The sequence below is a fragment of the Bacillus sp. XT-2 genome (assembly GCF_025696525.1).
GTDB classification, from domain to species: domain Bacteria; phylum Bacillota; class Bacilli; order Bacillales; family Bacillaceae; genus Bacillus; species Bacillus halotolerans.
Genome location: NZ_JAHVOC010000009.1, coordinates 1 through 57,671 on the forward strand (window position 1 = coordinate 1; position 57,671 = coordinate 57,671).

General features: G+C 46.2%; 45 protein-coding genes and 4 pseudogenes (1 of these 49 running past the window's edge). 21 read left to right on the plus strand and 28 right to left on the minus strand.

Annotated elements, in window-relative coordinates; translation table 11 throughout:
- The 3 genes and pseudogenes from KXD37_RS19725 to KXD37_RS19735 form a co-directional block, all read right to left on the minus strand.
- Nucleotides 1-233: pseudogene (locus KXD37_RS19725) on the minus strand (IS3 family transposase); the annotation flags it as partial.
- Nucleotides 234-349: 116 nt separating this feature from the next.
- Nucleotides 350-1,141, minus strand: a complete 792-nt coding sequence (gene pdaA, locus KXD37_RS19730) for a delta-lactam-biosynthetic de-N-acetylase (RefSeq protein ID WP_059353389.1) — start codon at nt 1,139-1,141, stop codon at nt 350-352.
- A 99-nt stretch (nt 1,142-1,240) separates the two neighbouring features.
- On the minus strand, nt 1,241-1,426 hold the full coding sequence (locus tag KXD37_RS19735) for an SE1561 family protein (protein WP_010333401.1): 186 nt from the start codon (nt 1,424-1,426) through the stop codon (nt 1,241-1,243).
- Nucleotides 1,427-1,571: 145 nt separating this feature from the next.
- Between KXD37_RS19735 and yfkAB the strand changes: the two genes are divergently transcribed.
- A complete protein-coding gene (gene yfkAB / locus KXD37_RS19740; RefSeq protein ID WP_106021436.1) occupies nt 1,572-2,693 on the plus strand; it encodes a radical SAM/CxCxxxxC motif protein YfkAB in 1,122 nt (373 codons plus the stop codon).
- Nucleotides 2,694-3,536, plus strand: a complete 843-nt coding sequence (mscC, locus tag KXD37_RS19745) for a mechanosensitive ion channel protein MscC (RefSeq protein ID WP_083504394.1) — start codon at nt 2,694-2,696, stop codon at nt 3,534-3,536.
- Nucleotides 3,537-3,571: 35 nt separating this feature from the next.
- Here mscC and KXD37_RS19750 read toward each other — a convergent pair whose 3' ends face one another.
- Together KXD37_RS19750 and cax are read right to left on the minus strand one after the other, a co-directional pair.
- Entirely contained in the window at nt 3,572-4,366 is a 795-nt protein-coding gene (locus KXD37_RS19750; protein ID WP_081638251.1) for a YfkD famly protein, read from the minus strand.
- Nucleotides 4,367-4,436: 70 nt separating this feature from the next.
- Nucleotides 4,437-5,492, minus strand: coding sequence for a calcium/proton exchanger (gene cax, locus KXD37_RS19755; RefSeq protein ID WP_024120588.1), 1,056 nt, complete (start codon nt 5,490-5,492; stop codon nt 4,437-4,439).
- Nucleotides 5,493-5,659: 167 nt separating this feature from the next.
- Here cax and KXD37_RS19760 point away from each other — a divergent pair, with 167 nt between their 5' ends.
- Nucleotides 5,660-6,835, plus strand: a complete 1,176-nt coding sequence (locus KXD37_RS19760) for an MFS transporter (RefSeq protein ID WP_101860293.1) — start codon at nt 5,660-5,662, stop codon at nt 6,833-6,835.
- Between the two features lie 198 nt (nt 6,836-7,033).
- On the opposite strand, the gene KXD37_RS19765 is transcribed toward KXD37_RS19760, so the two are convergent.
- Genes KXD37_RS19765 through KXD37_RS19775 form a run of 3 tightly spaced genes read right to left on the minus strand, consistent with a single transcriptional unit; the run spans nt 7,034 to nt 8,697 of the window.
- Nucleotides 7,034-7,861 carry a YihY family inner membrane protein gene (locus KXD37_RS19765; RefSeq protein ID WP_024120586.1) on the minus strand — a complete coding sequence of 276 codons (828 nt, stop codon included), beginning with the start codon at nt 7,859-7,861 and terminating at the stop codon, nt 7,034-7,036.
- A 23-nt stretch (nt 7,862-7,884) separates the two neighbouring features.
- Nucleotides 7,885-8,208 (minus strand): hypothetical protein, encoded by a 324-nt coding sequence (locus KXD37_RS19770; RefSeq protein ID WP_095714626.1) that lies wholly within the window; start codon nt 8,206-8,208, stop codon nt 7,885-7,887.
- 18 nt (nt 8,209-8,226) lie between these two features.
- Nucleotides 8,227-8,697, minus strand: coding sequence for a low molecular weight protein-tyrosine-phosphatase (locus KXD37_RS19775; protein WP_024120584.1), 471 nt, complete (start codon nt 8,695-8,697; stop codon nt 8,227-8,229).
- Nucleotides 8,698-8,898: 201 nt separating this feature from the next.
- Between KXD37_RS19775 and KXD37_RS19780 the strand changes: the two genes are divergently transcribed.
- Together KXD37_RS19780 and KXD37_RS19785 are read left to right on the plus strand one after the other, a co-directional pair.
- Entirely contained in the window at nt 8,899-9,114 is a 216-nt protein-coding gene (locus KXD37_RS19780) for a DUF1128 domain-containing protein (RefSeq protein ID WP_010333391.1), read from the plus strand.
- Between the two features lie 163 nt (nt 9,115-9,277).
- The gene (locus KXD37_RS19785; protein WP_254518113.1) at nt 9,278-10,474 is read left to right on the plus strand and encodes an MFS transporter; all 1,197 of its coding nucleotides are present in this window, start codon (nt 9,278-9,280) and stop codon (nt 10,472-10,474) included.
- Nucleotides 10,475-10,508: 34 nt separating this feature from the next.
- Here KXD37_RS19785 and KXD37_RS19790 read toward each other — a convergent pair whose 3' ends face one another.
- Nucleotides 10,509-11,027, minus strand: a complete 519-nt coding sequence (locus KXD37_RS19790) for a type 1 glutamine amidotransferase domain-containing protein (RefSeq protein WP_059336024.1) — start codon at nt 11,025-11,027, stop codon at nt 10,509-10,511.
- Nucleotides 11,028-11,269: 242 nt separating this feature from the next.
- On the opposite strand from KXD37_RS19790, the gene KXD37_RS19795 reads away from it, so the two are divergent.
- A complete protein-coding gene (locus KXD37_RS19795) occupies nt 11,270-15,646 on the plus strand; it encodes a multifunctional 2',3'-cyclic-nucleotide 2'-phosphodiesterase/3'-nucleotidase/5'-nucleotidase (protein WP_254518112.1) in 4,377 nt (1,458 codons plus the stop codon).
- Nucleotides 15,647-15,679: 33 nt separating this feature from the next.
- On the opposite strand, the gene KXD37_RS19800 is transcribed toward KXD37_RS19795, so the two are convergent.
- The 6 genes and pseudogenes from KXD37_RS19800 to KXD37_RS19825 form a co-directional block, all read right to left on the minus strand.
- Nucleotides 15,680-16,345: an NAD(P)H-dependent oxidoreductase gene (locus KXD37_RS19800; RefSeq protein ID WP_029317487.1), complete on the minus strand. Its 666-nt coding sequence runs from the start codon at nt 16,343-16,345 to the stop codon at nt 15,680-15,682.
- A 136-nt stretch (nt 16,346-16,481) separates the two neighbouring features.
- Entirely contained in the window at nt 16,482-17,198 is a 717-nt protein-coding gene (treR, locus tag KXD37_RS19805) for a trehalose operon repressor (RefSeq protein WP_024120578.1), read from the minus strand.
- Nucleotides 17,199-17,218: 20 nt separating this feature from the next.
- Nucleotides 17,219-18,904 (minus strand): alpha,alpha-phosphotrehalase, encoded by a 1,686-nt coding sequence (gene treC, locus KXD37_RS19810; RefSeq protein WP_106021442.1) that lies wholly within the window; start codon nt 18,902-18,904, stop codon nt 17,219-17,221.
- A gap of 72 nt (nt 18,905-18,976) precedes the next feature.
- A complete protein-coding gene (treP, locus tag KXD37_RS19815; RefSeq protein ID WP_059336022.1) occupies nt 18,977-20,389 on the minus strand; it encodes a PTS system trehalose-specific EIIBC component in 1,413 nt (470 codons plus the stop codon).
- A gap of 712 nt (nt 20,390-21,101) precedes the next feature.
- Nucleotides 21,102-22,517 (minus strand): annotated as a pseudogene (locus KXD37_RS19820) (alanine/glycine:cation symporter family protein).
- 135 nt (nt 22,518-22,652) lie between these two features.
- On the minus strand, nt 22,653-23,045 hold the full coding sequence (locus KXD37_RS19825; protein ID WP_059291655.1) for a DUF1992 domain-containing protein: 393 nt from the start codon (nt 23,043-23,045) through the stop codon (nt 22,653-22,655).
- Between the two features lie 255 nt (nt 23,046-23,300).
- On the opposite strand from KXD37_RS19825, the gene ltaS reads away from it, so the two are divergent.
- Complete coding sequence (gene ltaS, locus KXD37_RS19830) at nt 23,301-25,247, plus strand: lipoteichoic acid synthase (protein WP_024120574.1); 1,947 nt, start codon at nt 23,301-23,303, stop codon at nt 25,245-25,247.
- 34 nt (nt 25,248-25,281) lie between these two features.
- Here ltaS and nagE read toward each other — a convergent pair whose 3' ends face one another.
- The gene (nagE, locus tag KXD37_RS19835; protein ID WP_024120573.1) at nt 25,282-26,640 is read right to left on the minus strand and encodes an N-acetylglucosamine-specific PTS transporter subunit IIBC; all 1,359 of its coding nucleotides are present in this window, start codon (nt 26,638-26,640) and stop codon (nt 25,282-25,284) included.
- A gap of 169 nt (nt 26,641-26,809) precedes the next feature.
- On the opposite strand from nagE, the gene map reads away from it, so the two are divergent.
- The 4 genes from map (at nt 26,810) to KXD37_RS19855 (ending at nt 28,503) form a co-directional block, all read left to right on the plus strand.
- Nucleotides 26,810-27,559, plus strand: a complete 750-nt coding sequence (gene map / locus KXD37_RS19840; RefSeq protein ID WP_263463701.1) for a type I methionyl aminopeptidase — start codon at nt 26,810-26,812, stop codon at nt 27,557-27,559.
- Between the two features lie 73 nt (nt 27,560-27,632).
- Nucleotides 27,633-27,947, plus strand: a complete 315-nt coding sequence (locus KXD37_RS19845; RefSeq protein WP_106021444.1) for a DUF3243 domain-containing protein — start codon at nt 27,633-27,635, stop codon at nt 27,945-27,947.
- A 104-nt stretch (nt 27,948-28,051) separates the two neighbouring features.
- A complete protein-coding gene (locus tag KXD37_RS19850) occupies nt 28,052-28,207 on the plus strand; it encodes a hypothetical protein (protein ID WP_010333377.1) in 156 nt (51 codons plus the stop codon).
- A 158-nt stretch (nt 28,208-28,365) separates the two neighbouring features.
- Nucleotides 28,366-28,503, plus strand: coding sequence for a YflJ family protein (locus tag KXD37_RS19855; protein WP_010333376.1), 138 nt, complete (start codon nt 28,366-28,368; stop codon nt 28,501-28,503).
- A gap of 37 nt (nt 28,504-28,540) precedes the next feature.
- Here the strand turns inward: KXD37_RS19855 and KXD37_RS19860 are convergent, their stop codons facing one another.
- A complete protein-coding gene (locus KXD37_RS19860; protein ID WP_263463702.1) occupies nt 28,541-29,206 on the minus strand; it encodes an MOSC domain-containing protein in 666 nt (221 codons plus the stop codon).
- Between the two features lie 66 nt (nt 29,207-29,272).
- On the opposite strand from KXD37_RS19860, the gene KXD37_RS19865 reads away from it, so the two are divergent.
- Nucleotides 29,273-29,548 carry an acylphosphatase gene (locus KXD37_RS19865; RefSeq protein WP_010333374.1) on the plus strand — a complete coding sequence of 92 codons (276 nt, stop codon included), beginning with the start codon at nt 29,273-29,275 and terminating at the stop codon, nt 29,546-29,548.
- Here the strand turns inward: KXD37_RS19865 and nosA are convergent.
- The 6 genes and pseudogenes from nosA to KXD37_RS19895 all read right to left on the minus strand — a co-directional run bounded on the left by nosA (nt 29,539) and on the right by KXD37_RS19895 (nt 36,347).
- The gene (nosA, locus tag KXD37_RS19870) at nt 29,539-30,630 is read right to left on the minus strand and encodes a nitric oxide synthase (RefSeq protein ID WP_024120566.1); all 1,092 of its coding nucleotides are present in this window, start codon (nt 30,628-30,630) and stop codon (nt 29,539-29,541) included. The two genes, KXD37_RS19865 and nosA, sit on opposite strands and share 10 nt — an antisense overlap.
- 121 nt (nt 30,631-30,751) lie before the next feature.
- Complete coding sequence (locus KXD37_RS19875; RefSeq protein WP_255004982.1) at nt 30,752-31,546, minus strand: MBL fold metallo-hydrolase; 795 nt, start codon at nt 31,544-31,546, stop codon at nt 30,752-30,754.
- A 55-nt stretch (nt 31,547-31,601) separates the two neighbouring features.
- The gene (citM, locus tag KXD37_RS19880) at nt 31,602-32,903 is read right to left on the minus strand and encodes a citrate transporter CitM (protein ID WP_255004983.1); all 1,302 of its coding nucleotides are present in this window, start codon (nt 32,901-32,903) and stop codon (nt 31,602-31,604) included.
- A 197-nt stretch (nt 32,904-33,100) separates the two neighbouring features.
- The gene (locus KXD37_RS19885) at nt 33,101-34,060 is read right to left on the minus strand and encodes a tripartite tricarboxylate transporter substrate binding protein (protein WP_059353399.1); all 960 of its coding nucleotides are present in this window, start codon (nt 34,058-34,060) and stop codon (nt 33,101-33,103) included.
- Between the two features lie 2 nt (nt 34,061-34,062).
- Entirely contained in the window at nt 34,063-34,743 is a 681-nt protein-coding gene (locus tag KXD37_RS19890; protein ID WP_106021448.1) for a response regulator, read from the minus strand.
- Nucleotides 34,715-36,347 (minus strand): annotated as a pseudogene (locus tag KXD37_RS19895) (ATP-binding protein). The gene KXD37_RS19890 and the pseudogene KXD37_RS19895 overlap by 29 nt, the downstream one beginning before the upstream one ends.
- A 234-nt stretch (nt 36,348-36,581) precedes the next feature.
- On the opposite strand from KXD37_RS19895, the gene KXD37_RS19900 reads away from it, so the two are divergent.
- From KXD37_RS19900 to KXD37_RS19915, 4 genes are read left to right on the plus strand one after another with little or no spacing between them, the layout of a single operon-like run.
- Complete coding sequence (locus KXD37_RS19900) at nt 36,582-37,952, plus strand: glycosyltransferase family 2 protein (RefSeq protein WP_263463703.1); 1,371 nt, start codon at nt 36,582-36,584, stop codon at nt 37,950-37,952.
- The gene (locus KXD37_RS19905) at nt 37,949-39,055 is read left to right on the plus strand and encodes a glycosyltransferase (RefSeq protein ID WP_095714414.1); all 1,107 of its coding nucleotides are present in this window, start codon (nt 37,949-37,951) and stop codon (nt 39,053-39,055) included. Before KXD37_RS19900 ends, KXD37_RS19905 begins: the two co-directional genes overlap by 4 nt.
- Nucleotides 39,042-39,749 carry a class I SAM-dependent methyltransferase gene (locus tag KXD37_RS19910; protein ID WP_106021451.1) on the plus strand — a complete coding sequence of 236 codons (708 nt, stop codon included), beginning with the start codon at nt 39,042-39,044 and terminating at the stop codon, nt 39,747-39,749. The genes KXD37_RS19905 and KXD37_RS19910 overlap by 14 nt, the downstream gene beginning before the upstream one ends.
- The gene (locus KXD37_RS19915; protein WP_103672401.1) at nt 39,746-40,417 is read left to right on the plus strand and encodes a glycosyltransferase family protein; all 672 of its coding nucleotides are present in this window, start codon (nt 39,746-39,748) and stop codon (nt 40,415-40,417) included. Before KXD37_RS19910 ends, KXD37_RS19915 begins: the two co-directional genes overlap by 4 nt.
- A gap of 105 nt (nt 40,418-40,522) precedes the next feature.
- On the opposite strand, the gene KXD37_RS24170 is transcribed toward KXD37_RS19915, so the two are convergent.
- The 4 genes from KXD37_RS24170 to KXD37_RS19940 all read right to left on the minus strand — a co-directional run bounded on the left by KXD37_RS24170 (nt 40,523) and on the right by KXD37_RS19940 (nt 51,103).
- The gene (locus KXD37_RS24170; RefSeq protein ID WP_411910722.1) at nt 40,523-47,308 is read right to left on the minus strand and encodes an NTTRR-F1 domain; all 6,786 of its coding nucleotides are present in this window, start codon (nt 47,306-47,308) and stop codon (nt 40,523-40,525) included.
- A gap of 420 nt (nt 47,309-47,728) precedes the next feature.
- Nucleotides 47,729-49,165 (minus strand): anion permease, encoded by a 1,437-nt coding sequence (locus tag KXD37_RS19930; RefSeq protein WP_024120552.1) that lies wholly within the window; start codon nt 49,163-49,165, stop codon nt 47,729-47,731.
- A gap of 128 nt (nt 49,166-49,293) precedes the next feature.
- Nucleotides 49,294-50,556, minus strand: a complete 1,263-nt coding sequence (locus KXD37_RS19935; protein WP_095714410.1) for a pectate lyase — start codon at nt 50,554-50,556, stop codon at nt 49,294-49,296.
- A gap of 199 nt (nt 50,557-50,755) precedes the next feature.
- A complete protein-coding gene (locus KXD37_RS19940) occupies nt 50,756-51,103 on the minus strand; it encodes a general stress protein (protein ID WP_024120550.1) in 348 nt (115 codons plus the stop codon).
- 235 nt (nt 51,104-51,338) lie between these two features.
- On the opposite strand from KXD37_RS19940, the gene KXD37_RS19945 reads away from it, so the two are divergent.
- The 5 genes from KXD37_RS19945 (at nt 51,339) to yfmF (ending at nt 55,654) form a co-directional block, all read left to right on the plus strand.
- Nucleotides 51,339-51,707, plus strand: a complete 369-nt coding sequence (locus KXD37_RS19945; protein ID WP_044163589.1) for a DUF3212 family protein — start codon at nt 51,339-51,341, stop codon at nt 51,705-51,707.
- Nucleotides 51,708-51,822: 115 nt separating this feature from the next.
- Nucleotides 51,823-52,773, plus strand: coding sequence for an ABC transporter substrate-binding protein (locus tag KXD37_RS19950; protein ID WP_101860586.1), 951 nt, complete (start codon nt 51,823-51,825; stop codon nt 52,771-52,773).
- A 71-nt stretch (nt 52,774-52,844) separates the two neighbouring features.
- Nucleotides 52,845-53,846, plus strand: a complete 1,002-nt coding sequence (fecD, locus tag KXD37_RS19955) for a Fe(3+) dicitrate ABC transporter permease FecD (protein WP_151174830.1) — start codon at nt 52,845-52,847, stop codon at nt 53,844-53,846.
- Nucleotides 53,843-54,844 carry a Fe(3+)-citrate ABC transporter permease YfmE gene (yfmE, locus tag KXD37_RS19960; protein ID WP_101860588.1) on the plus strand — a complete coding sequence of 334 codons (1,002 nt, stop codon included), beginning with the start codon at nt 53,843-53,845 and terminating at the stop codon, nt 54,842-54,844. Before fecD ends, yfmE begins: the two co-directional genes overlap by 4 nt.
- Before the next feature lie 12 nt (nt 54,845-54,856).
- A complete protein-coding gene (gene yfmF / locus KXD37_RS19965) occupies nt 54,857-55,654 on the plus strand; it encodes a Fe(3+)-citrate ABC transporter ATP-binding protein YfmF (RefSeq protein WP_010333352.1) in 798 nt (265 codons plus the stop codon).
- Between the two features lie 600 nt (nt 55,655-56,254).
- Here the strand turns inward: yfmF and KXD37_RS19970 are convergent.
- Nucleotides 56,255-57,671 (minus strand): annotated as a pseudogene (locus tag KXD37_RS19970) (formylglycine-generating enzyme family protein) (it continues 46 nt past the right edge of the window).

Genomic DNA, 57,671 nt, shown 5'->3' on the forward strand with positions numbered 1-57,671 from the left:
AGTTTCTCTAATTCGGAAGAATACTCCGGACCTTTTCCGTAAGTGTATTGCTTACCAACAGGCTGTTCAAATCGATGTGTATCCCCAGCTTTATGCCATCTAACCCACGTCTGAACCTGCGTCTTATCCCTGATATTCAATTCCTGCATGATCTCTTTCATAGGCACGCCTGCCAATCTCATTTCTACAGCCTTCTGTTTGACTTCAATCGGATAACTCATTCTTGTTCCCATACAAAAAACACCTCCAAGTCTTATTTAAGGATAACAACTATCCGTTTTCAAACTTGAAGGTGTTTTTTATTTGTCTCATCTTATGGGGTCAGTCCCTTGCGGAGAGGCTTTCTTGTTTACAAAGACGGCAGCTTCATTTCTTTCTCAAACATCAAGTCATCAATGCTTTTAAAGGTGTAGCCTTGTTTTTTCAGGTCGGTAATCGCATCGTCCAGCGCTTCGGCATTGTCCTTGGAGACAGTGTGAAGCAGGTAAATCGCACCCGGATGCGCCTGTTTGATCATGTGATCGTAGGCGTATTTTTTCCCTTTTTGATGTTTGATTTTCCAGTCGACAAAAGCGACGGACCAGAAAACGGTTTGATAGCCCATGCGTTTTGTTTCTTTCAACACATATTCACTGAATACGCCGCGCGGCGGCCGTAAGTACAGGTTGTCCTGCTTTCCCGTGATCTTATAAACTTCCTCGTTGACTGAATCAAGCTCATCCTGAATTTGGTCTGCTGTTTTTGTCGTCAGATCCGGATGGTGAAAGGAGTGGTTGCCGATGATATGCCCTTCATCCGACATCCGTTTGATCAGCTCGGGCTGATCCTTCACGAAATGCCCGGTGACAAAAAACGTTCCTGTCACGTGATGTTTTTTTAAGACATCAAGCACCTTTGGCGTATAGCCATTTTCGTAGCCGTTATCAAATGTTAAATAAATTGTTTTTTCTTTTGTATTGCCTAAATAAAACGCGTCATATTGTTTGATCAGGCTGTTCAGCTGTTTTCCCGCATCTGGCGGCTGATGATTAACGCTTCGCTTAAAGCCCCAATTAATCGGCTCATTCGGTACCGCATCTGCCTGTTTTGCTCCTGCTGCAAGCAGGACGGCGGCGCAGCATATTGCACACATCCACTTCATGGCCAGCGCTCCTTCTGCATTTTTTCTTATTTTACAGAAAGGCGCCCTGTTTTATACTGACGCTTTATGCCAATATAAAAAACCGCGGCATGCGCGGTTTTATTCCCAGTCTTTTTTAAATCGTTCATATTTGGCTTCCAGGTCATCCAGCATGCCGATGAGTCTGTCTATATCTTCAACGTCTGTTGCTTCAGGGTCTAATGAATCGATGACGTTCATAAACATGTCTAGTCTGTTCTTTAAATAATCAAGCTGCTGATCTTTATTGTTTACTGCGTTCCCCATTCTGCGCCTCCATTCATTTTTTATTATGGTAGCTCATTTTTTGCTGTTTTTCAATCGCCCCGCTACTTGCGATCTTGGCAAATCAGGTCTAAAATTAACTGTTGGCAGCGTTAGTATGCCCCATTTATAAAGGAGTTAGATAGTCATGACACAAAACACGAAGCTGCGTCCGATTACACCTGAGTTCGATCCTTGGGAAGCCTATATGGATGTCGACCAGTATGGAGATATACAGCTGACGAACGTTGAATTTACAACGACGACACTGTGCAATATGAGATGCGAGCATTGCGCTGTAGGCTATACATTGCAGCCCAAAGACCCGAATGCTCTGCCAATAGATCTTCTGTTAAAACGGCTGGAGGAAATTCCCCGCCTCAGATCCATCAGTATTACAGGCGGAGAGCCGATGCTTTCATTAAAATCTGTAAAGGAATATGTCGTGCCGTTATTGAAATACGCCCACGAGCGCGGGGTGCGGACCCAAATCAATTCAAACCTGACTCTCGATATCGAGCGATACGAATGGATTATTCCGTATCTTGATGTGTTACATATTTCTCATAACTGGGGAACGGTTGAAGAGTTTGCGGAAATCGGTTTTGCTATGATGGACAGAAAACCGACCTTCGAGCAGCGCGCGCGCTATTTTGATAAAATGATCGAAAACAGCCGCAAGCTAGTGGATGCCGGAGTGATGGTATCAGCGGAAACGATGCTGAACAAACGCACACTTCCGCACATTGAGCATATTCACCGCCAAATCACAGAAGATATGAAATGTCAGCGCCATGAAATCCATCCGATGTATCCGAGTGATTTTGCGAGCGCCCTTGAATCTCTCAGCCTAAAGGACATGAGACAGGCGATTCACCGTTTGCTGGATATTCGTGATGAAAAGACATGGATGCTGTTCGGCACACTGCCGTTTTACGCATGCAGTCCTGATGAAGAGGATCAAGAGCTGCTTCGCCGGCTTCGCACGGCGAAAAACGTGACAGTGAGAAATGACCCTGACGGCCGGTCGCGCCTGAATGTCAATATTTTTGACGGGAATATTATTGTGACCGACTTTGGCGATACACCGCCGCTCGGCAATATACAGACGGACAGCCTGCCTTCCGCCTATCAAAAGTGGAGAGAAACAAAGCTGGCCAAAGAACTGAACTGCCACTGCCCGAATGTCCGGTGCCTCGGACCAAACGTTCTCGTCAAAAACAGCTACTACCAGGATACAGATTTTTCAAAACGTCAAGCCAGGAGTTAGATGCGGATGGAAGAAACACTTACGGAGATTTTTCAGAATAAAATCGTTGATATTCTCCTCGTCGCCGTCATTTTGTGGATCGGTGTTTTTATCATTAACCGATTGGTGCAGTTATTTTTTAAACGGACGGACTTTATTGAAGAAAGAAAAGAGAAAACCATTGAAAGCCTTGTCCGTTCTATCACCCAATATACGGCGACGATCGGTTTTATCTTTTATGTTATTTCTTTATTTGTGCATGATTTCGGCAAGATTTTAGCCGGGGCGGGCGTAGCCGGTATCGTCATCGGTTTTGGCGCCCAATCACTGATTAAGGATGTGCTGGCGGGTGTGTTTTTAATTTATGAACGCCAGCTTCATAAAGGCGATTATGTGACGGTAAACAATTTATTTAACGGCACCGTCGAAGAAATCGGCCTGCGCTCGCTGCAAATCCGTGAATGGAGCGGAAAGCTTCTCACCATCAGCAACGGCGAGGTCAGACAAATAGAAAATTATAATATTGATTTTATGCGGATTACCGAATCTTTTCTCATCAGCTTTAAAGAAGATCCAGATCGTGTATACAGTGTGCTGGAGGAAGCGTGCGACATGCTGAATGAAGAGCTTCGCGATTCACTGAAGCGGGATGAATTCGGAAACCCGACAGAGCCTTTTCAAATACACGGCATCACCGCTTTGAATAAAATCAACCGCGGGGTTGAATTTACCGTAAAAGGCATGGTCCGGGATGAAGATTATTTCAGTGCCAGCCTTGCCGCCAGACGGGTTCTCGTTCGCCAGCTGTACCAAAACAATGTGCAAATGCTTGAGGAAGCTGTAAGAATTGAAAGAACCCAATAAAAAAACTGATTCCATTATAGGAATCAGTTTTTTATTTATCTTGGCTGTGAGGAAAGCTGGAAGCTAAACGTGACATGGTCTTGAACCGGAATCCACGCGCCGATTCCCTGTGACGTGACATTTTTCACAACAAGTTTTCGTTTATTGCCTTTGAGCACTAAATAGACTTCTCCGTAAGTCACTTTCCCTTTTTCATTCACAGCCGGAGCATATGCGTTTAAATAACCGAGTTTTTTCGGAGCGACTTTATAAATTTGGTCTCGTTTTGTTCCCGCTCCGATGACCGTTTCAAATGCAAGCGGAAGATTTGTTTTTTTCATCGCCTTCAGCATCATCATGCTTTTGACATCTTCCGTGTTTGGAACTTTTGCTGTCAGGCCGCCCGTTACTCTATATTGCTGCTCTTGGGCATAATGCATTTCAGCCGTTTGTTTTCCGCCGCGGTTATCCGCGCGGTTTGTATTGATTTTTTTATATTCCCAGTTGGCGACTGTTTCATTCGATTCATATCCAAGCGCCCATTTCCCGAGAAATATTGTGGCCCGGTAGCCGACCGCAAGCGGTGTGCCAGAGACCGTAGACTCGTTCAGCATTTTGATAAGGTGCGGATTTTCGATCTGTACCTCTGATGAACTCAGCAGTTCCTTAGCCAGCTTGCTCGGCTGAAGCATCGGCTGATCCTGTGAAGCATTCGGATACGTGTTTTCTTTCGAAATGCTTGCTACAGAATTTGGCACCTTAAACTGCTTCTTCGCGTGGATGGGCTGAACGCCGAAAAAACTAAAGAATAACAACACAATAAGTGTGGAATGAAATAGCTTTTTCATCATATCACTCTTTCTATCGCATTTTCCCTTAGTCTTTTCATCCCGCTTTGTTGTTATCCATCATTTTTTCAGGTTAAAGAAGGAAAAAGCCGATTGCCATAATGACATAAGCCGCTAGCAGCGTGGCACCTTCAAACCAGTTGGAATCACCATCATTCGAAATGGCAATCATCAAGAGAACGGAAGACACCATCGCGACAAGCTCCGGCAGTGTAAACACAAGCGGCATGCTTACCGGGAAAAAGATGGAACAGATCACAAGAACCGGTGCGACAAACATAGCAATCTGCAGCGTCGAACCGACTGCAATTTCAACTGCAATATCCATTTTATTTTTATAGGCCATAATGATGGCTGACGCGTGTTCCGCCGCATTACCGACAATCGCAACGATGATGACCCCGATAAACAGCTCGCTCCAGCCGAACTGTTCAGCAACCGAGTGGAATGTGTGCACCAGGTTTTCGGATATGTACGCCACGACAATTGTTGCTGCAAACAAAACAATCGTGGCAACCTTCCCTGACCATTCCGGCTGCTCCTCTTCCTCAGGCTGGACAGCATTGTTCGGCTGATATACACCGCGGTGCGTGACAAGCTTAAAGTACAGAGCCGCCACATATAACAGAATCAAAATGATGCTGATCCCGATGCTTAAATTAAGCTTGCTTGTATCCCCCATTCCAACCGAAAACACCTCAGGAATTACGAAAGCCACAATAATGGCGAAAATCAAAAGCCCTGAATTATGGCGTGCATCATGGATATTAAACTCCTGCCGCTTGTATTTTAAACCGCCGACAAAAAACGATAAGCCCGCAACCAGCAGGAGATTTCCCAGCACTGAACCTGTTAAAGAGGCAAGCACGATTCCTGTAAGGCCTTCCTTTAATGCAAATAGCGAAATAATCAGCTCAACCGCATTCCCGAAGGTGGCGTTCAACAAACCGCCGATCCGCGGCCCGGCAATAATGGACAGCGATTCTGTCGCTCTTCCCATATAGCTTGCCAGAGCAATAATTGTTACACAATAGACTGCAAAGAGAATGGCAGAAGGCCAATGCATCAAACTGCCGATAACAGAAAGCGGAACACCAGCCGCCACTAATATAAAAAAGATACGATTCATAGTGAATTGACTCCTTTTGTATGACTTGTTTTATTTTTATTCTTCACAAAAATCATCATGATTACACGAGGTCAAATGTTTGCGCGCGATATAGGCTTTTTTCAGGTTGCCGGCTTTTGGAAATCGATGTACGATCAACATAGATCTCACAAAGGAGAACAGACACGATGTCACGAATGCATTTTTCTATTCTGGTTTTGCTCGTTTCCATATCCGGTTTTTCACAAGGCATGCTGCTGCCCGTCATCTCGATTATCTTTGAAACAAATGGTGAATCAGCGGCGATTAACGGCCTGCATGCGACTGGACTCTACATCGGAGTGCTATTGGCTTCTCCGTTTATGGAGGCCCCGCTTAGAAAACTGGGTTTCAAACCGCTGATCGTCATTGGCGGAAGCATCGTCATTTTAAGCTTGTTCGGGTTCATTTGGCTTCAGTCGGTTTGGATGTGGTTCCTGCTTCGTCTTTTCATCGGGATCGGCGACCATATGCTTCACTTTTCTACGCAAACGTGGGTGACCTCCATGTCGTCAAAGCAAAACCGCGGGAGAAATCTTTCCATTTACGGACTCTCCTTTGGCCTTGGTTTTGCTGCGGGCCCGTTTATGGTCCCGTTTGTTAAGCTGAGTCCGGCACTGCCTTTTATCGTGTCAGGCTGCATCAGTTTGCTTGCGTGGCTTTTTGTTTTCTTGCTACAAAATGCATACCCGGAAACCAGCCCTCACGAAACCAAATCAGACAATAGTTTCAGACGCTTTTACCAGGCTATGCTGTTTGCATGGGTGGCGTTTATGCCTACGTTCGGGTACGGATTTCTGGAGACTGCATTAAACGGCAGCTTTCCTGTGTATGCGCTGCGTCTGGGTTTATCTGTGGACGCCGTCGCTTTGATTCTTCCTGCATTTGCGATCGGAAGCATTATTTTTCAATTCCCGCTCGGCATTCTCAGCGATAAATACGGAAGACGGAATGTGCTGCTTGTGATTTTGCTGACGGGGGCCTTTTGCTTTCTCATCGCAGGCGTGTTCCCTTTTCCTTACGTGATCGGCTGCTGCTTCTTTATTGCGGGCATGGCAGTCGGGTCAACCTTTACACTCGGCATCAGCTTTATGACAGACCTTCTTCCGTCCCACCTGCTTCCGGCGGGGAATTTGCTATGCGGCATTTCATTCAGTCTCGGCAGCATTTTCGGGCCGATTGCAGGCGGCTGGTATATGCAGACCTTCGAAAGCGCTAACTTGTTTTATTTGATTACCCTCATTCTGGCCGCTGTCTGGCTCGCTATCGCTTTAGGCAAACCGAAAATCTGGCCAGCTGCTGAGACCTATTCTTCCTCTTCATAAGAAAAAGCCTCCTGACACAAAGTCAGGAGGCTTTTGTTCTAATGATAGCCGTTTTGTCCGTTGGCACTTCCGCTTGTTTTATGACTCGATTTGCTCTTTGAGTTCTGTTTGTTATGGCTTCCGCCTTTTTTCGTATGCTTTGTCATCACGTTTTGCCCCCCGGATCATTTTTGAACTGAAGTTCCTTTATAGGGTGCGCTAATTGTAGGGATTTTCATCAGGAAGCTTTTTACGTTTATGTAAAAGCGCGTTGATTTCTCCCCCTAAAATAATTAAAATCCCGCTTAAGTAAAACCAGATCATCAGGACGATGATCCCCCCAATGCTTCCGTATGTGGCGCTATAGTTCGCAAATGTACTGACGTAAAACGAAAACAGGGTGCTGACGACAATCCAGCCGATGGCCGCAAACAGCGCACCCGGCATTACAAAGCGAAGCGACAGCTTTTTGTTAGGCGCGATAACGTACAAAGCGGAAAAAACAATCAGCAGCACAAGCGGACTGACTCCCCAGCGGATCGCAGTCCAGATGGATAAAAACAGGTCCGAAGCGCCGACAAAGTCCGCAGCAAGCATTCCGATCTGCCGGCCGAATACCGGCAGAAGCAAGGCAACTAAAATGGTAAACACCATGGCGATCGTCAGAAAAATTGAGGTTAGACGTACAATGATAAAAGAGCGGTTTTCTTCCACTTCATACGCGTGGTTTAACGATCTGACGATGGCATTCATTCCATTAGACGCAGACCATAACGCCGCGATGATCCCGAATGACAGCAATCCGCCGTTTCGGTCATTTAATGTTTGGTGGGTAATGGATTCAACGAGGGACATCGCACTTCCGGGAGCGTATTGTTTTACAACCCCCAGCACGTCATCTGTAGAAATCGGAAGATACGCGGTGAGCGTCAGCATAAAAATCAAAAACGGAAACAGCGATAACAGAAAAAAATACGCCAGCTCCGCAGATTTGCTTTGCCCCTCATGAAGGGTGTATCTGCCGAACAGCTCTTTCAGAAAGTTCATGTCGTCTCACCTCGAATGTTTGATCATTTATCTTTTGTAAAATGTTCCTTTGTTTCCTGTACCAGCTCCATCACTTTCGGCGTTGTTTTCTTCAGCTCTTTGACTTGCTGATTAACGAAGCCGACTTCATCTGACAGCGTCTGGGCCAGCTGTTTTGCTTCATCAATTTTTGTCATGACATTGTTTTTCAATAGTTCAGGATTGTTTTTGTACAGAGACATTTTATGCTTGCACGTCATCCATCTCATGCCGCAGGCCTGTCTCGTCGGCTTATGGAGCAAGGATAGCGCCGCACCTGCCGCAGCTCCGAGAATGACACCTTTCAGCAACCAGCGTTCATTGTTCATGATGAACTCTCCTTTCCCTCACAATTGTTTTTCTTCTTGAATGGATGCAAGCAGATGCTCACAGCCTGATCTGATCAATTGATAGACCTCGTCAAAGTTCCCAGTGTAGTAAGGATCGGGAACGTCCGCGAGATCTGAATCATCAACGTAGTCAAGCAGCCTCTTGATCTGTGCGGCTTTTTTAAAACCCGCCATGCTTCTCAGGCTTCCGATATTTTCTGCATCCATCGCAATGATGTAATCAAAATCGGTTAAATCCTGTTCGCGCACCTGGCGCGCCAGCATGCCTTCAAAGCTGATTCCTTCTCTGCGCAATATCTCCTGCGTTCCTTCATGCGGAGGATTGCCGATGTGCCAGCCGCCGATGCCGGCTGAGTCTGTTCTGATTTTCCCCTCTAATCCTTTTGTTGCTGCCAAGTCCCGAAATATCGCTTCCGCCATTGGAGACCGGCAAATGTTTCCCAAGCAAACAAATAATACGCTGATCATGTTGTGCAACCTCCCTATTCTTTGCCCATATTTCTCTAAAAAGAAACCTTTACCGCTATCTTAGTAGGATGTTCAATCACTTTTCAACTGATGTCACCACTTTTTTGAAATAAATGGACGAAATGAGAATAGGGTTTTTTTCTGATGGAATTCTGTTAGAATAAAACATACCAAATGACGCGAAAGAAAGGATGTAATCATTTGTCCAGCCAAAATACAGAAACATTAACTCAAATGATTGAAGAGATTTCACAAAAACTGAACATGCTGAATGTCGGGGTTATCAAAGCAGAAGACTTCAGCGACGAAAAAATAGAGGACCTCACCTACCTTCATAAAATGGTGATGAAAAAAGAAGCATTCAGCCCGAGCGAAATGCAGGCGATCGCTCAAGAACTTGCATCACTTCGAAAATAATGGGGCTTGCCGGCATCCGGCAAGCCTTTTTTCTTATTGATGAAGATGATTCTTTTTGCTTTCGTTTATTAGGGAGCCGGAAAGACGCTGCAGCAAGGCGCCGGGCTTCCTGAGGCCGGCGAATACAGCAAATGGCCGAATAAGATTTTGAAGGAGTACTAGAATGAAAACGAAATACGTCAAAACAGCAACCGGAATGTACATCAACTACTTCTTGCTCGGAATGGTCAATATCATTCTCGCATCCAACATGTCCTCCTTAACGAAGCAGTGGAATACCGACCCGACAGGCATCAGTTATGTGATTGCGGCTATCGGATTCGGCAAGCTGCTGACATACGGAATATCTGGCGTTTTATCAGATAAAATAGGCAGAAAACCGCTCATTGTGGCTTCCGCCGGAATGATGGCTGTCTTTTTAATCGGTATTCCATTATCACCGAGTTATGAACTTGCGTTTGTGTTTGCTTTATTAGCCGGAGTCGCAAATTCGGCCATGGACGCAGGAACATATCCGGCTTTAACGGAGCTCTTCCCAACTGCTCCCAGCTCGGCGAATGTCTTGGTAAAAGCTTTTATGTCTCTCGGGGCCGCTCTTTTGCCGCTCCTGATTACAGTTTTGGCAGACCATAGCCTATTCTACGGATATGCATTTTATTTGCCGGCAGCTGTCTATGTGCTGAACATCCTTTGCTTATCAGCGGTTTCGCTGCCAAAAAAACAGAAACAGCCCATCAGCACCGGGCAACAGGGATCTCCTGCTTTCTTATCTGAACCCGACATGAAGAAAGAAGGCGCCGCGCTGATTATCATTGGTTTTACATCAACCGCTTTATTCACAGTCTCTCAAATCTGGCTTCCAAGCTTCGCCCAAAAGGCTGCAGGGTTAGCTGAATCAGCTTCCGTACAATTGCTGAGCTACTATAGTATAGGCGCTTTGGTATCTGTTTTATTATTAGCCCTTCTGCTGAACAGATGGGTAAAACCGGTGATGATTACGCTGCTGTACCCCGTTATTACCTTATGTACGCTTGCCGTTATGCTGACAGTTCACGTCCCAGCTGTACTGGACATCACAGCCTTTTTCTTAGGATTTTCAACCGCGGGTGTGTTTCAAATTACCGTTACATTAATGACAGAGCTTTTCTGGAACCGCAAAGGCACTGTCACCGGAATTGTTGCGACAGCTTCAAGTATTGCGTCGATTCTGCTGCCGATTGCCACCGGGCTCATCGCAAAAGCGGGAGGCATAGCCCATATCTTTATGTTCGACTTCGGCATTGCCGTCATCGGAACAGCAGCTGCTGCCTTTTTGTATTACAGATACAATAAACTGACCGCAGGTTCCAAGCTATCATGAAAAAACGGACGTCCCCGCAGGGCGTCCGTTTTTGTTATTTTTCAAGCAGTGCCAAAGATTCGCGGTTAAATGCAGGAATGTCATCCGGCGTGCGGCTGGTGACCAATTGATTTTGGCAAACCACGACTTCCTGGTCAACGACATCGGCCCCAGCGTATTCCATATCTACACGAATGGACGTATAGCCTGTCGCTTTTCTGCCTTCCAGCGCTTTAGCAGTAATCAGCAGCTGCGGGCCGTGACAAATCGCAAATACCGGCTTTTTGTCCGTCATAAACGCTTTTGTAAACTGGACGAAACGCTCATCGGCACGAAGCTGGTCAGGTGAAAAACCTCCCGGAATTAAAAGCGCGTCAAAGTCGGAAGGGTTTACGTCATCAATAGACGCATCGACTGTGACTTGCGCATTTCCCTGCTTGCCTTTTACGGTTTTCCCTTTTTCATTTTCAATAACGGTCAGCTCATGCCCCGCTTCTTTAAATGCTTTTGCTGGTTCAGTATACTCGCTGTCTTCGAAATAATCTGTCAGCACAACTGCGATTTTTTTACCCATGATTGATAACCTCCCCCTTAATATGTCTACATAAAACACTCTACCCCAGCCACAATATAATAAACATTTTGCAGAGCTGACAAACGATAAGCATAATGACCCAATTCACATCACCCAAAGATGATACATAATACTTATTTTTCTCCCTTTTACAATAATCATAAAGAAACATCTACAAATGCTTACAAAATATTCTTACAATAGAACCAGTAACACAAATTTCGTTGAAAGGTGGAGAACTGGTGAGAATACAGAAAAGACGAAAAGACGTCAGTAACATTCTCCGTATTCTGCTGCCCCCAATTATGATACTTAGCCTAATCCTCCCAACACCGCCCGTTCATGCAGAAGAAAACATGGCTCCTCAAGTGAAACTCAGTATTTTGGCTACAACTGATATTCATGCCAACATGATGGATTACGACTACTACAGCGACAAAGAAACGACAGAATTCGGGCTTGCCAGAACGGCACAGCTGATCCAAAAGCACCGCCAGGAGAACCCAAACACCCTGCTCGTGGATAACGGTGACTTGATTCAAGGCAATCCGCTGGGCGAATACGCAGTGAAATACGAAAAAGACAACATTATCTCCGGTGCAAAAACCCACCCGATTATCAGCGTCATGAACGCGCTGAAGTATGACGCAGGAACACTTGGCAATCATGAATTCAATTACGGGCTCGACTTTCTTGACGGTACGATAAAAGGAGCCGATTTCCCGATTGTAAACGCCAATGTTAAAACAACTGGCGGTGAACACCGTTATACGCCGTATGTAATTAACGAGAAAACAGTCACAGATGAAAACGGAAACGAACAGAAGATCAAAGTAGGCTACATAGGCTTTGTCCCGCCGCAAATCATGACCTGGGACAAAAAGAATCTCGAAGGACAGGTTCAGGTGCAGGATATCGTCGAATCTGCCAATGAAACGATTCCGAAAATGAAGGCAGAAGGCGCGGATTTCATTATTGCCCTTGCCCACACTGGTATTGAAAAGCAGGCGCAATCGTCAGGTGCAGAAAACGCTGTTTTTGACCTGGCCACGAAAACAAAGGGCATTGATGCGATTGTCTCGGGCCATCAGCACGGACTCTTCCCTTCCGCAGAATATGCGGGTGCCGCTCAGTTTGATGTTGAAAAAGGAACCATTAACGGCATTCCGGTCGTCATGCCAAGCAGCTGGGGCAAATACTTAGGCGTCATTGACCTCAAGCTTGAAAAAACAGACGGCTCGTGGAAGGTCGCAGATTCCAAGGGCAGCATCGAATCAATTTCCGGCAGCGTCACATCCAGAAACGAAGCCGTCACAAAAGCCATTCAGCAAACACATCAAAACACGCTGGAATATGTCAGAAAGCCTGTCGGAAAAACAGAAGCCGACATTAACAGCTTCTTTGCACAAGTCAAGGACGACCCTTCTATTCAAATTGTGACAGATGCGCAAAAATGGTACGCGGAAAACGAAATGAAGGATACCGAGTATAAAGATCTTCCGATTTTGTCAGCAGGCGCGCCGTTTAAAGCCGGCGGCAGAAACGGAGCCAATTACTATACAAACATTCCGGCCGGGGATCTTGCGATTAAAAACGTCGGTGACTTGTATCTGTACGATAATACCCTCCAGATCGTGAAACTGACCGGCAGCGAGGTGAAGGACTGGCTCGACATGTCAGCGGGCCAATTTAATCAAATCGATCCGTCAAAAGGCGGCGATCAAGCCTTGCTGAATGAGAATTTCCGCTCCTACAACTTTGACGTGATTGACGGCGTTACCTATCAGGTCGATGTCACAAAACCGGCTAAATACAACGAAAACGGAAAAGTGATTAACGCGGATTCAAGCCGGATCATCAACCTTTCCTATGAAGGCAAACCGATCAGCCCGAGCCAGGAATTTCTCGTAGTCACGAATAATTACCGGGCCTCCGGCGGCGGCGGTTTCCCTCATCTGACGAGTGATAAGATTGTCCACGGCTCCGCAGTTGAAAACAGACAGGTACTGATGGATTACATTATTGAACAGAAAACATTAAATCCAAAAGCCGATAACAACTGGTCGATTGCACCGGTTTCCGGCACGAATTTGACGTTTGAATCTTCGCTTTTAGCCAAGCCTTTTGCGGACAAAGCCGATGATGTCGCTTATGTGAGACATTCTTCAAATGAAGGCTATGGCGTGTACAAGCTTCAATTTGACGACGGTTCAGATACCGATCCTCCTGAAGGCGGATTATGGGATCTTACCGTCATGCATACAAATGATACGCATGCGCACCTTGATGACGCAGCCAGACGAATGACGAAAATCAGCGAAGTAAGAAACGAAACAGACCACAACATCCTGCTTGACGCGGGAGATGTGTTTTCCGGCGACCTGTATTTCACGAAATGGAACGGTTTAGCCGACCTGAAACTGATGAACATGATGGGTTATGACGCCATGACCTTCGGAAACCACGAATTTGATAAAGGTCCGTCTGTGCTTTCTGATTTTCTCAGCGGGAACAGCACAACTGTCGATCCGGCGAATCGCTATCACTTTGAAGCGCCTGATTTCCCAATCGTCAGCGCGAATGTGGATGTATCAAATGAACCTAAGCTAAAATCATATGTCAAAAAGCCGCAGACCTTTACTGCGGGAGAAAAGAAAGAGCCGGGCATCCATCCGTACATTCTGTTAGACGTTGACGGCGAGAAAGTGGCCGTGTTCGGACTGACAACAGAAGACACAGCCACAACATCAAGCCCGGGCAAAAGCATTGTATTTAACGACGCATTTAAAACTGCGCAGAACACCGTGAAAACGATTCAGGAAGAAGAAAAAGTAAACAAAATTATCGCGCTCACCCACATTGGGCATAACCGCGATCTTGAGCTAGCCAAAAAAGTGAAAGGCATTGACTTGATCATCGGCGGACACACCCACACTCTCGTGGACAAAATGGAGGTCGTGGAAAACGACGAACCGACTATCGTGGCGCAGGCAAAAGAATACGGCCAATTCTTAGGACGTGTCGATGTCTCATTTGATGATGACGGCGTCGTTCAAACAGACAAATCAAATCTAAGCGCACTGCCGATTGATGAGAATACTGAAGAAAACACGGAAGCAAAAGAAGAGCTCGATCAGTTCAAAAAAGAATTAGAGGACGTCAAAAATGAAAAAGTCGGCTACACGGATGTAGCCCTTGACGGCCAGCGTGAGCATGTGCGCACGAAGGAAACCAATCTCGGAAACTTCATCGCGGACAGCATGCTTGCAAAAGCGAAAGAAGCATCCGGCGCCAACATTGCGATTACAAATGGCGGCGGCATCAGAGCCGGCATTGACAAAGGCAAGATCACACTTGGCGAAGTACTGAACGTAATGCCGTTCGGCAACACGCTTTACGTGGCTGATTTGACCGGAAAACAAATCAAAGAAGCTCTTGAACAAGGCTTAAGCAATGTGGAGAACGGAGGCGGGGCCTTCCCTCAGGTGGCTGGAATTGAATATACCTTTACATTAAACAACGAACCTGGACACCGTGTTTTAGACGTGAAAATCGAATCGCCTAACGGAGACAAAGTTGATCTGAATACAGATGATACCTACCGCGTCGCAACAAATAATTTTGTCGGCGGCGGTGGAGACGGATACTCTGTCTTTACGGAAGCTTCTCATGGTGAAGACCTCGGCTACGTAGATTATGAGATTTTCACCGAGCAGCTGAAAAAGCTTGGTGACAAGGTCTCTCCTAAAATGGAAGGACGGATCAAAGAAGTATTCCTGCCGACAAAGCAGAAGGATGGCAGCTGGACACTCGATGAAGACAAATTTGCGATTTATGCCAAAAACGCCAACAAGCCGTTTGTCTATTATGAAACGTCTGAAGGATCACAAGAGAAACCAATCAATCTAAAAATGAAAAAAGACCAGGTCAAGCTATTGAAGGATAGAGAATTAGATCCTTCCCTGACGGTGTTCAACTACTGGTACAGCATGAAGCTTCCAATGGCGAACATCAAAACCGCGAACACTGAAATCGGAATCAAATCTAAGGGAGAATTAAACGTCTCCCTATCAAATGTATATGACTTTACAGTGAAGCAAAAAGGAAAAGAAGTGAAATCATTCAAGGAACCGGTTGAGCTATCGCTTCGGATGTTTGATATTGAAGAAGCTCACAACCCTGCCATTTACCATGTCGACCGGAAAAAGAAAACTTTTACAAAGACAGAAAAGGGATCAGTTGACGATGATATTGTAACAGGATACACAAACCACTTCAGCGAATACACGATCTTAAATTCCGGTGCTCACGATAAACCGCCGGCGTTCCCGTCCGATCAGCCGACAGGCGGCGATGACGACGGCAAGAATGGCGGAGGGTCCGACAATCCAGGCGGAAAGCAGCCGAATGATGGCAAAGGCGGCGATCAAACACCTCCCGGCACTGAACCAACAAATGGATCGGGCGGATCGGGAACCGATGGACCGGCTGGCGGCTTGCTTCCTGACACAGCCACCTCCATGTATTCCATCCTGCTGGCCGGATTTCTGATCAGCGCACTCGGAACAGCATTATATTTGCATCAGCGAAGAAAACAGAACAGAGCGAATGAAGCATAAAAAAAGCTGCTCGATAACGAGCAGCTTTCGTTTTTATACCCACTTCACAACATCTTCAACAGCAGATCTTGTTTTCGGACGAGGGTCTCTCACTCGGTAGCCGAATGCCACCATCACAGATATATCAAAGCTTCCGTTTTCCAGAAGGCCTTCTTCTTCAAGAATACGGTGAATGTGATCGTACTGGAAGCCTTCGATCGGGCAGGAATCAACACCGATTTGCGCAGCGGCAGTCATCATGTTGCCAAGCGCGATATAGGTTTGTTTTGATGCCCAGTCAAACAATGTTCTGTCACTTTCAAGCAAATGCAAATCGTTTTTCTGGAATTCTTCTGTTTTGCTTAAATAGCCTTCGTACACGTCTTGAGGCATTTGTTTTACTTCTTTTAAATGACGTTTGATGTAGTCCGCATTATATTTGATATCCTTAGCTGTACGCGCAAGAATCAGGACGAAATGGCTTGCGGTCGGCAGCTGCTTTTGCGCGCCCCATGTGTATTCACGAAGCTTCTCACGGAATTCCGGATTTTGGACGACGACAAATTTCCAAGGCTCAAGGCCGAGTGAGCTCGGAGACAGTCTTCCTGTTTCTAAAATAAATTCAAAATCGCTGTCTGACACTTTTTTATTCGGGTCAAATTCCTTAGTCGCATGCCTGAAATTGTATGCATCCAGAATTTGTTTCTTTAGTTCTGTCATGTTAAACACCTCTCCTTTAGGTTACTCTCATCTCTATTGTAGCCATTATGATAAAAAGTAAAAGTACGCACATTTTTGTTGGATAGTATCAATTTTGATACCAAACAAAAAGCGCTCTGCCGCAGGCAGGCGCTCTTTATTTTCCCCGTCGCGCAAAATCGACAAACCTGAATTTGTCCAGACGGTGTCTGCTTTCCGTATATTGAAAGAGACTTGTATCCTCTAAAAAGACATAGTTTCTCACAACCACCATATGGTCATAGCCTCGTAAATCAAGCAATTCCCTGTCCTCATCCGTACACGGCTCAGCCACAATTTCTTTCTGCGCGTAACTGATCGAAAGACCAAGCTCTCCTTCAATATATTCATAAATGGAGTTTTCGCAAATTTCTTTCGTCAGGTGAGGCACATGCTTTCTGAAAAAGTAGTCCTTGTCCAAAATGACATGCTCCCCGTCAATCTTTCTTGACCTGATCACTTCCCATATGTCATCATCCGGCTGTGCCCGAAGCTGTTTTTGGATCAGATCTGACGGGGGCACCAGCCCGAATTTGTGAACGGCTGTTTTCGTTTCTTTTCCCAAAGTTTGCGCCAGTTCCTTGAAGCTGACAAGCCCAGAGACCGGAAACTGCATTTTTTCACGGTTGAGAATCACGGAGCCTTTCCCCCTGATTTTCTGGATATATCCATTTTGAGCCAGCATGTGAAGCGCCTTTCGAACCGTTTCTCTTGATGTGCCGTACTGTGCGGTCAATTCATGTTCAGACGGAAGAATCTCCTCCGCCTTCCATCGGCCGTCTTCAATTTGCTGTGCGATGTCTTTATAGATTGTGATAAATTTATTCACCTTCATTTATGACCACCCAGCTTAGTTTAGCACGGTTTTGTTAAATGATAAACAATGGACTCATACGGGCGGAGCGTCATATTCTTCAGTTCTTCTCTCTCTTCATCGTTTGTCAGAAGCACCTCTGCCTTCCACTCGCCGGGCTTCAGCGTGTCCGGCAGTGTAAAGGCTGCCTCCGTCCCGTAAAAATTATTGATGATGAGCAGCTTCTCATTTTCGCCATGTCTCATATACGCAAAAACGTTCGGATCATCCTTTGCGATCAATTCATACGTTCCCTCTGTGACAATGTCATAGGTTTTTCGGATCTGGATCAGCTTCCGGTAGTGATAAAAGACCGAGTGTTTGTCCTTCAGCGCCGCCTCAGCATTGATCTCCCGGTAATTTCCGGCGGCCGGTATCCATGGCGTGCCTGTTGTAAATCCGGCATTCGGCGTATCATCCCACTGGACGGGTGTTCTGGAATTGTCACGGGATTTTTCCTGTAAAATGGCTAAAATCTCTTTCTCCGCCATGCCTTTTTTCTTGAAGGCGTAATACATGTTCAGCGACTCGACATCCCGATAGGAGCTGATGCCGGTAAACTTCGGATTGGTCATGCCGAGCTCTTCACCCTGATAAATATAAGGCGTGCCCTGCATCATATGAATGGCCGTCGCAAGCATTTTTGCTGATTTCACCCGATATGGACCGTCATTTCCATATCTCGATACAATGCGCGGCTGATCGTGATTGCACCAGAACAAAGCGTTCCAGCCCCCTCCCGCATGCATCTCCGTCTGCCATACAGATAAGATCTCCTTCAGCTTCAGAAAATCGAACGGAGCCAAGGCCCATTTTTCTCCGTTTGGATAATCGACCTTGAGATGATGGAAGTTAAACGTCATATCAAGCTCTTCATTGCCGGGATTTGTATATCGGATGCAATGATCTACAGTTGTTGAAGACATCTCACCGACCGTCATGCTGTCATAATGTGAAAACACCTTTTCGTTCATTTCGTGCAGAAATTCATGCACCCGCGGCCCGTCAGTGTAAAAGGTACGGCCATCATCGTCTTCCGCATTAGGAAAGCGCTGGTCTTTTGAAATCAGATTAATGACATCAAGCCTGAAGCCATCAATTCCTTTTTCAAACCAAAAATCCATCATCTCATAGACATGCTTTCTGACCTCTTCATTTTCCCAATTCAAATCAGCCTGTGTGACATCAAACAGGTGCAGATAATATTGGCCTGAGGCTTCGTCAAGCTTCCATGCCGAGCCGCCGAATTTCGATTCCCAGTTTGTCGGGGCTGTCCCGTCTTCGTTCGGGTTTTTCCATATATAAAAATCACGGTATGGGCTGTCTTTTGAAGAAATCGCCTCTCTAAACCATTTGTGCTCAGTTGACGTATGATTGACTACAAGATCCATGACGACTTTTAAGCCTCTTTTGTGCGCTTCAGCTAATAAGCGTTCAAAATCTTCCATTGTGCCGTACTCTTGATAAATCGTATAGTAATCACGAATATCATACCCATTATCATGCTGCGGCGAGTCGTAAATCGGCGTTAGCCAAAGAACATCCACCTGAAGCGTTTTTAAGTAATCAAGCTTTTCAATAATTCCATTCAAATCGCCAATACCGTTTCCCGTCGTATCTTTAAAGCTTTTCGGGTAAATTTGATAAACCACGGCTTTTTTCCACCATGGTGTTTGTTCTGTTTTCATCTGTCTCCACCACCGTCTTTTTTAATGAAAATGGGAAAAGGGACCGTCAAAAATACGTCCCGCTCCCCTTTGTTATTTACGTTTCAGTCGCGCATAAGCGTATGTTCCGGCAAACGGAACAATCAAGACAATCGCCATCCCGATTGCGAATGCGCCCCAGTACTGGCTCATAATCGAGAAAATGCCGGGCACGCCGCCAACACCGACGGAGCTTGCCAAAACGCCTTGAGATGAGATATACATCCCGGCAAGCCCTGAGCTGATCATCGCAATGATAAACGGAAATCTGTAGCGAAGGTTCACCCCGAATATGGCAGGCTCTGTAATGCCCAGATAAGCGGAAATGCCTGATGTTAAGGAAAGGCCTTTTTGTTTCTCATCCTTTACGATAAACATCATCGCCAGCGCCGCTGACCCTTGAGCGATATTTGAAAGCGCCAGCATCGGCCATAAAAATGTGCCTCCGAGCTTAGAGCCGATCAGCTGCAGATCAACTGCCAAAAACGTATGATGCATTCCGGTAATCACCAGCGCTGAGTATAAGCCGCCGTACAGCAGCCCGCCCAGCGCGGCAAATGAGCCGAACACCGAGATAAGCCCCGAAGTTAACACATTCCCGATCGCAAATGTGACCGGACCGATAATGATAAAGGACGCAAAACCCGTCACGAGCAGGGTAATCGGCGCGACGACTAAAAGCTGTATTCCCTCGGGCGTCCGTTTCGTCAAAAACAATTCAATCTTGGCAAGCAAATACGAAGCGAGCAAAATCGGGAGCACCTGCCCCTGGTAGCCGACCTTCTGCACCTCAAGGCCGAAAAGATTCCATACGGGGATCTCTCCGCTTTGTTCCGCGGCGCCATAGCCCCACGCATTCAGTAAATCAGGATGCACGAGCATAACGCCGAGCACAATGCCGAGGAGCGGATTGCCGCCAAACCGCTTCACCGCCGACCAGCCGATCAGCGCTGGCAGGAACGTAAAGGCCGTGCCTGCGATTAAATTGATCATATTGGCAAGATCCGCCCACTGCGGGTACACCTGCACAATCGATTTTGTACTGAAGAAAATCCCCTGCGCCGTTAAGATATTGTTGATTCCCATTAAGAGACCCGCCGTGACAATCGCCGGCAAAATCGGAATAAAGATATCTGCAAGCGTTTTCACAGCACGCTGCAAAGGATTCATATTTTTTTCTGAGGCCTTCTTCACATCGTCCTTTGTTGACTCGCCAATCCCCGTTTCCTTGACCAGTTCCGCATATACTTTGTTGACTGTTCCCTGGCCGATCACAACCTGAAACTGCCCGTTTGTCGAAAACGATCCCTTTACAACATCGATTTGATCCAGCACCCCTTGGTCAACCTTGCTTTCATCTATTAACGCGAAGCGTAAACGTGTTACACAATGAGTTGCCGCTGCAATATTTTCAGCACCGCCAACTGCTTCAACAATTTGCCGTGCTGATCTGTTCAGTTCCCCCATGCCAACCCCTCCGTTTGATAACTTGTATATACAACTTATGTTTATATTGTATTCCTGTATATACATGTAGTCAACAACTTTTTATAGCGCTTTCATACTATTCGTAAAGTCATAGAATGGCTTAACAGAAAGGTTACTCTAAAAAGCTAGCAAATGTTTTGAGAGGTGAACCCTATGAATAAACACGAGAATGCCCTGCAAGTTCCTCCGTGAGCTCGAGGCCAACAAGGAAGGGCCGATTTCTCCTATCTCAAGGAAAACACTATTAACAGAAAGCTGCTCAGAGATATCGTGTTTAAAGGGTTTGACTTCGGAAATGGACTGTGCGGATTTGTTATATATATCGAAGGAATCGTAAAATCTGAATCTATTCAGGATCACGCCCTCCTTCCTTTTTGCGGCATCTGAAGGATGAAATAGAGAAAGACGAAGAATCTCTGCCAATACGCTGTCTATTTCCAGTGTATTGGCAGAGACGAGTTTGAAACTATTATTTTGTCGACGTCAAAATGCCTGATTGTAAAAATGAAAGGCGGCTAAAGGAGAAGCATTGAAGAACCGATCGCCGAGTCCGCCATCAGAGGTTCCAGAGAGGCTTTACTTACAGAAAGCCTCAGAGTCAATAACGCTCATTAATGTGGTGATGCGATCTTGCTGCCTTTGTTCATCTAATTGATCATCAAGAGTAAGACGATGTTGAGTTCCAAAAACCCTAAGAGTTTTCAGCTTCTTTTGTCTGGTAAACAGCACTCTGTTTCGTTTTTCTTCTATCTTTCAGGTAATACTGTTCAGATGTGAAAAATTCGGTATACAGCGCTTTTACCTTCTTGCTCAATAATAACAGCGCAATCACATTCGGAACGAGGATGAAAACTAACGCTAAGTCCAGAAAGCCCCAGATGGCTTTTGCTCCGCCGGCGGCACCTATGATAATAGCCGCTAAATAGACGAATTTAATGACATGTCCCGACAGCCGTCCGAATAGAAATTCAGCTTGTTTTACGCCGTAAAATATGACAACCATAATGGTCGAGACAACAAAAAAGACGAGAGAAATCGAAACGAAGTACCCTCCGCCAGCTCCGAAATAATGCTGAAAGGCAGCCGTAGTCAGTGCTGCTGGGTCACTTGAGGCGTTCTTCCCTGTCCAGACACCGGATGCAAGGACGACAAACGCCGTGGTGGTGCAGATGATCAAGGTATCAATGACAATGCCGATCACAGACCAGAAGCCTTGTCTTACGGGGTGGTCAGTCATTGCCGCCGAATGTGCAATCGGGGCGGTTCCCATCCCGGCTTCATTAGAATACAGGCCGCGGGCAAACCCCCAGCGGATGGTTTCAGCCAAGGCAGCGCCTGCAAATCCTCCTGCTGCCGAAGAAGAAGTAAACGCATTCGAAAATATGAGAGAGAAAAACGCCGGAACAGATGAAAGATTCATAAGAACAATCAGGAGACCGGCTCCCGCGTATGCACCTGCCATGAGAGGCACGACAAACTCTGTTACTTTTCCGATCCGCTTAACCCCGCCAATTACAACTAAACCAATCAAAAACGCGATGCCGATTCCGGCGTATATTTTATTGAAAGAAAACGTTTCGGCAAGAGAGACTGAAACTGAATTCCCCTGAACCATTATGCTTGGAATCAGCTCTACGATCAGTGCAACAGAAAAAAACACGCCGAGCCATTTCATGCGCAGCCCTTTTGTTATGTAATACATCGGTCCCCCGACAAATTCACCCTGCTCATTTTTTTCCCTGTAATGAACCGCAAGCACACTTTCTGAAAACTTAATTGCCATAGCAAATAAGGCAACCAGCTACATCCAAAAAACAGCCCCGGGACAGCCAAACATGATAGCCGCAGGCACTCCGACAATGTTCGCCGCCCCAATCGTCGAACTGAGGGCTGATGTCAATGCCTGAAGCGGCGTAACTGTCCCCTCTCCCTTTGGCTTTTTTCCTACGCTGCCGATCGTCTGCTTCAAAATATATAAAGGATAGCGAAATTGAAAAAACTTCAGCAAAATGGTGAAGTACAATCCCGTCCCCGTCAGTAAGATAATTAGCGGCGGCCCCCACAGCCAATCAGATATACGCTCTACCCATTCTAATAGTTGTTCCATCCCATCACCCTTTCCCGTTTATGGGTCAATTCCCCACAGATGGAAAAACATAAACCTTTTAGGGCAGACAGAACTAAGTCAAATTGAGGAAGAAAGGAAGCTGGACGGCTAAAAAACATCGCTTGACAAGGAAAACTAAGTGGAAGAAGGTCTGTTTCGCCCCAGCCGCTCATATACTTGATTCTTATAAAACGATGACGCTGGTTTGGAAAACATGCCTTTTTTGTCGGCAAGCTTATCGAGCATCAGCTGCTTTTCTGATTTTTTTCTTACTAATTGCTCACGTTCCTTTTCGTCATAGCACTTGGAGATTAAATGGTTAAGGGTCATAAGCTCTTTTTTCAGTGCACCCTCATCCTCAGCCATCCCTGCATTTTTTAACATTCGGTAGCCCATCCGCAGGGATTCCGGCAAGTGGGCCGCATCATCCTTTGGCAGCGGTTTTCCCATTCCCGGCAGGTTGTCAAATTCTCCGTCTTTGATGGCGCGTTTAATCTTATCTTCAGACACAATATGAGAATAATCCATCGTCCCACCTCTTTTCATTAATGAACATATTTTATCATACAGCTGTCACAAACCATATTATTCCTTTATTTACAGTAAGAAACCTGCTTTTACATCTGGCAAATTCCTAAGAAAACGTTGATTCGACGGCGTTTTTCGCCACTTTTTCCATCGGACGATTTTCACTTTTCTAATCCGCTGATTCGTGTTATATTGGATACGTTCGTTTTTTCTATCGTTTCGCTCGAACTGTGATCGGAAAAAAGGAGTGTAACAATGAAAACATTTATAAAAGAAAGAGGACTGGCCTTCTTCTTAATTGCGGTCGTCCTGTTATGGGTAAAGACGTATGTCGGTTATGTCCTGAACTTCAATTTAGGAATAGACAACACGATCCAGAAAATATTGCTTTTTGTGAATCCGCTCAGCTCAAGCTTATTCTTTCTTGGATTTGGACTTTTGTTCAAGAAAAAATTACAGCAGACAGCCATCATAGTGATTCATTTTTTAATGTCTTTTTTACTGTACGCAAACATTGTGTATTACCGATTCTTCAATGATTTTATTACGATTCCGGTCATTATGCAGGCTAAAACAAACGGCGGCCAACTCGGTGACAGCGCATTTTCGCTGATGAGACCGACTGACGCCTTTTACTTTATCGATACGATCATTCTGATTATCTTAGCGATTAAAGTGAACAAGCCTGCCGATACGTCTAACAAAAAATCATTCCGAATCGTTCTTGCGTCTTCGATTCTCGTTTTCTTAATCAACCTGGCAGTTGCGGAGTCAGACCGTCCTGAATTGCTGACGAGATCATTTGACCGAAACTATCTTGTCAAATATTTAGGAACATACAATTTCACGATTTATGACGCTGTGCAGAATGTCAAATCCAACAGCCAGCGCGCACTTGCCGATTCAAGCGACGTAACGGAAGTTGAGAACTACATGAAAGCCAATTACGATGTGCCGAACAATGTGTATTTCGGCAAAGCGGAAGGAAAAAACGTCATTTACGTTTCACTTGAATCTTTACAGTCCTTTATCATCGACTATAAAATTGATGGCAAAGAAGTGACACCGTTCTTAAATAAACTGGCGCACGATAACGAAACGTTCTACTTTGATAACTTTTTCCACCAAACAGGACAAGGTAAAACATCGGATGCAGAATTTATGATGGAAAACTCTCTGTACCCGCTGGCTCAGGGTTCCGTTTTCGTGAACAAAGCGCAAAACACGCTTCAATCCGTTCCGGCGATTTTGAAGTCTAAAGATTACACATCTGCTACGTTCCACGGGAATACGCAGACGTTCTGGAACCGAAACGAAATGTACAAAGCGGAAGGCATTGATAAGTTCTTCGACTCTGCTTACTATGATATGAACGAAGAAAACACGAAAAACTACGGCATGAAAGATAAACCGTTCTTTAAAGAATCAATGCCGCTGTTAGAAAGCTTGCCGCAGCCGTTCTATACGAAGTTCATTACCCTGTCTAACCACTTCCCATTCGGAATGGATGAGGGGGATACTGACTTCCCGGCTGGAGACTTTGGCGACTCTGTCGTCAACAACTACTTCCAGTCAGCCCATTACCTTGATCAGTCCATTGAACAATTTTTCAATGACCTGAAAAAAGACGGGTTATATGATAAATCGGTTATCGTGATGTACGGAGACCACTACGGCATCTCTGAAAACCACAATAACGCGATGGCGAAAGTGCTTGGCAAAGACGAAATTACCGATTATGACAACGCTCAGCTTCAGCGGGTGCCGCTCTTTATCCACGCTGCCGGCGTGAAGGGCGAAAAAGTTCATAAATATGCCGGAGACGTCGATGTGGCTCCAACCCTTCTGCATTTGCTCGGAGTGGATACGAAAGACTACTTGATGTCCGGTTCTGATATTTTATCTAAAGAACACCGTGAAGTAATTCCGTTCCGCAACGGAGACTTTATATCACCGAAGTACACGAAAATATCCGGCAAGTACTATGACACAAAAACCGGGAAACAGCTTGATGAATCTGAGATCGACAAGTCAGAAGACTCACTCGTCAAGAAGGAACTCGAAATGTCCGATAAAATCATAAACGGAGACCTGCTGCGTTTCTACAACCCGAAAGGTTTTACAAAGGTGAACCCTTCCGATTATGATTACACAAAACACGGCGAGGATTCAGAGACGTCAACAGAAGACGAAGATAAATAAGAAAAAAGCAGAGAGGCTGGCCTCTCTGCTTTTTTTATTTCACTGCAGCACGCAATTCCTCTGCCGCAAACTCTACATTCGGGCCAATAATGACTTGTACTGATTGCCCGCCCGATTTGACGACTCCTTTTGCGCCTGCTTTCTTTAATAACGCTTCATTTACTAAAGACGTATCTTTCACTGTCAATCTCAGCCTTGTCGCACAGTGATCAATCGTCTGAAGGTTTTCTTTTCCGCCAAGCCCCTTCAGCATGATGTTTTCATTGACAGACTGTGCTGTGTTCTCGTCCAGCACTTCATCCAAGTCATCATCCTCACGTCCCGGCGTTTTCAAATTCAACGTCTTAATTAAGACGTAAAACACGACAAAGTATACAGCCGCATAGCATATACCTACCAGAAGCAGCAGCAGCGGCTTTTCTGCAATTCCGTAGCTCAAAAGATAATCGATCGCACCGGCTGAAAAAGAAAATCCAGAGCGTATGCCGAGCAAATTAACGATGAATAACGACAGTCCGGTTAAGACTGCATGCACTGCGTATAACAGCGGAGATAAAAACATAAATGCAAACTCAATTGGCTCCGTAATCCCTGTGATAAACGCAGTCAACGCAAAACCGATCATCATTCCGGCCGTTGCTTTTCGTTTTGACGGCTTGGCAGTCACAATCATTGCCAGACATGCCGCCGGAAGGCCGAACATCATAATCGGGAAGAATCCCGTCATGTATGTGCCCGCTGTCGGGTCTTTAGCGAAAAAGCGCGCCAAATCACCTGTCACTCCGTTATATTCGCCGAATTGGAACCAGAAAATATTATTGAGCACGTGGTGAAGACCGAGCGGAATTAACAGCCTGTTGAATAAGCCGAATATGCCCGCGCCGATTCCTCCAAGCCCAAGCATCCACTCCCCAAACGCGTTAATTCCCGATTGAATCGGCGGCCATATCGAACCGAATATTCCTGCTAAAATGATTGTGAAAATAGCGGTGACAATCGGCACAAGCCGTCTGCCGCTGAAGAACCCGAGATATTCCGGCAGTTTTGTATCCTTAAAGCGGTTATAGGTGTAACCCGCAATTAAACCGGCAATAATTCCCCCAAATACCGCCATGTTGTTTGCTTCATTAATCGATTTTGTTGCCGCGTCGAGCATCAGATACGAAATCGCCCCTGATAAACCCGCGGCCCCATTGCTGTCCTTTGAAATGCCGATGGCAATCCCAATCGCAAATATAAGCGGCAGGTGATCAAAAACAGCAGTTCCCGCTTGATAAACAAACGGGATATCGAATAAATCCTCCCTGCCAAGTGCAAGGATAATCCCGACTGCAGGCAAAACCGCAATCGGGAGCATAAATGACTTTCCAAGCTTTTGTAAAAATGAAAGCATACCCATCCCCCTCTTACCCTTTTTTAAAAATATACCATACAAGATATCTAGTGATCTATACCAATTTTCCCGGCATATTTCTTTTTTCCCAGGTTCGCGTGTTTCCTATTCTAGAGCCAATTGTGGTAAGCTTAAACTAGATTATTTAAAAAGAAAGCGGGAATGACAGATGATTGTAACAAACGATCAAGACTTAGAAGGCCTGAAAAAAATCGGCCGAATCGTAGCGCTGGCGCGTGAAGAAATGAAACGGAAAGCAGAGCCCGGCATGAGTACAAAAGACCTTGACCTTATCGGAAAAGCGGTGCTTGACGAGCATGGCGCTGTTTCGGCTCCGCAAAAAGAATACGGCTTTCCTGGTGTGACATGCATCAGCGTAAATGATGAAGTGGCGCATGGTATTCCAAGCACATCCACTATTTTAAAAGCCGGAGATCTTGTGAACATTGATATCTCTGCTGAATTCGGCGGTTTCTACTCCGATACAGGCATCTCGTTTGTCCTCGGTGAAGGAGAAGAACGTCTTCACAAGCTATGCCAATGCGCAGAGGATGCCTTCCAAAAAGGGCTGCAGCAGGCAAAAGCCGGCAAGCGCCAAAATCAGATCGGGAGAGCCGTTTATCATGAAGCACGTTCTAAAGGATTTACCGTCATTAAAACCCTGACCGGCCACGGAATCGGCAGAAGCCTTCACGAAGCGCCGAACCACATCATGAACTATTATGATCCATTTGATAACGCGCTTTTCAAAAACGGCACAGTGATCGCACTTGAACCATTCATTTCAACAAAAGCGGAAACCATCGTCGAAGCTGGAGACGGCTGGACCTTTAAGACGCCGGATAAAAGCATGGTCGCCCAAGTTGAGCACACCATCGTCATCACCAAAGACGAGCCGATTATCCTGACAAAGCTGTAAAAACACATTTCGTATGTTTAGCCTCCTCCTATTACAGGTAAAGCATCACTATTCTGCAGGAGGAGGCACTGTAATGAACAGAGATCAAGAAAAAATCCAAATTGAAAACGAAATGAATGCAATGCACGGAACAACAAAAGAAGAAATTTTAAAAGACTTTGAAGAATTTAAAGACTACCTGAAAAAACAAGTTGACCGGGGCAAAAAATTAGGATTAGATGACGGCAAGCTTGTCAAAAGCGCTGCGATCCTGGGAGACTACCTCGCAAAGCATGAAGAACCGCAAAACGGTGAAGAAATGCTGCTGCAGGAGCTTTGGAGCGTGGCGGATAATGATGAGAAAAAACATTTGGCACAGCTGTTGGTCAAATTGGTTGAGAAACAATAAAACACCTAAGCCGGGCATATGCCCGGCTTCTTTATATTGTCACAGCCCGGCCCATCCAGATATGCTACACTAGGATTAATGTCTTGAAAGGAGCCTTTGTCCGCATGTGGTTTATTATTTTTGGAATCGTCTTTTTCATTGAAGGCATCATCATGACCGTTTTCGGCGTGAAGAAAAAAAACGGGATGCTTACATATATCGGTATTGTGTTCAGCATCATGACACTTGGCATTGTCGTGCTGAAACTCACCGGGCATTAAATCATATTCAGCGTTTACTCCGCATATACATACAGGAAGAACGTTCGCATCATTAGTGCGAAAGACTCAGTTTTTCCCGCATCTCTTTTCAGCATCTTTTGATAGATGTTACAATGCCAATCGTTTGGTCAATCAGATAGGGAAAGGAGTTTTCTGACATGCATTACGGCAGTAAAGGCTGGTATGTGGCAGAATTAAAAAAGCAGGGCATCACGAAATATGAAGGAAGAAAGCTTCAAAGCTATAAAACCTATTTTCTTGCCAACCTGCTTGAAACAAAGAAAAAACAATCCTGACATGGTGAAGCCGCGCACGTTTAGATGCGCGGCTTTTTTATTGAATCGGAAGCAGCCTGTCCCGTTTTTTGATAAAGGAAGATCTCCAGCTTTCCGACAATGCTTCTTCACTTAATATCCGTTCAATGGCGGCGAGATTTTTTGTGTCATGGTATTTGATATGGTTTGCGAATTGGACGGATATGCCTTTTTCGCCTCTGGACAGCAGGTCGAGCTTGGCGCCCGGAGCAACCCTGCCCTCTTCCAGCACGCGAAAATAAAATCCCGTATATCCGGTTTGCTGAACTTTCAGCACCATATCCTTTACACCAAACTTTTTGGCCAGTTTTATACACGGCTGACGCGGCTGGCTGACCTGAACAACGGCATCATCAAGCTGAAAGACATCCCCTATGCAAACGTCCTCCTCAGTCAGGCCTTGCACCGTAAGATTTTCACCAAACGCGGCGTCCGGGAGCGGTCTTGAGAGAAACTCCGTCCAAAACGGATAGTGCTCCGCGGAATAGACACAGACAGCCTTATCAGGGCCGCCATGATTGACGAGGTCCGCCTGTCCGTCTTCCTCAAAATTCTCCCGATACAGCATCACTGCGGAATCTGCCGGCCGCTTCATAATGCCGGTCTCTATTTTCTTTCCGTCATATTCAAGCGTCTGCGGCTTTCCCAGATTAAGAGAAAGAATGGAATAATGAGCTGATGTCATACGAACACATCTCCTTTACAGGATATAAAATGATTGATTATCATAAAAAGAAAAGGTGGTTTTTACATGCTTCAATATCGAATCGTTGCTGACGGCCGGGTTCAAGGTGTCGGTTTCCGCTACTTTGTTCAAGCGGAAGCCGATAAGCATAAACTCACCGGCTGGGTCAAAAACCGTGATGACGGGCGTGTCGAGATTTTGGCCGAAGGGCCTGAAAACGCCTTGCAATCATTTCTTGAGGCCGTGAAGAAAGGCAGCCCCTTTTCAAAGGTTACCGGCATCTCTGTCACTGAATCCAGCAGCCTTGAAGGCCATCACCGGTTTTCAATAGTCTATTCGTAAGGCTTATCCTGATAAAAGTAATTCGGCTTGACGATTGAATTGTCATAAGATCGGTGAAAAATATGTGTGGAGGCGGGTGAAATCGGCGGTATCAGCCACGTCCAGTCACCCGTCAGCTTTCTGCCCGCTTCTTCCTCCTGTTCTTCAAACCGTTTAAACTGGCTTGCAGCCGTGTGATGATCGACGATGCTGACGCCGTGCTTTTTATACGAGTGCAAGACAGCTTTATTCAATTCAACAAGCGCCTGATCCTTCCATAAATCCGCATTGTAATCAGTGGCAATACCGATAACGGATGCCACTTTTTTGAGCTTATCATACCGCTTTTCATCAGCCAGATTTCTCGCACCGATCTCCGTTCCCATATACCAGCCGTTAAACGGTGCGGCATTATAATGAACGCCGCCGATCTCAAGCCTCATATCCGCAATAATCGGCACGCCGTACCATTGCAGCTTCAGGTCAGAAAACGCTTCGAATTCCGGGTGGGTCAGCGGAACTTCTATCACCAGTGACCGGGGCAGCTCATACCAGACCGGCTGTTGGTCACCCTTCATGCGGAAAATAAGCGGCAGCAAATCAAAATCAGTCCGATCTCCGCGCCAGCCGAGCTGCTCACAGGCTGCGGTGAGAGAACGGGAAGCAGGATCGCCGATTCTTTCTCCGTCGGACTCATATCCCGCGTACCGGATCAGCTGATGATTCCAGATCTCGACTTGCTTTTCGCCCTTCTCTTCCGGAGGGAAAATCGTAATGGTCGGCCTGATTTTCCCGTTATTTGTGGCGGTTTCAATGTGATGAAACAGAGCGTCCCGTACTTCTTCTTTTGTCGTGACGTCACGTCTGTCAATGACATTCAGCGAATTCCAGAACAGTCTGCCGATGCAGCGGTTGCTGTTTCTCCAAGCCATTTTCGCCCCGTGCGCCAGCTCTTCCTTTGTATGTACATAGCTTCCAGTCCGGTCAATCTCACTTTTAATGTCATCGAGACGGTCTTGCGCTTCATCCTCCTTTCCGAGTTCCTGATAGCAATTGGCAATAAACGCTTTCGCTTCGTTCCAGAGTATTTCTTTATCTTCCAACAAACTCTCTCCTCCAAATCGCATTCATGCTTCTCATTGTATCGTTTTTGAGCGGGAAGACAAATGATTTTTCTGCATCTTCTTGGAAAAACAAATAAAAAAACACCCGCGTTTGCGAGTGTCAAAGGGATGATAAATGATGGGCCAATTCCATTAAATCACTGCGAAAGTTTCTGCCTGTCATTGGGATGCCGTGCCCGGTCAGCAGCGCTTCCGGTTCTCGTTCGGCAAGTCTTTGAATCGACTCGGCGGCCATCTCAGTGTCAGGTGTGAAATAAGCCGGCGGGCCGTGAAGCTCCTGTTTTTGAATGAAGACGTCAGCCATTTTTTCCTGTTCAACTGTAATCACCGCATCGCCAGCGACAAGCACACGGCCGTCCTCGCGGAATAATGAAATATGGCCCGGTGTGTGGCCCGGTGTTGCGATCCAGATCCACTCGTCCAAAAACGGAACAGTGCCGTCTTCAGGCAGTGCTTGAACATGAGCGGAAATATCGATCGAATGGCGCGGAAACAGCGGCGACAGCTTGGCAACCAGACCGCTTTTGCTGTCTGGCCTCGCCGGCGGATAATCCTCTTTTCCGGTCACAAAAGGCATTTCCCGCGAATGGACATAAACAGGAACATCCCAATGCTCAAGGATCTCTTCAATGGCCCCGATATGATCAAAGTGCCCGTGTGTCAGAATAATGGCCTTCAAGTGGTAGTCATCACCGAATCTTTGTTTTGCTTCGTTTAAAATCATGCCGGCTGATTGAGGCATGCCGGCATCTATTAAAATAAATGAATGAGGTTCAGAAGGATACTGAATAAAATAGACATTCGCAATTTGCACGGTCAGACCATGTACACCCTCTGCGGCCTCGAACCCAGTCCCGCTTCTGACTGAAGTCAGCGGCATATAAGGATCACTCATGAAGACACCTCCGGTACGTTGTATGCCGTTAGTGTATGTCATTCCGCCTGAATTATCATGCAGAAATCGAAATGGCACCGATCAATAAAGCGGTAACCGTCATGACAATCACGGCGAGAACCGCCCATTTCAAAGCGAATTTTTGATGATCGTCAATTGAGACACCGACAAGCCCGACAAGCAAATGTGTTGATGGCACTAGCGGACTCAGCATATGAATCGGCTGCCCGATAATTGAGGCTCTGGCAATTTCGACTGTATCAACACCGTATGCGACAGCCGTTTCTGATAAAATCGGCAGCACTCCGTAAAAATACGCGTCATTCGGCATGAGAAATGTGAAAATGCCGCTAGTTAATGCTACAATTGCCGGGATCAAGCCGCCCATTTGTTCAGGAATCATCGACACAAGCGAAATCGCCATTTCGTCAACCATTTTGGTGCCTGTTAAAATTCCCGTAAAAACGCCTGCTGCAAAGATCATGGAGCCAATGGCCAGCACGTTGCTTGAATGTGCTGAAATACGCTGTCTCTGATGATCGAGGTTCGGATAATTCACAATGAGTGCAATACAGAATGCGATGACAAACAGCACCGTTAAACTGACTTTGCCTGATACTAAAAATCCTATCAATGAAAGCGTTAACAACAAATTGAACCACCAAAGCTTCGGCCGCTTCCACTCATCTTCAACCGAAGCGGCTGGTTCGTTGACATCGGCCGGCTGGTTCAGCTCAATCACGCCGAGTCGTTTGCGCTCCGCTTTACCCAGCACATACGCAACTGCGACCATACAAAGCATTCCGCTCGCGATCACAGGGATCATCGGCCCGGTCAGCTCAGCCGGATCAACCCCAAGCGCGCTCGCCGCCCGCGGCGTCGCGCCTCCCCACGGGATCGTATTCATAATCCCCATGCCGACTCCGGCAATTCCCGCCAATATAATCGGCCGGATGCCGAGCAGCAAATAGAGCGGAAGCATCGCGCTTGTTGTAATCATATAGGTTGTTGAACCGTCTCCATCCAATGCAACAAGCATCGTAAGAACCGCTGTCCCGACAACGATTTTTAACGGATCGCCTTTGACCATATTTAATATTTTGGCAACCATCGGATCAAAAAGCCCAGTGTCAATCATGATTCCAAAATATAAAATCGCAAACATAATCATAACAGCCGTCGGCGCCACCTGCTGAATCCCCGAGATCATCATATCGCCAACTTCAGTGAACCCGAAACCAGCTATCAGCGCAAACACAATCGGCGTCAAAACCAATGCCGTCAGGACAGAAAGCCGTTTTGTCATGATCAGTACCATAAACACAAGCATCATAAGAAATCCTAAGATTGCTAACACATTCATTCCCCCTTTAAATGAATCCGCTTACATTTTATCCCCTATTCCCCTTTTGCCTTTTTGTCATCGTATGAGAAAAACGGTCTCAAGTAAATAATTTGGTTTTTTTGTATTTTTAATTTTTTAAAACCGTTTTGTTCTTTTTGGTCATTTCTAAACACAAAAAAGCATTCCGCCTACGGCAGAATACTTTTTGCTTAATTGCCTGTCATGATGGTTTGATAAAACGCTGATTGTTCTTCAAGAAACCGTTTCGTTTCCTTGCTGTTTAAATAAAAGCTCTCCCAGTCCTGCTCGTTTATTTTCTGCTTCCATTCGGGCGAGGATGTCACCTTTTTTAATGCTTGGTCCCAGTAAGAAATCTCTTCCTCAGACATGTTTTTCGGCCCCAGCACCCCTCTCCAATGAGAGAAGACAAACGGAATGCCCTGCTCTTTCCACGTCGGCACTTTTGGAAAACCGGGCAGCCTTTTATCTGACGTGACGGCGGCTAATGTAATCTCGCCGTTTCGCTCGTACGGCTTGGCTTCTGAAACAGTCATGGAAGCTGCTTCTATCTCATGCCTGATAAGCGCCTGGATCAATTCTTCACTGCTGTCAAACTGTAAAAACTCAATGTCGAAAGGGTCAATCCCGTACATATCAGCGGCTCTGACGAACGAGAGCTGATCGTCATTGCCAAGCCCCGGAGAAAAACCGATTTTGACTTTGCCAGGATGCTTCTTGATCTCTTTCAGCACATCCTTTCCGCTTTTCAGCGCCGACCCTTTCGGAAGAGCGACAGTCTGCCATTCCTTAGCGAGAATCGCCAGCGGCGTAAAATCATCAGTTTTTAATTTACTTTGTCCGAGCAGGTAATTGCTCAGGATTAAACTGGACATCATACTGATAGTCTTCCTGCCGCTTTGGTTGACATATTTCCAGCCTTTATCGCCTCCGCTTCCAGGTTTATACACAATATGAATCCCGCCTTTCATCAGCTGTTTTTGCCTGAGCACGGATTGAATCGCCTGCGCCGTGACATCCCAGCCCCCGGAAGGCTCGGCAGGCACAACGATCTCAACCGGCCCGTCCGGCAGACGGGGAGCGGCCGCCTTCCGGATGTCACCTTGCATGAAGACCAATAGACAAATGAATAGGATCACACATTTTTTCATCGCTATTCAGCCGCCAAATAATATTTTCTCTCCGGTCTGCCGATAATCCCGTACTCCAGCTCGGCTCGCGCTTCTTCCTTAGACACAAGATACTCGGCATAGCGGCGGGCTGTTGTTCGTGACGCACCCATTGCTTCTCCAAGTTCTTCCGCTGTCATTCCTCTCCCGGCAGTACACAGCGCCTCTTTAATTTTTTTCAGCGTGATCGGATTGATTCCTGTCGGCAAATCCTCCGCAGTGACAGCTCCCTTAGAGCTGCCCCCAAAAATATGGTCAATCATGGATTGGCTGACCTCCGGCTGGGACAGCAGCACCTGCCTTTTTTCTTTATACTGCAGCAGCACCTGTTTGAACTTGTCAGCCGATACAGGCTTTATCAAATAGTTTGCGATCCCCGCCCGCAGCGCTTCCTGTAAGTGGCGGGTTTCCGTTGCGGCTGTGATGATCATAATATCCACTTCCGGAAACCGTCTCCGTATCTCTGGAATCAATGCTGTTCCGAGCTCGTCCGGCATATAAATATCCAATAGCAGCAAATCAGTTTTGTGTGTCTCCAAAAGCAACATTGTCTCTTTTGCATTGCCCGCTTTGCCGATAATGCTGAATCCATCAAGCTGTTGAATCAATCTCTCATGAATTTGCGCAACCCGAAAATCATCCTCCGCAATCACGATGTGAATCAAATGGATTCCCCCTTTGTCTGTTTCTCCTTCGGTATAAAAACAGTAAATACCGCTCCCCCGCTTTTTTGATTTGTCAGCTCGATCCAGCCTCCCAGCTCACGCACTGACTCTTTTACGTTGGCGAGTCCGTAGCCTCTCTTCATCCCCTTTGAAGAGTAGCCCCTTTCAAACACCGCCTCCATTTTATCAGGCGGCACTCCCAGTCCCGTATCGGATACTTCGATAACAATATCCCGTCCGATATCTGTAATAAAACATGAAACCTCCTGTACGCTTTGATCCGCTACAGCTTCGAAAGCGTTATCAATTAAATTGCCGATAATTGTAATGAGATGGGACAAGCCGACATGAGGAGGAAGAGGCCCAAGTGTGCTGTTGTCATCAATCGACAGCTTCACCTTTTTTTCCGACGCTTTGCTCATCTTTCCTAACAAAATCGCCTGCACCTGCTGCGAATGAATATTTTGGAATAAAATATCATGCTGTTCATTTTGGATGGCGTATTCCTCTTTAATCAGTTCAATCGCTTCGTCATATTCACCAAGCTCAAGCAGCCCTAAAATCGCGTATAGCTTATTAGAAAATTCATGAGTCTGGGCGCGCAGGTCCTCTGAGTATTTTCGCACCTCTGTCAGCGTGTCAATCAGCTTTTTCAGTTCTGTTTTTTCTCTGAAGCTGATAACAATTCCATACGCCTGTCCGCCTTGTGTCATGACTTTTGTATTGATAATAAAGACTTGGTCGTTGACGCATACCTCCTGATTCGGCGGCATTTCTTCCTGCTCAAGCACAGACATCAGTTCTGCTCCCGGCATCACGTCATCAACAGGCACGTTCATCACAGGCTCGGGTAGCTTTAGCATTTCAGCCGCCGATACGTTCATCATCGTCACAATGCCTTCACGGTTGGTGGCGATGATCCCTTCCTTAATCGCCCGCAGCATCGCATTCCGCTCCCGATAGAGAGAGGCAATTTCGTGCGGTTCAAGGCCAAGCGTATCCTTTCTGATACTTTTGGCAAGCGCGGCGGCACCGGCAAATCCAAGCAGCAGCACGAGTACAGCCATGAAGCTTAAGTCTCTCAGATGTCTCTTAATGCCTTGCTCTGTCTTCGTCTGCAGAAAATCAACGGACACGCTGCCGATCACTTGGCTGCGCCCCTTTTGTTCCTCGATAATCGGTGCGCTGCCACGAATCACCCTTTGTCCATCCGCTTTTGTCTCTGAGACGTGAGAGCCTCCAAACAGGATTTCTCTGCTTCTCGTCAGATGCTTATTTCCGCTATTTTCCGCGGCGGTTCGGACCATTCCCTTTTCATCAAGTACATAAATCGCATAAGCGCCGGTCTGTTCTTTCATTTGCTCAATGACCTCCTGCGCCTCAGCAGCTTGTCCGCCTTTCGACACGATAAGCTCCTTTGCCGGCGGCATATAGGAAATCGTTCTCGCCGTCTGTACCGCCAGCTGTTCTGCCTGTTTTCGCCCTTCTTTTGTTTGCTGAACGGCAAACGTGACTGTCAGCACGCCAATCACAAAGATCAGCAGCGCCGCAATCAACCCCATTATTTTTGTTTGCAGAGAAAAATGGAATCGCTTTTTCACCACAGCACCAGCCGTCCTTTCTACCTAGATCATACCATTTTTCGCCCGGTCATTTTCTTATTTTTCAAAATCCATTTCTTTGGTGATCAGGATCTATTATTCAGATCAAGATGTTTCCTTGTCACATTACCAGTGTCCAGTTTTGCTGAACAATCCTTTTTTCATGAAGGAATCATTCCGTCTGAACATTTCAATATACATATAGTATCTGAGTGATAAGGTGAAGGGCGGGAGGTTATGGTGAAAACGAGTCTTATTGTGCTGACTTATAATCAATTGGCGTTAACAAAACAATGCTTGGAGAGCATATGGACGCATACCGATGATGACTGTATAGAAGTGATTGTTGTAGATAACGGCTCTCATGACGGGACACAGGACTACCTCAAACAGATCCCTTCAATCAAAACGATTTTTAATGAAACAAACGAAGGGTTTGCGAAAGCCTGCAATCAGGGCCTTGAGGCCGCTTCGGGGGACAATGTTCTTTTTTTAAACAATGATACTGTTATGACAAGTTATTGGCTGGAGCCGATGATCAAGCTGCTTTATCAAGATGATAAAACCGGCATGGTCGGGCCTGTAAGCAATTATGTCAGCGGGCCTCAGCAAATCTCAGTTGATTACAACAGCTTAGAAGGAATCGAAGCTTTTTCACGGCGCCATTGCATGCAGCAGCGGGGCAAATCAAGAAGCGTTTTAAGGCTGGTCGGATTTTGCCTTCTTGTCAAAAAAGAGGTACTGGACAAAATCGGCTGCTTTGACGAGCGTTTTGGAGGCGGTTCATTTGAGGACGATGATTTGTGCCTTCGCGCTCTGCAGGCAGGATATCAGCTGAAAATCGCCCTTGATTCGTTTGTGCATCATCACGGGCATGCCACGTTTTCCGGAAATCCAGATTTAAGCATCAGCCGATTATATCAGGTCAACCGCCAAACCTTTATAGATAAATGGAAGCACGATGTGACGGCTTTTATTGATCCCCAGCCAGAGCTGACAGCCCTTGTGCCTTCAAAAGCCCGCTCCATCCTGCATATCGGCTGCGGCGCGGGAGCTGCGGGTGCAGAGCTATTGAACCGGCAAACCTGTACATTGTACGGCATTGAAGAAGATGCATTGCTACGTACAATGGCAAGCGCCTATTATGAACAAGTCACGTCAGCAGATACGGAAACACGCGGCCTTCCTTACCCTGAGGCTTTTTTCGATACCATTTTGATAGGAGACCTTTTGAGCTGCTCGATGCATCCCCGGCGAACGATTGAGGCTCTTGCCGTTTATCTAAAGCCTTCAGGCTCATTGATTTGCAGTATCCCGAATGCAGCTTATGCAGACACGTTTTTTTCTTTATTATGTGGAACACCGGCACACACACATTTCATCACGCCTCAAAACGTAAACACACTATTTCCCGAACACCTTTATGACATAAAATCAACCTCCCATTTAGCCGTTCCTGAATCGAACATACAGCTGTTTTTACAAGAAGTTGAATATCTTGCCGGGCAATTTGATTTGCCTTTGGATCACTTATCAAAACATGCTCAGATTGATTACATGTTTGTCCATGCAATGAAGAAAAAACCTGAAGCGGAGGTGGCGATATGATTTCGATCAGTCTATGTATGATCGTGAAAAATGAGGAAGCCGTTATCGGCCGCTGCTTAGATTCTGTGCGCAGGATTGCTGATGAAATGAACATTGTGGATACCGGCTCAGTTGATCAGACGAAAGACATCGCTGCCCGTTATACAGACCGTATCTTTGATTTTGAATGGATAGACGATTTTGCGGCCGCCCGAAATTTTTCGTTTCAGCAGGCAACAGCTGACTATATTTTATGGCTTGATGCCGATGATGTGTTTACCGAGAAGGATCAAGAACTGTTCTTGGATTTAAAAAGAACGCTTGATCCGCATATTGACGCGGTATCAATGAACTATCACCTGGCGTTTGATGAAGAAAACAACGTCACATCCAGCTTAAGAAGATACCGGCTCGTAAAACGGGAAAAGGGCTTTAAGTGGATCGGCGCGGTTCATGAATATTTAGAGGTGTACGGAAATCTCCATCATAGTGACACAGCGGTTTCTCACATGCCTCTTAGCCATGACGCTGACCGAAATCTGCGAATTTATGAAAACATGGCCTCGTCAGGAAAGGATTTTTCGCCAAGAGATTTATTTTACTATGCGAACGAGCTGTGTGATCACGGAAAAATAGAAAAAGCGATAGAATACTATTTGCGTTTTTTGAAAACAAAGCAGGGATGGGTTGAGGATAATATCAGAGCCTGCAATAAATTAGCAGATTGCTATCATTCATTGGGACTGAAGGAAAAAGAATTAAACTGGGTGCTCCACACGCTCGTCTACGGACCTCCCAGAGCGGAAACGTGCTGCAGATTGGGATTCTCTTTTTTAGAAAAAAACGATGTCCAAACCGCTGTCTATTGGTATGAAAAAGCAATAGAAGATAGAGGCTCAGAAAGCTTGGCTTTTCAGAACCGCGCCTGCGCCACCTGGCTGCCTCACTTACAATTAGCCGTCTGCTACGATAAGCTTGGCCAGCATCAGCTTGCCTACCAGCATAATGAATCGGCTTTACAATACCGTCCTCATGATTCAAGAATGCTTGCCAACAAAACATACTTTGAAGAGGTCCTGCAGCAGCAGGCTGGCTCCGGAGGTGAACATCATGGAAATCAATAAAAGGTCACTTGCTGATTCTATGAAAGAATATGAGCGAAAAGATAAAGAGTATTACAAAAGCATCAACCGGCAGCTGTTTGACCTGGTAGAACCCCATGCGAAAACCATTCTTGAGGTCGGATGCGCCGAAGGCCTGTTTGGCGCAGCTGTTAAGGAAAAAATGAATTGCTCCTATTTTGGGGTCGAATCATATCCGCCAGCTGCCGAAAAAGCCGCTCATCACATTGACGAAGTGATAACAGGAGACATCGAAACATTGAAGCTTCCTTTTGAAAAAAACACATTTGATCACGTCATCTTCGGCGATGTATTGGAGCACTTAATAGACCCTTGGACAGTGTTAGCTAACATGAAGCCTTACGTAAAAGAAACAGGGAGCATTTTGGCAAGCATTCCGAATATCGGGCATATCTCAATTTTTGAAAGTCTGCTGACCGGCAAATGGACGTATACACAGGCTGGGCTGCTCGATAAAACACACTACCGTTTTTTCACCTTGCAGGAAATGAAGAAGATGTTTCATGAAACAGGTTACAAGGTCAGCCAGATCAATCCTATTTCCTTTACGACTCACTATTATGAAAAAATGATCAGCAAACTGGCACATGTCAAAGCAAACATGGGAATTCACCATGCAAATTTCGAGGAGGAAGCCAGAGCCTATCAATATGTCATAAAGGCGCAAAAAAGATGAAACAGCATCTAAATGAAAATTCCATTTGCTTCATTACATGTGTTAATGATGACACCCTTTATGACCTCTGCCTGAGACATATCCAGTCTCTATCAGTACCGCCGCATATGGAGGTTGAGTTAATTGATATACGAAAGGCTGACAGTATGGCCTCCGGCTACCAGGCGGCAATGCATCAGTCAGACGCAAAATATAAAGTGTATGTCCATCAGGATACATTTATCATCAATCGTTCATTTATTTACGATATCCTGCATGTCTTTCAGCAGAACGATGCGCTTGGCATGATAGGCGTCATAGGAGCTGAAGAAGTGCCGCAAAGCGGGATTTGGTGGGAGGCTTCTAAAAAAGCGGGAAAAGTCATTGAATACCGCAGTACGTATAGCTATTTGTCGTTTGATGAGATAGACGGAATCGTAAAAACAGTTGAAGCATTAGACGGTTTATTGCTGGCCACCCAGTACGATCTCCCGTGGCGGAAAGAGATCTTTGACGGCTGGCATTTTTACGATACTTCTCAATGCTTTGAGTTCAGGAAAAAGGGATATCTTGTCGGTATTCCTCATCAAAAAGAGCCATGGGTCATACATGCTTGCGGCAATGAGTTTGATTCTGACCAGTATTCTGATTACCTTAAAAGATTTTTGGGGGAATATTTCAAAACATGATAAGTCTTTCATTGGGCACAACAAGAAACCTACTTTTTTTATAAAGTAGGTTTCTTGTTTCAAATGCTTGAATTTTAAAAAAGAAGTGACTCTCATTCTCTATTATTAAGGGAACCTAATAGCATTTATATCTAGGTTTAGTGCGGTGCTGCCACTCACATTACTTATTGTGGTAAAGATTATCCTAACCTCATAAGAAGTCGTGCCTGTGACTGTTGTAGTATCTACATACGTTGTAGCAATTGGAAATCTTGACGTAATGGCAGCATTAACATTTCTTTGGACAGAGCGTATATCTACCAATACTCCGTTTCTATAAATTCTGGTTTGGAAAGTAAAGTTCGAGTTAGCTGTCGTTGTCACATCAACAGAAATGGCAAAATCTAATTTTATTAATTGGCCAGCGACTGTTGGCAGACTTAAAGTCCCAATTGACGTTTCAGTACCGTTAACAGCAACTGAAACTGGGCCTGCTACCTCATTGTAAAACAGCTGCGGATTTGCCCCGGTTGGTCCGGTTACTCCTGTTGCTCCGGTTGATCCAGTCGATCCCGTTGCTCCTGTTGGACCTGTTGGTCCCGTGGCTCCGGTTGGTCCGATTGATCCCGTTGGTCCTGTTGATCCCGTTGCTCCGGTTGCTCCCGTTGCTCCGGTTGCTCCCGTTGGTCCTGTTGATCCGGCTGATCCAGTTACTCCCGTTGCTCCGGTTACTCCTGTTGATCCAGTTTCTCCAGTCGCTCCGGTTGATCCGGTTGGTCCTGTTACTCCTGTTGATCCCGTCACACCTGTTACTCCTGTTGATCCCGTCACACCTGTTGCTCCCGTTGATCCTGTTGATCCGGTTGATCCCGTTGATCCAGTTTCTCCTGTCGCTCCGGTTACTCCAGTTACTCCTGTTGCTCCAGTGACTCCGGTTGATCCGGTTACACCAGTTACACCTGTTGGTCCTGTTTCTCCAGTGACTCCGGTTGATCCAGTTTCTCCTGTCGCTCCGGTTGATCCCGTTGGTCCTGTTGGTCCTGTTGGTCCAGTGACTCCGGTTGATCCTGTTACTCCCGTTGCTCCGGTTACTCCTGTTGATCCAGTTTCTCCAGTCGCTCCGGTTGATCCGGTTGGTCCTGTTTCTCCCGTCGCTCCCATTGATCCGGTTGGACCTGTTGGTCCGGTCGCTCCGGTTGATCCTGTTACTCCTGTTGATCCCGTCACACCTGTTGGTCCAGTCGCTCCGGTTGCTCCCGTTGATCCTGTTGATCCTGTCGCTCCGGTTGATCCGGTTACTCCAGTTGATCCGGTTGCACCAGTTTCTCCTGTCGATCCTGTTGATCCCGTTGGTCCTGTTGGTCCAGTGACTCCGGTTACTCCGGTTGCTCCCGTCGCTCCGGTTGATCCGGTTACTCCGGTTGCTCCCGTCGCTCCCGTCACTCCTGTTGCACCAGTTGATCCAGTTTCTCCAGTTGCTCCTGTTACACCAGTTGCACCTGTTGGTCCTGTTGATCCAGTTGATCCGGTTACTCCAGTTTCTCCAGTTACTCCAGTTACTCCGGTTACACCAGTTGCTCCTGTTGATCCTGTTGGTCCTGTTGATCCTGTTGATCCCGTTGCTCCGGTTGGTCCTGTTTCTCCGGTTACTCCTGTTGATCCAGTTGATCCGGTTGCTCCCGTCGCTCCGGTTGATCCGGTTACTCCAGTTGATCCGGTTGCACCAGTTTCTCCTGTCGATCCTGTTGATCCCGTTGGTCCTGTTGGTCCAGTGACTCCGGTTACTCCGGTTGCTCCCGTCGCTCCGGTTGATCCGGTTACTCCGGTTGCTCCCGTCGCTCCCGTCACTCCTGTTGCACCAGTTGATCCAGTTTCTCCAGTTGCTCCTGTTACACCAGTTGCACCTGTTGGTCCTGTTGATCCAGTTGATCCGGTTACTCCAGTTTCTCCAGTTACTCCAGTTACTCCGGTTACACCAGTTGCTCCTGTTGGTCCTGTTGATCCTGTTGATCCCGTTGCTCCGGTTGGTCCTGTTTCTCCGGTTACTCCTGTTGATCCAGTTGATCCGGTTGCTCCAGTTACTCCTGTTGGTCCTGTTTCTCCAGTTACTCCGGTTGATCCTGTCGCTCCGGTTGCACCAGTTGATCCAGTTTCTCCAGTTGCTCCTGTTACACCAGTTGCACCTGTTGGTCCTGTTGATCCAGTTGATCCGGTTACTCCAGTTTCTCCAGTTACTCCAGTTACTCCGGTTACTCCGGTTACACCAGTTGCTCCTGTTGATCCTGTTGGTCCTGTTGATCCTGTTGATCCCGTTGCTCCGGTTGGTCCTGTTTCTCCGGTTACTCCTGTTGATCCAGTTGATCCGGTTGCTCCAGTTACTCCTGTTGGTCCTGTTTCTCCAGTGACTCCGGTTGATCCTGTCGCTCCGGTTGATCCGGTTACTCCTGTTGATCCGGTTACTCCAGTTGATCCGGTTACTCCAGTTGATCCGGTTACTCCAGTTACACCTGTTGTTCCGGTTGATCCGGTTACTCCAGTTGGACCTGTTGGTCCGGTTGATCCGGTTACTCCAGTTGGACCTGTTGGTCCTGTTTCTCCAGTGACTCCGGTTACTCCGGTTGCTCCCGTCGCTCCGGTTGATCCGGTTACTCCAGTTGATCCGGTTGCACCAGTTTCTCCTGTCGATCCTGTTGATCCCGTTGGTCCTGTTGGTCCAGTGACTCCGGTTACTCCGGTTGCTCCCGTCGCTCCGGTTGCTCCCGTCACTCCTGTTGCACCAGTTGATCCAGTTTCTCCAGTTGCTCCTGTTACACCAGTTGCTCCTGTTGGTCCTGTTGATCCAGTTACACCAGTTGCTCCTGTTGGTCCTGTTGATCCGGTTGATCCGGTTACTCCAGTTGCTCCAGTTACTCCAGTTACTCCGGTTACTCCAGTTGCTCCTGTTGATCCTGTTGGTCCTGTTGATCCTGTTGATCCCGTTGCTCCGGTTGGTCCTGTTTCTCCGGTTACTCCGGTTGCTCCAGTTGATCCGGTTGGACCTGTTTCTCCGGTTACTCCGGTTGCTCCAGTTACTCCTGTTGGTCCTGTTTCTCCAGTTACTCCGGTTGATCCTGTCGCTCCGGTTGATCCGGTTACTCCTGTTGATCCGGTTACTCCAGTTGATCCGGTTACTCCAGTTGATCCGGTTACTCCAGTTACACCTGTTGTTCCGGTTGATCCGGTTACTCCAGTTGGACCTGTTGGTCCTGTTTCTCCAGTGACTCCGGTTACTCCGGTTGCTCCCGTCGCTCCGGTTGATCCGGTTACTCCGGTTGCTCCGGTTGCTCCAGTTACTCCTGTTGGTCCTGTTTCTCCAGTTACTCCGGTTGATCCTGTCGCTCCGGTTGATCCGGTTACTCCAGTTGATCCGGTTACTCCAGTTGATCCGGTTACTCCAGTTACTCCAGTTACTCCGGTTACACCAGTTGCTCCTGTTGATCCTGTTGGTCCTGTTGATCCTGTTGATCCTGTTGATCCCGTTGCTCCGGTTGGTCCTGTTTCTCCGGTTACTCCTGTTGATCCGGTTGATCCCGTCGCTCCGGTTGGACCTGTTTCTCCGGTTACTCCGGTTGCTCCAGTTACTCCTGTTGGTCCTGTTTCTCCAGTGACTCCGGTTGATCCTGTCGCTCCGGTTGATCCGGTTACTCCAGTTGATCCGGTTGGACCTGTTTCTCCGGTTACTCCGGTTGCTCCAGTTACTCCTGTTGGTCCTGTTTCTCCAGTGACTCCGGTTGATCCTGTCGCTCCAGTTGATCCGGTTACTCCAGTTGATCCGGTTACTCCAGTTGATCCGGTTACTCCAGTTGATCCGGTTACTCCAGTTACACCTGTTGTTCCGGTTGATCCGGTTACTCCAGTTGGACCTGTTGGTCCTGTTTCTCCAGTGACTCCGGTTACTCCGGTTGCTCCAGTTACTCCTGTTGGTCCTGTTGGTCCTGTTTCTCCAGTGACTCCGGTTGATCCTGTCGCTCCGGTTGATCCGGTTACTCCAGTTACACCTGTTGCTCCGGTTGATCCGGTTACTCCAGTTGGACCTGTTGGTCCTGTTTCTCCTGTTGCACCTGTTACACCAGTTGATCCGGTTGCACCAGTTGGTCCTGTCGATCCTGTTGATCCAGTTGGTCCTGTTGGTCCAGTGACTCCGGTTGATCCGGTTACTCCGGTTGCTCCCGTCGCTCCGGTTGATCCCGTCACTCCTGTTGCACCAGTTGATCCAGTTTCTCCAGTTGGTCCTGTTGATCCAGTTTCTCCAGTTGCTCCTGTTACACCAGTTGATCCGGTTGATCCGGTTACTCCGGTTGATCCCGTCGCTCCTGTTGCTCCGGTTGCACCTGTTGATCCGGTTGCTCCAGTTACACCAGTTGCTCCTGTTGGTCCTGTTGATCCAGTTTCTCCAGTTGCTCCTGTTACACCAGTTGATCCGGTTGATCCCGTTGGTCCTGTTGATCCTGTTGCTCCGGTTGATCCGGTTACTCCGGTTGCTCCCGTCGCTCCTGTTGCTCCGGTTGCACCTGTTGATCCGGTTGCTCCAGTTACACCAGTTGGTCCTGTTGATCCAGTTGATCCGGTTGATCCTGCTACACCAGTTGATCCGGTTGCTCCAGTCGCTCCTGTTGCTCCGGTTGCTCCCGTTGATCCAGTTTCTCCTGTCGATCCTGTTGATCCGGTTACTCCAGTTACTCCTGTTGCTCCAGTTACTCCGGTTACACCAGTTACACCTGTTGGTCCTGTTGGCCCTGTTGCTCCGGTTACTCCAGTTACACCTGTTGCTCCGGTTGATCCGGTTACTCCAGTTGGACCTGTTGGTCCTGTTTCTCCTGTTGCACCTGTTACACCAGTTTCTCCTGTCGATCCTGTTGATCCCGTTGGTCCTGTTGGTCCAGTGACTCCGGTTGCTCCGGTTGGTCCCGTCGCTCCGGTTGATCCTGTTAATCCGGTTGATCCGGTTGGTCCTGTTGGTCCTGTTTCTCCCGTCGCTCCCGTTGATCCGGTTGGTCCTGTTTCTCCCGTCGCTCCCGTTGATCCTGTTGCTCCAGTGACTCCGGTTACTCCTGTTGATCCAGTTTCTCCTGTTGCTCCGGTTGATCCGGTTGGTCCTGTTGCTCCCGTTGATCCAGTTACTCCTGTTGATCCAGTTTCTCCAGTTGCTCCTGTTACACCAGTTGATCCGGTTGCACCAGTTTCTCCTGTCGCTCCGGTTGCTCCGGTTGATCCGGTTACTCCAGTTACTCCTGTTGCTCCGGTTGGACCTGTTTCTCCGGTTGATCCTGTTGATCCTGTTGCTCCCGTTGATCCTGTTGCTCCGGTTACACCAGTTACACCTGTTGGTCCTGTCGCTCCGGTTGGTCCTGTTTCCCCGGTTGATCCTGTTACACCTGTTGGCCCTGTCGCTCCGGTTGGTCCTGTTTCCCCGGTTGATCCTGTTACACCAGTTACACCTGTTGGTCCTGTTGGTCCTGTCGCTCCGATTGATCCAGTTGATCCGGTTACTCCGGTTGGTCCCGTCGCTCCGGTTGATCCTGTTAATCCGGTTGATCCGGTTGGTCCTGTTTCCCCGGTTGATCCTGTTACTCCAGTTTCTCCGGTTGCTCCCGTCGCTCCTGTTGATCCCGTTGATCCAGTTTCTCCGGTTGCTCCCGTCGCTCCCGTTGATCCGGTTACTCCGGTTGATCCTGTTGATCCCGTTGATCCCGTTGCTCCTGTTGCTCCGGTTACACCAGTTGATCCGGTTGGTCCTGTTGCTCCGGTTGGTCCTGTTGGTCCTGTTGCTCCGGTTGGTCCTGTTGGTCCTGTTGATCCAGTAGGTCCGGTTACTCCGGTTGGTCCTGTTGGTCCTGTTGGTCCTGTCGCTCCGGTTGATCCGGTTACACCAGTTACACCAGTTGGTCCTGTTGGTCCGGTTGATCCGGTTGGTCCTGTTGATCCAGTAGGTCCGGTTACTCCGGTTGGTCCTGTTGGTCCTGTTTCCCCGGTTGATCCGGTTACTCCAGTTGGACCTGTTGGTCCCGTCGCTCCGGTTGATCCTGTCGCTCCGGTTGATCCCGTTGATCCGGTTACTCCATTTACTCCTGTTGATCCAGTTACACCTGTTACTCCAGTTGGCCCTGTCGCTCCGGTTGATCCGGTTACTCCAGTTGGCCCTGTTGCTCCGGTTGATCCGGTTACTCCAGTTGGACCTGTTGGTCCTGTTTCTCCTGTTGCACCTGTTACACCAGTTGATCCGGTTGCACCAGTTTCTCCTGTCGATCCTGTTGATCCCGTTGGGCCTGTTACACCAGTTGATCCGGTTGTTCCAGTGACTCCTGTTGATCCTGTGACACCAGTTTCTCCTGTTGCACCAGTTGATCCGGTTGCTCCGGTTGCTCCAGTTGCTCCAGTTGCTCCCGTCGGCCCAGTCGGCCCGGTTGGTCCAATCCCCCCGGTAGACTCTATTAAAGAAACATCATCAATTAGAACAGAACCAAAAGTAGCTTTACTTATTACCACTACTGCATTTACTGCTTCTGAGGGAGGGGCAATTGGTCTATATATTTCATTCCATGTATTAAATGAGACATTTGGCAAATTTCCGGCAGCAATGATCATTTCCTGTCCGCCTTCAATCTGTTCTCCTTCACTGTTAACAAATAGAATTTGTATAGTGACTTGAGGACTTGGATTGTTCCCCGTTTTCCCAAGCGAAACAGTGAATATAAGAGATTGTCCAGAAACGACAGGCACGATCTGCCCTAAAAAAGCATAAGGCTGGCTGCTGATAAACTGTGCGGAATAGCTTCCAGAATGGGCAAAAGTATTAATAACGGACGTATTTGCAAAAGCCCAGCCCGTCAGATTGCCTGTTTCAAAACCTCCATTTACAATCACATTATTCACTCAACTTCATTCCCCGCCCTCTTTGATTAATTCCAGCTATTATATGCAGGAAAATCATCATCGGTCTGTAAGGTGACTAACCAAAATAAAAAAAGGTGATTGTCCCTTCATCACCTTTTGATAACCTGTTGCCTGAAAAATGCGATTTGCCGCATGTAACTGGATATGCTGCTAGTACGCCGGACATTTCTCACTAGATTAAGCAATCACCTGCCAATCATATTTTCCCGCTTTCTTCTCAGTTCTTTGCTTTTTATACCAACTTTTCATATGCCGGCTACTATAACGAGAGGCATAATCCCGTTTTGTTCTTGCGCTGAAACCCATCCATTATAAACCACCTCATACTCTGTTGCTCACGCCCTAAAGTAATGTGATCAAACATAAAAAAAAGGCAGACCGCGTCTGCCTTTTTTCTTTCTACCATATCCCTAATAATTTCCACCATAATCCGCCGATCACAAGCCATGTGACAATATGAACGATCGACAGGATAAATCCGATAGACCACCATTTGCCTTGCGAAATGTAGCCTGCTCCGAAGAAGACCGGAGCCGCTCCAGAACCGTAGTGGGTTGTTGACCCGAACAGATTGCTGAAGAATGCGAGGCTCAGCGCTGCTAAAAGCGGCGGTGCGCCCGCTGCCACAATAACAGCCAAAAATGCTGAATACATCGCACTGATGTGGGCTGTCGCACTTGCAAAGAAGTAGTGAGAGTAATAATACACAACAATTAAAATTAAAAATGCCACAATCCAAGAGAACCCTGATACAGATGATTTCATGGCGTTGCTGAACCAAGAAACCATGCCTAATTCATTCAGGAAGTTGGCCAGCATAACAAGCGCCGCAAACCAAGTGAGCGTATCCCAAGCGCCCTGTTCTTTCTTGATATCATCCCAAGTCAGAACCTGTGATAATAAAAGAACTGACAATCCGATCAGTGCGGTTGTGGTTGCGTCGATGTTGAAGCTGCCGCCAAAAATCCAAAGAGCAAGCACTAAAAGAAACACAATAACCATGGAAAGCTCTGATTTTTTAAATGGTCCCATTTCTTTCAGTTTTTCGGTTGCGATTTTCGCTGCGTCCGGTGTTTCTTTAATTTCCGGCGGATACAGCTTGTAAATCACAAGCGGTGTGATGATTAAGCTTACAAGTCCCGGCACAATCGCGGCAATTGCCCAGCTTGTCCATGTTAAGTCCACCCCTGCGACATCATGGGCCAGCTTGGCAATCAGCGGGTTTGCCGCCATCGCCGTCAGGAACATAGCAGATGTAATCAAGTTTCCCTGAAAACCGGTTTTTAATAAGAAAGCACCGATTTTTCTTTCTGTTCCATCTGCCGGGCTTGATCCGAATGTTTCGGATAATGATCTGATAATAGGAAATATAATGCCTCCTGCACGCGCCGTATTACTTGGAATAGCAGGTGATAATATTAAATCACTGAACAGCAGTGAATAAGAAAGTCCAAGGGTTTTCTTCCCGAATTTCTGAACGAATACATACGAAATTCTCGCACCTAGCCCGGTTTTGATAAATCCCCGGGAAATAAAGAATGCGATGACGATAAGCCAGATGGTCTTATTCCCGAATCCGCTTAATGTATCCTCAATTGATAGTGTTCCAGTTAATGCAGTAACCGCCAATGCAAAAATTGCAATTGCACCCATTGGCAAGGGCTTGGAGATAAAGCCGATAATTGTCGCGACGAAAATCGCAAACAAATGCCATGCTTTAGGTTCAAGTCCGGACGGAGCGGGAATAAACCAGATGATTAGTCCCACAGCGACAGTAATAAGCAATGGAACAAGCTTTACTGCTGACTGTTTTCCTGCGTCTTTTTCTGAAGCCATAAATAGGTCTCCTCCTATATACTTGTTTTCCGATCCCCTTTTTCATTCTACTCCTTAACTAAGTTAATAAACATTTTAATTAATTAAAAAACACAAAGGTGAGCAGCCCTTTGTGTTTTTTTCATTTCTTAATTTAGTTTACCCGCGCCCGCTTGAGATATAACATTTGACTTCACATTCGCGGAAGCATCAATTGATCCGTGCAGAGATGGTGTCCATCCGACAGAAGAGCTCAGCCCGTTTGCAGCCGATGCGTTGATCTGCGTACCGTTCAGCAATGTGCCGGAATCATATAAAGCCGTTCCCCCGCTGAATACGCTGATCGTTTTAGCAGCAGTCAATCCCGGAACGTCAATGGCATTGTTTTGTGCATAAATTTTTGATGATTTTCCGATTCCCCACGCATAGCTAAAGGCATAATCTGATGAGTTTTTATTGCCTTCATAATAGTTGTTGTAAACGTGTACCTGTCCAAAACGGACTCTCGGTGCGCGCTGAACGATATTTTTGTAGCGGTTATGATGCAGTGTGATTTTTAATTTGCCGTCGTCGGAAGTTTTGCTGTCGCTTGATCCGAAAATGGAGCTTTTATCATGATCGTGATAGAAGTTATAAGACATTGTAATGTAGTTAGCGCCGTTAGAGGCATCAGTTTGGCCGTCATGGTGCTGATATTCTCTTCCAAAATACTTTGGAGAGGTACTGTCTGGACGCGAACCGTCATTAAACGTACAGTGATCGATCCATACATGTGTACCGCCGTTTATTGTGATGTTGTCATATTGAGAATTCCAGTTTCCTGAACTTCCGTCAGTCGGGTCCCATTGAGGGAAATAGTCATATGCGTCTTGGAATTCGATATTGCGGATAATGACGTTATCACTCTTGATCTGGAAGTTTCCGCCCAGAACTTTAGCATTTGACCCTGAACCGACGATCGTCGTATTTGCAGGGATATCCACCATCACGCGTGCCTTTTGATTTTTCTGTGAGCGTGCTCTGGCCTCTTCCTGTGTTCCGGATGGCTCTTTTTTGCCCCATGTGCTTGGGTCATAGGCTTTCAAATATTTGTTCAAATCGTACTCTGGATCTTTATAATCATTCAGACCAAGCGGCTTCAGATTGTCATCGACATTCATGTCAATCGTTCCCTTGATATAAATGATTTTTGGCGTTGTGTTGGTGTCCTTGCCCAAAGCCGAAACGAGCTGATTTCTGTTGCTGACTGTATACACGTGGGATGACGAGGCTTTTGATCCGCCTGTCGTGCCGGTCGAGTACGCTCCCCAGCCATCATTTGACCCTAACGTCTGATGGCCCAAATCCGCTGCGTTCGCCCCAACCGGAGTCAAGCCTAATAACAAAGCCGTGGCTAACATCACTTTTTTCATTCAGTATGAACCCCCATTTTCTATTTTGTGAGAATTTGTTCCATATTCTCACAAAAAACATAATAGCAAATTCATGGGCATCCATAACCGAAAATGTACGGCTTTTTATTGCGGCATCCTGCAAAAAAACACCGCAAAAACCGCAAATATAAAAAACCCCAAAAGGACGATAATCGCCTTTTGGGGTTACATTCCTGCATTATGCCCAAGATTTTACTTTTTCGTTGTCTGTCACAAAGAGAAGCACTTTCCCTTCATCGAGCCGTTTTTCAAACTGAGCCGCTTCGTCTTCTGAAAAACCGATTTCGTGGATTTTATTGCGAAGCTCGTCTCCTTTTTTATTAAATATGTTCCCTACCGCATGTTTGAAACCTGTTTCTTTGGCTCCGATCGTGTTGGCATTCGTGTTGTCTGCCAGTCGTTCCGTTCTGTCATCGTCGTGAGCTAAGACGTATACATCCTCTTTTGCGACACCCATTTGCTGTAATTCTTCTACATCCTTCATGAGCTGTTCATCGTTTGTATACTCTCTTACAACTGGTTTCATATCCAATTCCTCCTTCATCATGTCTATGTTATATTCATACCCGATCCTTTTTCTATGAAACAGCATCCAGAGCATTGGGCACAAAAACAGGAAGAATGGTAGTAGATATTTCATTTCTAACCATGGTAAAGTGATAGAACGAGAGTATTTTCAGAATAGTCAAAATCAAAACCGCTGCACGGAGCGCCCGAACATGAATCGCCATTTTTATCCGTACAAGCAGGAGGTATGTCCAATGCAATACTTTTCACCAGAACAGCAATACAATGCGTGGGTTGTGAGTGATTTAGTAAAACAGGTCTTCCATCAGCGTGTCGGCTATTCAGCCGGCATTCACCAGCTTGCCATCTTTGCCGAAGAAACATTTCACATCGATATTGACTTTGTTTTCTCTATTGTCATGAATATCGGAGACATTGAATTTGCGCTCTCTGAAGAAATCGAAAAAAAATTGTCCGGCTATCTCAGCGTTCTTCTTCCCCATGTCAGCAGAGATATGCTTGAAGCCTCTAAAGCCAACGCCAGTTCGTTTTTATCCCACAGACACGGCGATGCTGTGTACGATTTATTTGTGCCATATGACCCATACATCAAAAAAACATAAAGCAGCCGCTTCTGTTTCTTTATTTAAAAAATATTGACATAGGAAGCCATGCTATTATAGTGTTTATTTGTGATAATGATTCTCATTATTAAATTCAGAAAAAAGGAAGAAAACAATGCGCACCTATCCTAACAAGTTTATTGCCATCATCAGTGTTTTATTAATCGCTTGTTTCATTATATCCGGCTGTTCATCAAGTCAGGATAACAGCGGCAGCAAAGCCGGAAGCAAATCTAAGGATTCAAGAGTCATTCAGCACGAAGACGGGAAAACAACAGTGACCGGCACACCTAAAAAAGTCGTTGTGCTTGAGCTTTCATTCCTGGATGCTGTTTACAACCTCGGCATCACGCCGGTAGGCATCGCCGATGACAACAAAAAAGACATGATTCAAAAGCTGGTCGGCAGCTCGATTGATTATACATCAGTAGGCACGCGAAGCGAACCGAATCTTGAGGTCATCAGCTCCTTGAAGCCTGATTTAATCATCGCTGACGCTGAACGCCATAAAAACATTTACAAACAGCTGAAACGAATCGCACCGACCATTGAATTGAAAAGCCGGGAAGCGACTTATGATGAAACAATCGACAGCTTCAATACCATTTCTAAAGCATTAAATAAAGAAAAAGAAGGAAAAGAAAAGCTCGCCGACCATACAAAGGTCATTGACGATCTGAAAGCGGAGCTTCCGAAAGATGAAGACCGCAGCATCGTTCTCGGCGTGGCAAGAGCCGATTCCTTCCAGCTTCATACGTCATCTTCTTATGACGGAGAAATCTTCAGCATGCTCGGCTTTACGCACGCCGTGAAGTCAGATAACGCGTATCAAGAGGTCAGCCTCGAGCAGTTAAGCAAAATCGATCCTGATATTTTGTTTATTTCAGCCAACGAGGGTAAAACAATCGTAGATGAGTGGAAAAAGAATCCGCTTTGGAAAAACCTAAAAGCGGTGAAAAACGGACAAATCTACGATGCAGACCGCGACATTTGGACAAGATTCAGAGGAATCAAGTCCAGTGAAACAAGCGCCAAAGACGTGCTCAAAAAAGTGTATAATAAGTAGGACAAAAGAGAAGCGAGGAGAATCCTTGCTTCTTCGTTTTTGCAAACAGACGCAGCAAGGAAGTGAGACTGTTGTATTACTCAGCCAAACGGCGCTCATCATCAAGATTGATGGTTTTTATCATTGCACTGATCATCCTTATTTTCGGGCTTGGGCTGAATCTCTCAGTAGGCGCCTCAGACATCGGCATCATTGATGCTTTGACATATCTTTTTGTATGGGACGGTTCAAAAGAACAGCTTATCATCTCTACTCTTCGCCTCCCCCGCACATTAATCGGCGTTTTCGTCGGCGCCAGCCTGGCTGTAGCAGGGGCGCTGATGCAGGCCATGACAAGAAACCCTCTGGCTTCACCTCAAATTTTCGGTGTGAATGCGGGTGCATCGCTGTTTGTCGTTGCTTCTCTCGTCATTCTGCCGGCGTCGTCCTACTCTTCGGTTGTGTTCGCTTTTGCAGGTGCGGCGGCAGGCGGCGCAATTGTGTATATGATTGCCTCTTCCGGCGGAATGACACCTGTCAAACTGGCGCTGTCAGGAATGGCGGTGCATTTGTTCCTGTCCTCCATGACACAGGCGATTATTATTTTAAATGAGTCGGGAGAGGATGTGCTGTATTGGATGACGGGTGCGATTGACGGCAGCAATTGGCAGGACGTCATGACCATTGCCCCGTTTTCTGTCATCGGCATTGGACTTGCCCTTGTGTTTTCAGGTCCCGTTTCTGTTCTCGGTCTCGGTGATGAAACCGCAAAAGGACTCGGGCAAAACATGAACGGCATGCGGATTCTGATCAGCTTTATCATTTTAATTCTATCGGGCGCTTCTGTGGCGGTTGCCGGCCCAATCGGCTTTGTCGGGCTGCTCATCCCGCATATCGTCCGCAAGCTGATCGGAGAAAATTACAAGTATGTGCTGCCTTTTTCAGCGCTGTTCGGCGCCATCTTATTGGTGTACGCAGATGTCCTGGCCAGATGGATTGCATTCCCTTATGAATCCCCGGTCGGCATTGTCACCGCCATTATCGGCACACCATTTTTCTTATATTTAGCAAGGAAAGGGCGAAATCTGAAATGAAGAAATCAACCAGAAAACAAAAACGCCCCTTGCTGGCCATCCTTATATTGGCTGTCATCTTGCTAGTGCTGTCCGTGATCAGCATCGGCTTCGGGGCATTGTATATTTCACCTGATGCGGTGGTTACGAATCTGTTAGGGATGGATCATTCCTTCGAGTTTATTATTCAGCAGTACCGGCTCCCCCGCATTATACTGGCGATTCTGGCAGGCGCCGGGCTTGCCGCTGCCGGAGCCATTTTGCAGGGTGTCATCCGAAATCCCCTTGCGTCTCCGGACGTTGTCGGAATTTCAAAAGGGTCCGGACTGGCCGCCATGGCCGTTATTCTCATTTTTCCTGAGTCTCCGGTCTACGTGCTGCCGTTCTCCGCATTTGCCGGAGCAGCCATTATTGCTGTAGTATTATTAATGATAGCCCGCAAAAAAAGCATTCAGCCCTCATCATTGGCTTTATCAGGCATTGCCTTAGGCGCGGTCTGCCACGCCGGCATGCAATATATGATGGTCAAATTTCCGGGGGACGTTAATGCAGCGCTCATTTGGCTGACAGGCAGCCTCTGGGGGAGAAACTGGGAAGAAGTCAAGCTCCTTGCGCCATGGCTGCTTGTCCTTTTGCCGATTGTCTGCATCCTCATTCCGAAGCTGGATCTGATGTCACTCGGAGATGAGCTAGCGCAGGGTCTCGGCGAAAACGCAAACCGGCTGAGATTCATCCTGATTTTCACCGCAGTTGCACTGGCGGGGAGCTGTGTAGCCGTCGTCGGATCAATCGGTTTTATCGGGCTGCTTGCTCCGCATATCGCCAGAAGGCTTGCCGGAGAAAAAGCTAAATATTTACTGCCTGCATCGGCATTAATCGGTGCTATTATATTACTAATCGCAGATACATTAGGACGCGGCATCATGCCTCCGGTTGAGATACCCGCCGGAATATTGACAGCTGTGATCGGCGCGCCTTATTTTTTATATTTATTGAAATTCGAAGCGAGGAAACAGTAGGGAGAGGATACCATGGGAAAACTGGCTGCAGACCAGCTCACTCTTTCATATGACAGCACAGTGATTATTGACGGAGTCGATTTAAAGATTGAAGAAGGAAAAATCACTGTGCTCATCGGCGCCAACGGCTGCGGAAAATCAACAATCCTCAAATCGCTGGCCAGGCTGATGGCCCCAAAAAGCGGCACGGTCCTATTAGAAGGAAAAGATATTCATCGCCAGCCGTCCAAAGAAGTAGCTAAAAAGCTGGCGATTCTTCCTCAGTCTCCTCAAGCGCCTGAAGGATTGACGGTACAGGAACTATGCTATTTCGGCAGACATCCTCATAAAAAACTGTTATCCAAGCATACGCAAGAGGATCACGATATGGTAGAGTGGGCGCTTGACGCAACCGGGATGAATGAGCTGAAGGACCGGACACTTGATGCCCTTTCAGGCGGTCAAAGACAAAGAGCCTGGATTTCCATGGCGCTTGCACAAGGCACTGATTTGCTTTTGCTCGATGAACCGACCACTTACTTGGACATTTCTCACCAAATTGAGGTGCTGGAGCTGCTGAAAAAACTGAACCGGGATCATGGACGCACAGTTGTCATGGTGCTTCACGACTTAAACCAAGCCGCTCAATATGCTGACTATCTGATCAGCGTACTGGACGGAAAAATCTACAATGCCGGAACGCCGGAAGACGTCTTTACCCAGCCGTTTTTCCGGGAAGTCTTCGGCTTGGAATGCTGCATCATGAGAAGCCCGATCGACCAGAAGCCGATGTGCCTGCCGATGGGACTATGCCCAAAATTACGGACGTGATGAAAAAGGAGAGGAAACCCTAGGCTGTCGAGAAACTTGACAGCCTTCATTTTCCCTTATAATATTTCATTCTCACATTTAATTGATGTTTAACTAAAAAAACATGTTATTCTTCTCATGTTCCACACGAGAAACTCTTAATATAAAGTTAAATTTGTTCTTATTGACCAACTTGTTAAAGTTGTATATCTCTTCGATTCTCAACAAGACATAAACTTTATCTCATACATAGAAAAGACCGAAAGAATTATAGTAAGTCATCCCTCGAAATGTGTGGAAAGACCAAAAAAAGTGACAAAATTAGATTGTGTATCAGAAAAAGAAAGAATCAAAACAGTGGTAAGGGGCTTTGCTATTGCAGGTTCAATTAAAAATCGAAATGTAAATTGACAGAATAATATATATTTATCACAAAAATATATTGAAGATTTAAATATTCAACGGAGCTTGGGCTTAATGTCTCTTTTTCTGATTCTCAATCCTGATAATTATTAAAAACATTTAAAATAAAAGCTTGCAGAAAAAACATTGTTTTTTGTACAAGCCGAACATTATCACACAATGTTAGTATACTTTTATCAAGTCTCTAATCTAGAATGATTAATAAATTGCTTTATTAGTAATTGGCCCATTAATTGATTCTCTAATTTTATATACTGGAATATTCTTTACGCACCTAATTCCCATTTCATTGTGTCGACAGAAAGGAATATCTTTTGCTCTAAAGGAAGGGAACATTAAGCCTGGATGAGAGAAGAATGATCCTCCTTTAAGAACGGCAAATGAGTTAACACTATTAAATGGTACATTCTCAAAAATAGGGTGGAAAGCTCTCTTTGTTTTAAGCTCACTTCTAGTCCACTCCCATGTTCCGCCGATCATACCGCATACTCCATAGGGACTTTCACCATTTTGTTCAAAAATATAACTTGTTAAATGATTTAATTCTTTATCAGCATGAGCTTTTAATAAATTTTCTCTCCAGGACTTTAAAGAAGTAATGGGTTCATTATAAAGACTTCCAGCATATTGAACCTTTGCAGGATCAAATTTATCTCCCCAAGGCCATATATTACCTTTTTCGCCTCGAGCAGCTTTTTCCCATTGAAACTCGGTTGGCAATTCTTTCCCCTTATATCTTGCGTAAGCAAATGCATCATAAAAATCTATACCTGTAACGGGATGATTATCTAAATACCTATCATCCCAATATGTATTTCTTCTATGTTGTTTATTCTGTGGTTCATTAGGATGACAGAATATATGCCCATTTTCCTCTGTGAACTCGGTAAAGATATCATAATCTTTATTTGTAACAGGATACTTATCAATAAAAAAGGGAGGTAACCATACTTTTTGTCTAGGAACAGCATCTTTCCAATTAAATGTTTTGTCAGGAATTTCATTTTCATTTAAACCGAATTCAAAAAAGCCACCCGGAATTAAAATCATCCCATCTTCTTCTGTTTTTTCGAATTCCTCTATTAGACTTTGAGGAATTTTTTCTTCAAAGTCAAAGTTATTAGGAAGGATACCATTTTGATCAAAATAATTTTTTAGCATTACTAGCTCTTCATATTTTTCAACACCGAATATATCTAATAATGTACTTAATACTTTTTGGCCCCTAATCCCACAGGTTTTTTAGGGTAGCTTATACTCTCCCGGACATCATCAATGATTGAAGACAAATATGCTAACGATTCTTCAATTTTATGATTTGCACACACATCCATAGCTTTAAAAGAAACTAAATCATCAGGATCCTGGGTTAGATTGATTATAGTTTCTACAGCAGAGAAATAAGGTACCCATTTTTCAACGAAATCAATTAATCTATACCTTATGTAAGTATTCGGGTAAGCAATACACATACCAAACACATTTTCAGCTGCTACAGGGTGTTGAATTTTATTTAGTAGAGTCATAATTCTATTATCGATTAAACTCTTAAAATCATTTTTTTTATTTTCTGGAACAGAAGTAATAAGTTCTTCAACTTCAATTAATATTTCTA

Excerpts from the sequence above, each read along its gene's own strand:
- KXD37_RS19860 (WP_263463702.1), bottom strand. The coding sequence starts at position 29,206 with ATGACATCAGCTCATTATTCCATTCTTTCTCTTAATCTGGGAAAGCCG.
- KXD37_RS19850 (WP_010333377.1), top strand. The coding sequence starts at position 28,052 with ATGTGGTTTATTATTTTTGGAATCGTCTTTTTCATTGAAGGCATCATC.
- KXD37_RS19900 (WP_263463703.1), top strand. The coding sequence starts at position 36,582 with ATGGTGAAAACGAGTCTTATTGTGCTGACTTATAATCAATTGGCGTTA.
- map (WP_263463701.1), top strand. The coding sequence starts at position 26,810 with ATGATTGTAACAAACGATCAAGACTTAGAAGGCCTGAAAAAAATCGGC.
- KXD37_RS19910 (WP_106021451.1), top strand. The coding sequence starts at position 39,042 with ATGGAAATCAATAAAAGGTCACTTGCTGATTCTATGAAAGAATATGAG.
- ltaS (WP_024120574.1), top strand. The coding sequence starts at position 23,301 with ATGAAAACATTTATAAAAGAAAGAGGACTGGCCTTCTTCTTAATTGCG.
- KXD37_RS19855 (WP_010333376.1), top strand. The coding sequence starts at position 28,366 with ATGCATTACGGCAGTAAAGGCTGGTATGTGGCAGAATTAAAAAAGCAG.
- treC (WP_106021442.1), bottom strand. The coding sequence starts at position 18,904 with ATGAAAACAGAACAAACACCATGGTGGAAAAAAGCCGTGGTTTATCAA.
- KXD37_RS19765 (WP_024120586.1), bottom strand. The coding sequence starts at position 7,861 with ATGAACTTTCTGAAAGAGCTGTTCGGCAGATACACCCTTCATGAGGGG.
- KXD37_RS19865 (WP_010333374.1), top strand. The coding sequence starts at position 29,273 with ATGCTTCAATATCGAATCGTTGCTGACGGCCGGGTTCAAGGTGTCGGT.
- KXD37_RS19785 (WP_254518113.1), top strand. The coding sequence starts at position 9,278 with ATGAAAACGAAATACGTCAAAACAGCAACCGGAATGTACATCAACTAC.
- KXD37_RS19800 (WP_029317487.1), bottom strand. The coding sequence starts at position 16,345 with ATGACAGAACTAAAGAAACAAATTCTGGATGCATACAATTTCAGGCAT.
- KXD37_RS19905 (WP_095714414.1), top strand. The coding sequence starts at position 37,949 with ATGATTTCGATCAGTCTATGTATGATCGTGAAAAATGAGGAAGCCGTT.
- treR (WP_024120578.1), bottom strand. The coding sequence starts at position 17,198 with ATGAAGGTGAATAAATTTATCACAATCTATAAAGACATCGCACAGCAA.
- yfkAB (WP_106021436.1), top strand. The coding sequence starts at position 1,572 with ATGACACAAAACACGAAGCTGCGTCCGATTACACCTGAGTTCGATCCT.
- KXD37_RS19845 (WP_106021444.1), top strand. The coding sequence starts at position 27,633 with ATGAACAGAGATCAAGAAAAAATCCAAATTGAAAACGAAATGAATGCA.
- KXD37_RS19790 (WP_059336024.1), bottom strand. The coding sequence starts at position 11,027 with ATGGGTAAAAAAATCGCAGTTGTGCTGACAGATTATTTCGAAGACAGC.
- nagE (WP_024120573.1), bottom strand. The coding sequence starts at position 26,640 with ATGCTTTCATTTTTACAAAAGCTTGGAAAGTCATTTATGCTCCCGATT.
- KXD37_RS19875 (WP_255004982.1), bottom strand. The coding sequence starts at position 31,546 with ATGAGTGATCCTTATATGCCGCTGACTTCAGTCAGAAGCGGGACTGGG.
- KXD37_RS19915 (WP_103672401.1), top strand. The coding sequence starts at position 39,746 with ATGAAACAGCATCTAAATGAAAATTCCATTTGCTTCATTACATGTGTT.
- cax (WP_024120588.1), bottom strand. The coding sequence starts at position 5,492 with ATGAATCGTATCTTTTTTATATTAGTGGCGGCTGGTGTTCCGCTTTCT.
- KXD37_RS19935 (WP_095714410.1), bottom strand. The coding sequence starts at position 50,556 with ATGAAAAAAGTGATGTTAGCCACGGCTTTGTTATTAGGCTTGACTCCG.
- KXD37_RS19775 (WP_024120584.1), bottom strand. The coding sequence starts at position 8,697 with ATGATCAGCGTATTATTTGTTTGCTTGGGAAACATTTGCCGGTCTCCA.
- KXD37_RS19760 (WP_101860293.1), top strand. The coding sequence starts at position 5,660 with ATGTCACGAATGCATTTTTCTATTCTGGTTTTGCTCGTTTCCATATCC.
- yfmE (WP_101860588.1), top strand. The coding sequence starts at position 53,843 with ATGAAGAAATCAACCAGAAAACAAAAACGCCCCTTGCTGGCCATCCTT.
- KXD37_RS19770 (WP_095714626.1), bottom strand. The coding sequence starts at position 8,208 with ATGAACAATGAACGCTGGTTGCTGAAAGGTGTCATTCTCGGAGCTGCG.
- treP (WP_059336022.1), bottom strand. The coding sequence starts at position 20,389 with ATGGGGGAACTGAACAGATCAGCACGGCAAATTGTTGAAGCAGTTGGC.
- pdaA (WP_059353389.1), bottom strand. The coding sequence starts at position 1,141 with ATGAAGTGGATGTGTGCAATATGCTGCGCCGCCGTCCTGCTTGCAGCA.
- KXD37_RS19825 (WP_059291655.1), bottom strand. The coding sequence starts at position 23,045 with ATGGATTATTCTCATATTGTGTCTGAAGATAAGATTAAACGCGCCATC.
- KXD37_RS19930 (WP_024120552.1), bottom strand. The coding sequence starts at position 49,165 with ATGGCTTCAGAAAAAGACGCAGGAAAACAGTCAGCAGTAAAGCTTGTT.
- KXD37_RS19950 (WP_101860586.1), top strand. The coding sequence starts at position 51,823 with ATGCGCACCTATCCTAACAAGTTTATTGCCATCATCAGTGTTTTATTA.
- mscC (WP_083504394.1), top strand. The coding sequence starts at position 2,694 with ATGCGGATGGAAGAAACACTTACGGAGATTTTTCAGAATAAAATCGTT.
- KXD37_RS19750 (WP_081638251.1), bottom strand. The coding sequence starts at position 4,366 with ATGATGAAAAAGCTATTTCATTCCACACTTATTGTGTTGTTATTCTTT.
- KXD37_RS19945 (WP_044163589.1), top strand. The coding sequence starts at position 51,339 with ATGCAATACTTTTCACCAGAACAGCAATACAATGCGTGGGTTGTGAGT.
- KXD37_RS19940 (WP_024120550.1), bottom strand. The coding sequence starts at position 51,103 with ATGAAACCAGTTGTAAGAGAGTATACAAACGATGAACAGCTCATGAAG.
- yfmF (WP_010333352.1), top strand. The coding sequence starts at position 54,857 with ATGGGAAAACTGGCTGCAGACCAGCTCACTCTTTCATATGACAGCACA.
- KXD37_RS19735 (WP_010333401.1), bottom strand. The coding sequence starts at position 1,426 with ATGGGGAACGCAGTAAACAATAAAGATCAGCAGCTTGATTATTTAAAG.
- KXD37_RS19885 (WP_059353399.1), bottom strand. The coding sequence starts at position 34,060 with ATGAAAAAATGTGTGATCCTATTCATTTGTCTATTGGTCTTCATGCAA.